Origin of the sequence: Myxococcus sp. AB036A (assembly GCF_006547355.1) — a bacterium.
Classification (GTDB): domain Bacteria; phylum Myxococcota; class Myxococcia; order Myxococcales; family Myxococcaceae; genus Myxococcus; species Myxococcus virescens.
This window is the reverse complement of record NZ_VHLC01000075.1, coordinates 1-44,148: the sequence shown is the minus strand read 5'-3', so window position 1 is coordinate 44,148 and position 44,148 is coordinate 1. Positions and strand designations below refer to the sequence as shown.

Annotated in this window: 39 protein-coding genes; 14 read left to right on the top strand and 25 right to left on the bottom strand. The window is 69.7% G+C overall.

Features of this window, described 5'->3' with window-relative positions; all coding sequences use genetic code 11:
- Nucleotides 1-377: 377 nt before the first annotated feature.
- From FL344_RS26565 to FL344_RS26555, 3 genes are all read left to right on the top strand, one after another.
- Nucleotides 378-1,640, top strand: a complete 1,263-nt coding sequence (locus FL344_RS26565; RefSeq protein WP_141620486.1) for a multidrug effflux MFS transporter — start codon at nt 378-380, stop codon at nt 1,638-1,640.
- The gene (locus FL344_RS26560; protein ID WP_141620485.1) at nt 1,637-2,416 is read left to right on the top strand and encodes an alpha/beta fold hydrolase; all 780 of its coding nucleotides are present in this window, start codon (nt 1,637-1,639) and stop codon (nt 2,414-2,416) included. Before FL344_RS26565 ends, FL344_RS26560 begins: the two co-directional genes overlap by 4 nt.
- A 102-nt stretch (nt 2,417-2,518) precedes the next feature.
- Nucleotides 2,519-2,818 (top strand): hypothetical protein, encoded by a 300-nt coding sequence (locus FL344_RS26555; RefSeq protein WP_141620484.1) that lies wholly within the window; start codon nt 2,519-2,521, stop codon nt 2,816-2,818.
- Between the two features lie 88 nt (nt 2,819-2,906).
- Here the strand turns inward: FL344_RS26555 and FL344_RS26550 are convergent, their stop codons facing one another.
- Nucleotides 2,907-5,738 (bottom strand): pitrilysin family protein, encoded by a 2,832-nt coding sequence (locus FL344_RS26550; RefSeq protein WP_228565389.1) that lies wholly within the window; start codon nt 5,736-5,738, stop codon nt 2,907-2,909.
- 298 nt (nt 5,739-6,036) lie between these two features.
- Here FL344_RS26550 and sppA point away from each other — a divergent pair, with 298 nt between their 5' ends.
- A complete protein-coding gene (sppA, locus tag FL344_RS26545; RefSeq protein ID WP_228565388.1) occupies nt 6,037-7,827 on the top strand; it encodes a signal peptide peptidase SppA in 1,791 nt (596 codons plus the stop codon).
- Between the two features lie 85 nt (nt 7,828-7,912).
- Here sppA and FL344_RS26540 read toward each other — a convergent pair whose 3' ends face one another.
- A complete protein-coding gene (locus FL344_RS26540; protein WP_141620481.1) occupies nt 7,913-8,506 on the bottom strand; it encodes a cysteine dioxygenase family protein in 594 nt (197 codons plus the stop codon).
- 294 nt (nt 8,507-8,800) lie between these two features.
- On the opposite strand from FL344_RS26540, the gene FL344_RS26535 reads away from it, so the two are divergent.
- From FL344_RS26535 to FL344_RS26520, 4 genes are all read left to right on the top strand, one after another.
- Nucleotides 8,801-10,042, top strand: a complete 1,242-nt coding sequence (locus FL344_RS26535; protein WP_141620480.1) for a general secretion pathway protein GspE — start codon at nt 8,801-8,803, stop codon at nt 10,040-10,042.
- Between the two features lie 162 nt (nt 10,043-10,204).
- Entirely contained in the window at nt 10,205-10,531 is a 327-nt protein-coding gene (locus tag FL344_RS26530) for a helix-turn-helix transcriptional regulator (RefSeq protein ID WP_011557403.1), read from the top strand.
- Entirely contained in the window at nt 10,528-10,968 is a 441-nt protein-coding gene (locus tag FL344_RS26525; RefSeq protein WP_141620479.1) for an SRPBCC domain-containing protein, read from the top strand. Before FL344_RS26530 ends, FL344_RS26525 begins: the two co-directional genes overlap by 4 nt.
- A gap of 17 nt (nt 10,969-10,985) precedes the next feature.
- A complete protein-coding gene (locus FL344_RS26520) occupies nt 10,986-11,372 on the top strand; it encodes a DoxX family protein (RefSeq protein WP_011557406.1) in 387 nt (128 codons plus the stop codon).
- 60 nt (nt 11,373-11,432) lie between these two features.
- Here FL344_RS26520 and FL344_RS26515 read toward each other — a convergent pair whose 3' ends face one another.
- The 8 genes from FL344_RS26515 to rpmH form a co-directional block, all read right to left on the bottom strand.
- Nucleotides 11,433-12,038 (bottom strand): Uma2 family endonuclease, encoded by a 606-nt coding sequence (locus tag FL344_RS26515; protein ID WP_043612096.1) that lies wholly within the window; start codon nt 12,036-12,038, stop codon nt 11,433-11,435.
- A gap of 76 nt (nt 12,039-12,114) precedes the next feature.
- A complete protein-coding gene (mnmE, locus tag FL344_RS26510; protein ID WP_141620478.1) occupies nt 12,115-13,443 on the bottom strand; it encodes a tRNA uridine-5-carboxymethylaminomethyl(34) synthesis GTPase MnmE in 1,329 nt (442 codons plus the stop codon).
- Nucleotides 13,444-13,492: 49 nt separating this feature from the next.
- Nucleotides 13,493-13,720 (bottom strand): hypothetical protein, encoded by a 228-nt coding sequence (locus FL344_RS26505; RefSeq protein ID WP_141588584.1) that lies wholly within the window; start codon nt 13,718-13,720, stop codon nt 13,493-13,495.
- A 48-nt stretch (nt 13,721-13,768) separates the two neighbouring features.
- Nucleotides 13,769-14,548 (bottom strand): hypothetical protein, encoded by a 780-nt coding sequence (locus tag FL344_RS26500; protein WP_141588585.1) that lies wholly within the window; start codon nt 14,546-14,548, stop codon nt 13,769-13,771.
- Nucleotides 14,545-16,356 (bottom strand): membrane protein insertase YidC, encoded by a 1,812-nt coding sequence (gene yidC / locus FL344_RS26495; protein ID WP_141620477.1) that lies wholly within the window; start codon nt 16,354-16,356, stop codon nt 14,545-14,547. Before yidC ends, FL344_RS26500 begins: the two co-directional genes overlap by 4 nt.
- Before the next feature lie 49 nt (nt 16,357-16,405).
- Nucleotides 16,406-16,624 carry a membrane protein insertion efficiency factor YidD gene (gene yidD / locus FL344_RS26490; RefSeq protein ID WP_011557412.1) on the bottom strand — a complete coding sequence of 73 codons (219 nt, stop codon included), beginning with the start codon at nt 16,622-16,624 and terminating at the stop codon, nt 16,406-16,408.
- Nucleotides 16,621-17,043 carry a ribonuclease P protein component gene (gene rnpA, locus FL344_RS26485; RefSeq protein WP_141588587.1) on the bottom strand — a complete coding sequence of 141 codons (423 nt, stop codon included), beginning with the start codon at nt 17,041-17,043 and terminating at the stop codon, nt 16,621-16,623. The genes yidD and rnpA overlap by 4 nt, the downstream gene beginning before the upstream one ends.
- 12 nt (nt 17,044-17,055) lie before the next feature.
- The gene (gene rpmH / locus FL344_RS26480; protein ID WP_002637840.1) at nt 17,056-17,208 is read right to left on the bottom strand and encodes a 50S ribosomal protein L34; all 153 of its coding nucleotides are present in this window, start codon (nt 17,206-17,208) and stop codon (nt 17,056-17,058) included.
- A gap of 650 nt (nt 17,209-17,858) precedes the next feature.
- Here rpmH and dnaA point away from each other — a divergent pair.
- Together dnaA and FL344_RS26470 are read left to right on the top strand one after the other, a co-directional pair.
- Complete coding sequence (gene dnaA, locus FL344_RS26475; RefSeq protein WP_141588588.1) at nt 17,859-19,211, top strand: chromosomal replication initiator protein DnaA; 1,353 nt, start codon at nt 17,859-17,861, stop codon at nt 19,209-19,211.
- 106 nt (nt 19,212-19,317) lie between these two features.
- Nucleotides 19,318-21,192 (top strand): HEAT repeat domain-containing protein, encoded by a 1,875-nt coding sequence (locus tag FL344_RS26470; RefSeq protein ID WP_228565387.1) that lies wholly within the window; start codon nt 19,318-19,320, stop codon nt 21,190-21,192.
- A 132-nt stretch (nt 21,193-21,324) separates the two neighbouring features.
- On the opposite strand, the gene FL344_RS26465 is transcribed toward FL344_RS26470, so the two are convergent.
- The 3 genes from FL344_RS26465 to FL344_RS26455 form a co-directional block, all read right to left on the bottom strand.
- A complete protein-coding gene (locus FL344_RS26465) occupies nt 21,325-21,759 on the bottom strand; it encodes a CBS domain-containing protein (RefSeq protein ID WP_228565386.1) in 435 nt (144 codons plus the stop codon).
- A gap of 21 nt (nt 21,760-21,780) precedes the next feature.
- Nucleotides 21,781-22,263: a DUF2267 domain-containing protein gene (locus tag FL344_RS26460; protein ID WP_194858220.1), complete on the bottom strand. Its 483-nt coding sequence runs from the start codon at nt 22,261-22,263 to the stop codon at nt 21,781-21,783.
- Nucleotides 22,264-22,405: 142 nt separating this feature from the next.
- Nucleotides 22,406-23,269, bottom strand: a complete 864-nt coding sequence (locus FL344_RS26455; RefSeq protein WP_141620474.1) for a hypothetical protein — start codon at nt 23,267-23,269, stop codon at nt 22,406-22,408.
- 146 nt (nt 23,270-23,415) lie between these two features.
- Here FL344_RS26455 and FL344_RS26450 point away from each other — a divergent pair, with 146 nt between their 5' ends.
- Nucleotides 23,416-24,828, top strand: a complete 1,413-nt coding sequence (locus tag FL344_RS26450; RefSeq protein WP_141620473.1) for a pitrilysin family protein — start codon at nt 23,416-23,418, stop codon at nt 24,826-24,828.
- Nucleotides 24,828-26,345, top strand: a complete 1,518-nt coding sequence (locus FL344_RS26445; RefSeq protein ID WP_141620472.1) for a pitrilysin family protein — start codon at nt 24,828-24,830, stop codon at nt 26,343-26,345. The genes FL344_RS26450 and FL344_RS26445 overlap by 1 nt, the downstream gene beginning before the upstream one ends.
- A 105-nt stretch (nt 26,346-26,450) precedes the next feature.
- Here FL344_RS26445 and FL344_RS26440 read toward each other — a convergent pair whose 3' ends face one another.
- The 4 genes from FL344_RS26440 to FL344_RS26425 all read right to left on the bottom strand — a co-directional run bounded on the left by FL344_RS26440 (nt 26,451) and on the right by FL344_RS26425 (nt 30,713).
- Nucleotides 26,451-26,759 carry a hypothetical protein gene (locus tag FL344_RS26440; RefSeq protein WP_090491145.1) on the bottom strand — a complete coding sequence of 103 codons (309 nt, stop codon included), beginning with the start codon at nt 26,757-26,759 and terminating at the stop codon, nt 26,451-26,453.
- 299 nt (nt 26,760-27,058) lie between these two features.
- A complete protein-coding gene (locus FL344_RS26435; RefSeq protein ID WP_141588594.1) occupies nt 27,059-28,294 on the bottom strand; it encodes an MFS transporter in 1,236 nt (411 codons plus the stop codon).
- 163 nt (nt 28,295-28,457) lie between these two features.
- A complete protein-coding gene (locus tag FL344_RS26430; protein WP_141620471.1) occupies nt 28,458-30,074 on the bottom strand; it encodes a CapA family protein in 1,617 nt (538 codons plus the stop codon).
- A 132-nt stretch (nt 30,075-30,206) separates the two neighbouring features.
- Complete coding sequence (locus FL344_RS26425) at nt 30,207-30,713, bottom strand: DoxX family protein (RefSeq protein WP_194863263.1); 507 nt, start codon at nt 30,711-30,713, stop codon at nt 30,207-30,209.
- A 213-nt stretch (nt 30,714-30,926) separates the two neighbouring features.
- Here FL344_RS26425 and FL344_RS26420 point away from each other — a divergent pair, with 213 nt between their 5' ends.
- On the top strand, nt 30,927-31,847 hold the full coding sequence (locus FL344_RS26420) for a hypothetical protein (protein ID WP_228565385.1): 921 nt from the start codon (nt 30,927-30,929) through the stop codon (nt 31,845-31,847).
- Between the two features lie 16 nt (nt 31,848-31,863).
- On the opposite strand, the gene FL344_RS26415 is transcribed toward FL344_RS26420, so the two are convergent.
- The 6 genes from FL344_RS26415 to FL344_RS26385 form a co-directional block, all read right to left on the bottom strand.
- On the bottom strand, nt 31,864-32,643 hold the full coding sequence (locus FL344_RS26415) for a tRNA1(Val) (adenine(37)-N6)-methyltransferase (RefSeq protein ID WP_141620468.1): 780 nt from the start codon (nt 32,641-32,643) through the stop codon (nt 31,864-31,866).
- A 603-nt stretch (nt 32,644-33,246) separates the two neighbouring features.
- Nucleotides 33,247-35,145 (bottom strand): PHB depolymerase family esterase, encoded by a 1,899-nt coding sequence (locus FL344_RS26405; protein WP_141620467.1) that lies wholly within the window; start codon nt 35,143-35,145, stop codon nt 33,247-33,249.
- Nucleotides 35,146-35,362: 217 nt separating this feature from the next.
- On the bottom strand, nt 35,363-36,331 hold the full coding sequence (gshB, locus tag FL344_RS26400) for a glutathione synthase (protein WP_141588600.1): 969 nt from the start codon (nt 36,329-36,331) through the stop codon (nt 35,363-35,365).
- 79 nt (nt 36,332-36,410) lie between these two features.
- Nucleotides 36,411-38,135 (bottom strand): serine/threonine-protein kinase, encoded by a 1,725-nt coding sequence (locus FL344_RS26395; protein WP_228565390.1) that lies wholly within the window; start codon nt 38,133-38,135, stop codon nt 36,411-36,413.
- Nucleotides 38,136-38,499: 364 nt separating this feature from the next.
- On the bottom strand, nt 38,500-38,829 hold the full coding sequence (locus FL344_RS26390) for a hypothetical protein (protein ID WP_225888398.1): 330 nt from the start codon (nt 38,827-38,829) through the stop codon (nt 38,500-38,502).
- The gene (locus FL344_RS26385) at nt 38,826-39,122 is read right to left on the bottom strand and encodes a hypothetical protein (RefSeq protein ID WP_141588601.1); all 297 of its coding nucleotides are present in this window, start codon (nt 39,120-39,122) and stop codon (nt 38,826-38,828) included. Before FL344_RS26385 ends, FL344_RS26390 begins: the two co-directional genes overlap by 4 nt.
- A 204-nt stretch (nt 39,123-39,326) precedes the next feature.
- Here FL344_RS26385 and FL344_RS26380 point away from each other — a divergent pair, with 204 nt between their 5' ends.
- Entirely contained in the window at nt 39,327-41,528 is a 2,202-nt protein-coding gene (locus FL344_RS26380; RefSeq protein WP_141620466.1) for an EB domain-containing protein, read from the top strand.
- A 13-nt stretch (nt 41,529-41,541) separates the two neighbouring features.
- On the opposite strand, the gene FL344_RS26375 is transcribed toward FL344_RS26380, so the two are convergent.
- Nucleotides 41,542-42,258, bottom strand: a complete 717-nt coding sequence (locus FL344_RS26375) for a DUF429 domain-containing protein (protein WP_141620465.1) — start codon at nt 42,256-42,258, stop codon at nt 41,542-41,544.
- Nucleotides 42,259-42,683: 425 nt separating this feature from the next.
- Nucleotides 42,684-44,148, bottom strand: a 1,465-nt coding sequence (locus tag FL344_RS26370) for a hypothetical protein (RefSeq protein WP_141620464.1), incomplete at its 5' end; no start/stop codon positions are given.

The following is a 44,148-nucleotide window of genomic DNA, read 5'->3' as shown; positions in this document are numbered from 1 at the left end:
CCCCACGCTGGCGCGGCCCCTGGCCCCCATGGCCCTGGCACCGCGCTTTTCCCCCGCGCGCGACGTCACATCTCCGCCGCGCGCGGGGGAATCGGGTGTCGCGTACACGGGTAGGTGGACTCGCTCCGTGCGGTGAGGGCGCAGTGGCGAAATCAAGCTCGGGCCGCCAGGGCCCGACACCTTCGTGTGCGCGACGGGAAAAGGAATAACCCGGGGGTCTGACATGCCAGTGGCCGCCCACGAGGCTGCTCGCCGGTGGTGTGTACAGCCATGGCGTTCCCTTCCAGCAACCGTGCTTCTGGGCGCGCGGCACATTCACGGTGCGGAGGCGGGGAGCCGGTTATTCGCCGGGGCTCGGCCCTCGGCCCAGGGAGTCCATGACCACGCCTTCGACCCAGTCCACTGAGAAGGGCACACTCGGCCTCGAGTTGCTGCTGGGAACGCTGACCGCGTTCGCACCGCTCTCCATCGACATGTATCTGCCGGCGCTGCCGCGCATCGCGGAGGACCTGCAATCCACCGCGCCCGCCATCCAGCTCACGCTCGCGTCGTGCTTCGCGGGATTGGCGCTGGGCCAGCTCTTCACGGGTCCGCTCATCGACCGCTTCGGGCGCACGCGTCCGCTCTACGCGGGCCTGGCGCTGTACGTCCTGGGCTCGCTCGGCTGCGCGCTGGCACCGTCGGCGTCCATGCTGGTGGCCATGCGCTTCGTGCAGGCGCTCGGTGGCTCGGTGGCATTGGTCGTTCCACGCGCCGTGGTGCGCGACTTGTGGTCCGGCGCCAACGCCGCGCGGACGATGTCGCGGCTGATGCTGGTCATGGGCGTGGCGCCCATCCTCGCGCCGCTGCTGGGCGGAATGGTGCTCCAGTACTCGGGATGGCGGGCCATCTTCGTGGTGCTGGCGGCGGTGGGCGCGGTGGCGCTGGCCTTCGTGCTGAAGTCGCTGCCGGAGACGGCGCCGCCGCACGTGGCTTCGCAGACGATGCGCTCCCGGCTGGGCGCATTGATGAAGGACCCGGACTTCGTGGGCCCCGCACTGGCCGGAGGCTTCGCGCAGGCGGGCATGTTCGCGTACATCGCGGGCTCGCCGTTCGTGTTCATCTCGCTGTATGGCATTCCGGAGGAGCACTTCGGCTGGTTCTTCGGCGTCAATGCGATGGGGTTGATTGCGGTGGCGCAGCTCAACCGCAAGCTGGTGACACACCTGCCGCTGCACCGGCTGCTGCGTCTGGCATTGAGCCTGTGCGTCGTCGCGGCGGTGGCCGTGCTGGCGGTGGCGTGGACCGGCTTCATGGGCCTGTGGGGCATCGCCGTCACGCTGTTCTTCTTCGTGTCGGCCATGGGCCTGGTGGGACCCAACGCGGCTGCGATTGCGCTGGAGCGGCATGCCACGCGCGCGGGCATGGCGTCGGCCGCGCTGGGCGCGCTCCAGTTCACCGCGGCGGCCGGCGCGTCGTGGGCCGTGAGCACGTTCAACAATGGCACCGCGATGCCCATGGCCGGGGTCATGGTCGCCATGGCATTGCTTGCGTGGCTCGCCGCGTTCTTCGGGCTCCGGGCGCGCACGCGCCAGCAGGAGGCAGGGGAGGGCGTCCAAGCGCACGGGCCGCGAATCGTGTCATCGTCCTCCGCGCCATGACTTCCACCTCGCGCACCGTCCAGGGCCCCACGGGCCAGCTCGCAGTCACCGACACTGGCAATGGGGACCTCCCCGTCGTCTTCGTCCACAGCAACGCCTCCCGGCGTGAGCAATGGGCCGCGCAGCAAGCACATTTGAAGCAGCGCTCCGTGTCGTTCGACCTGCGTGGCATGGGCGACTCGGCGCTCGACGCCCAGGGCCGCTACGGCGCCGAGGACATGGCCCATGACATCCACGCGGTGGCCACGGCCCTGGACCTGGAGCGCTTCGTCCTGGTGGGCCACAGCTTCGGCGGCTACGTCGCGGCGGAGTACGCTCGTGGCTGGCCCGAACGGCTTGCCGGGCTCGTCATCGTGGATGCCGCGGGGACGATGCCGCCGCTTCCGCTCGAACAGCTCCAAGGCTTCCACGAAGGCACACGTCCCGAGTCCTACCGCGCCTTCATGGACGCATGGTTCACCCCCATCCTCCAGAACGCGAAGCCACACACGCACGAGTCGGTGATGCGCTGGCTGCATGCCACGCCGCGCGAGGTGGTGGTCGGCGCGCTGGAGAGCATGCTCACGTTCAATTCGGACCGTGTGCTGGAACGCTACAAGGGCCCGCTCCAAACGCTCGTCGTGGATGCCTTCATCCAGCCCAATGCCTACCATCTCCTGTACCCGGGCACGCCGCACACCGTGTTCTCGGGTGTCAGCCATTGGCTGATGATGGATGCACCGGAGCGATTCAACGCCGCGCTGGATGCGTTCCTCGCCACACTCTCTCCGCGTTGAAGGGGAGGGGAGGGCGCGTCACACACGGGGTCGCCTCTCATGAATACCTCATCCCCATCCCTCTACGGCCCACGTGAGCTCGCTCAGGACCTCCGACGTCTCATGGCGCTGCCTGCCCAGACAAAGGCAGAGCAGCGCCTTTGGTACGACGAGGCGCAGAAGGTCCAGGACCGCATCAAGGCTTCTGAGGAACTGCTCGGCATCCCTCACTCCCTCTGGCACTTCTTCTCAGACGCGGACGTCAGAGCCAACGAGCCAAGCATCCGAGATGCGCAGTTCAAACAGGTGCGCGCCCACGTCGCCGTACTGGAAACCGGCGCCATCCCTCCAGATGACAGCAAGCAGGGCTCCTTTGGCGGCCTCTTCCACAGTCTCTGGCAAGCAGTGCGCGGCAAGGGTTGAAGCCATTCAGCCTCTCAATCAAAAGCCCCGCGGCGCCACAGGGGCACCGCGGGGCTTGATTCCCTCACAGGGGTGACGGACTACGGCGTCACGGCGCGGCCGGGACCTTCGCGGCGGGCGCGGCCTTCTTCTGCGCGGTGGCGAAGTCACCCGCGCGCACCTGCGTCACCTTCGTCCAGTCCAGGTGACGCTCCATGGCCTTGCGCACGTCCTCCGGCTTGAGCTGGGTCAGCTTCTGTTCCAGCGCCGCATCGAAGGCCAGCGTGCGGCCCAGGAACAGGTAGCTGGCGAGTTGCCGTGCGAGGCTGCCATCCTGCGCCCGCGCCGACTGCCGGTACTCCAGGATGCCCGCGCGCGCCTTCTGCAGCTCCTCCGCCGAGTAGCCCTTCTGCACCGCGCGAGTCACCTCTTCACGCATGGCCGTCTCCAGCCGGGCCGCGTTCTCCGGGGCGTAGATGGCATACGTGAAGAAGGTGCCCACCTCGTCGACGTCGCTCGCGTCCAGGCTGCTGGCCACGCCGTAGGAGAGGCCGTCCTGCTGACGGATGCGCGTGGCCAGCCGCGAGTTGAGGAAGCCGCCGCCCAGCACGAAGTTGCCCAGCACCAGCGCCGGCCAATCCTTGTCGTCCTTGCGGAGCTTCAACGACTGGCCCGCCATGTAGTACGCGTTGGCCTTGTCCGGCGTCTCCAGCGCGACGGACGCGGACGCACCGCCGCCGAGCACCTGCTGCACGCGCTGGTACGGCGCGGGGCTCTTCCAGTCGCCCAGCAGGGTGCCGGCGAGCGCCACGATGTCCTTGGGCTCGAAGTCACCCACCACGGCCAGCTCGCCATTCGACGCGCCGTAGAAGGCCTTGTGGAAGGCACGCGCCTGCTCCAGCGTGGTGTCCTTCACCCCGGCGATGCGCTCGTCCAGCGTGGCCACGTAGTAGGGGTGGCCCTTCGGGTAGTGGCCCGACAGCGAACGCCAGAAGGCGATGTTGCCCAGCGTCTGCGGCTCACTGCGCTCGGACTCCAGCGACGCCAGCCGCTCCTGCTTCAGGATGGCGAACTCCTTCTCGTCGAAGGCGGGCTCGCGCAGCACCTCGGCCACCAGCTTGAGGACTTCCGGCAGGCTCTCCCGCGGGCACTCGATGGAGGCGGAGGCCCCGGTGCTGCTGCCATCCACGCCCACGCGCGCCTTCAGCTTGTCGAACGCGTCCTGGAGCTGCTGCCGCGTGCGCTTCTTCGTGCCGCGCATCAGCATGCGTCCGGCGTACTGCGCCGCATCCGACTTGCCGCGCAGCGCCTCTTCCGTGCCCCAGCGCAGGGTGAGGGACACGTTCACCATGTTGCCGCGCGTCTTCTTCGGCAGCACCGCGTACTTCACGCCGCCCGGCAGCTCACCGCGCTGCACGCGCGACTCGATGTTGGCCGGCGACGGGTCGAAGGCCTCGCCCTGCGCCACGGCGTCACGGCCCTTGAAGCCCTCCATCATCTTCGCCACGTCCACTGGCGCCGGCAGCTCCGCGCGGTCCGGCTTCGGCGTCGGGATGAAGGTGCCCAGCGTCCGGTTGGAGGACTTGAGGTAGGCAGCCGCCACGCGCGTCACGTCCTCGGGCGTCACGGCCTCGATGCGGTCGCGGTGCAGGAAGAGCAGGCGCCAGTCACCGGTGGCCTCCCACTCCGACAGGTTGATGGCGACGCGCTCGGAGTTGTTGATGGTGAGGTCGATGTACTTGGACAACGTGGCCTTGGCCCGGTTGACCTCTTCCTCGGTGAACGGCGTGCGGGACGCGTCCTCCACCGTCTTCAGCAGCGCCTCGCGGGCCGCGGCCACCGGTTGGTCGTCACGCATCTCCGCGCTGAAGACGATGATGCCCGGGTCGCGAAGCTGGAGGTTCGACGCGCTCACGCGCGAGGCCTTCTTCGTCTCCACCATCGACTTGTAGAGGCGCCCGGAGGGGTTGTTGCCCATGACCAGCGTCAGCACGTCGATGGCCGCGAAGTCGGGGTGCGCGCCTTCGGGCACGTGGTACAGGCTGGTGAGCAGCGCGGTGTCGCCCACGCGGCGCAGTTGCACCTCGCGCTCGCCGTCCTGCGTGGGCTCCGCGGTGTACGTGGCGGGCAGGGGCAGGCTGGGCTTCTTCAGCTTGCCGAAGGTGTCCTGAATCATCGACAGGGCCTTGGCCTCGTCGAAGCGGCCCGCCACCACCAGCATGGCGTTATCCGGCCGGTAGTACTTCCGGTAGAAGGCCTGGAGCCGGTCGATGGGGACGTTCTCCAAGTCGGAGCGCGCGCCGATGGTGGACTTGCCGTAGCTGTGCCAGATGTACGCGGCGCTCATCACGCGCTCGAAGAGGATGCCGCGCGGGTCGTTCTCACCGGACTCGAACTCGTTGCGGACGACGGTCATCTCGCTGTCGAGGTCCTTCTTCGCGATGAAGCTGTTGACCATGCGGTCGGCTTCGAAGGACAGGGCCCAGCGGAGGTTGGCGTCGGAGGCCGGCAGCGTCTCGTAGTAGTTGGTGCGGTCCAGCCAGGTGGTGCCGTTGGGCCGGGCGCCGCGCTCGGTGAGCGCCTGGGGCACGTTGCGCGTGGTGGGCGTGCCCTTGAACATCAGGTGCTCCAGCAGATGGGCCATGCCCGTCTCGCCGTAGCCTTCGTGCTTGCTGCCCACGAAGTACGTCACGTTGACCGTCACCGTGGGCTTGGTGGGGTCGGGGAAGAGGAGCACCTTCAGCCCGTTGGGCAGGCGGTACTCGGAGATGCCTTCCACGCTCGTCACGGGGGCGAGCACGCGGCCCTTCGCCTTGCTCTTCGTGACAACGGATTGGGTGGCGGGGGCCTTGTTGGCGGCGGCGGGAGTCTGGGCCCACACTGGAGTGCCGGCCACCATCATCAGGGCCGCCACCAGGGAGAGCGGGGTACGACGCTTCATGCGGTCCTCGCGGGTCGTCTGGGAGTGCACCGGCTTCTAACCCGAGATGTCCCCCAGCCCATCCCGAACGGTGGCACTCCGAGCAACCCGGCGTCGCCGACGTGACAGCCACGGCCCTCCGTGCCTCCTCCGCCGCTCGGCGAGGGCCTGTGGTGGCCATCCCCGGCCCGGCCGCGGGCGTACCGTCACGCAGGGAAAGCACGGGGACGCGCAAGCATCGTCGCCCGCGCGCGTTAGTAGTAAGCACCCCTTGCCAGGGCCGTACCCTGTCTCTCCCGGGCATCAGGAGTCCCTTCGGATGAAACGATTCTTCATCGGCGCGCTGGCCTTCGTGGGCGCGCTGTCTGTCCTCTTCGTGGTGGGCCTCGTGGGCCTGATGCTGCTCGCGTCCGCGAGCAAGCCCGGCGTGCCCTCCAACCTCGTGCTCGAGCTGGACCTGGAAGACCCGCTGTCGGAGCACGGGGGAGGGGACTCGCTGGTGGGGGCCTTTGGCGAGGAACCCACCACGGTGCGTGACGTGGTGGAGGCACTGGAGAAGGCCGGAGACGACGCGCGCGTGAAGTCCCTGCTGGTGCGCATCGGCCATCCGGGGACGCCGGCCGCCACGCAGGAGCTGCGCGACGCGGTGAAGGCCTTCCGCGCCAAGGGCAAGAAGGCGGTGGCGTACTCCGACACCTTCGGCGAGCTGGGCAACAGCACGCTGGGCTACTACCTGGCGTCCGCCTTCGACGAAATCTACATCCAGCCGTCGGGTGACGTGAACATCAACGGGCTCGCCTTCGAGCTGCCCTTCGCGCGCGAGGCCTTCACCAGGCTGGGCGTGACGCCGCGCTACTTCGCCCGCTACGAGTACAAGAACGCCATCAACTCCTACACGGAGCAGGACTTCACCGCGCCGCACCGCGAGGCCACCGAGGGCTTCACGAACAGCCTCTTCGGCCAGATTGTGCGCGGCATCGCCGAGGACCGCGGGCTGACGGAGGACGTCGTGCGCGGCCTCATCGACAAGGCGCCGCTGATGGCCCAGGAGGCGATGGAGGCGAAGCTGGTGACGGGCCTGCGCTACCGGGACGAGGTGCTCGGCGAACTGGAGGAGCAGGCCGGCGAGGGCGCGCGCTTTCTCTATGTGAAGAAGTACCTGGAGCGCGCTGGCAGGCCGAACGTGTCCGGCAACACCATTGCCCTGGTGTACGGCGTGGGCGAGGTGATGCGCGGGAAGAACCAGTCCAACCCGCTGTCGGGCGGACAGTCCATGGGCGCGGAGAGCGTCGCCGCGGCGCTGCGCAAGGCCACCGAGGACTCGCGCGTGAAGGCCATTGTCTTCCGCGTGGACAGTCCGGGCGGCAGCTACGTGGCCAGTGACACCGTCCGCCGCGAGGTGCAGCGCGCGAAGGAGGCGGGCAAGCCCGTCATCGTCACCATGGGCAGCTACGCCGCCAGCGGTGGCTACTTCGTCGCCATGGAGGCGGACCGCATCGTCGCGCATCCGGGCACGCTCACCGGCAGCATCGGCGTGTACGCGGGCAAGTTCGTCACGGCGGGCTTCTGGGAGAAGCTGGGGGTGAACTTCGACAGCGTGGCCGCGGGGAAGAACGCGGAGATGTTTGGCTCGGACGCGGACTACACGCCGGAGCAGCAGGCCCGCCTGGCCGCGTCGCTGGACCGCATCTACGCGGACTTCACGACGCGCGCGGCGGCCAGCCGGAAGCTCCCGCTGGAGAAGCTGCAATCGCTGGCCAAGGGCCGCGTGTGGACGGGCGAGGACGCCCTGGCGCACGGACTGGTGGATGCGCTGGGCGGCTACCCGAAGGCGCTCGAGCTGGCGAAGGAGGCCGCGAAGCTGCCGGCCGACGCCCGCGTCAACGTGGAGGTGTACCCGCGCAAGAAGCCCGCGTCCGCGCTCCTCTCCGAGCTGCTGGGCCAGACGGGTGACAACAGCGAGGACGACGCCACCTCCATCAGCGTCCTGTCCCCCTGGACCACCCTGGTGGCGGGCGTGCGCCAGGTGTACGCCGTGGGCACTCGCATGGGCCTCTTCGAGGGCACGCGCGGCGAGCTCTACGCCCCCATGCCCGAAGCGAGCTGGTAGCGCGTCCTCCCAGGACGCGGTCGCGTGGCACCGGGACGCTTCGGTGCCACGCCGCGCTGCTCACAGCGTCAGGCCCCTGGGCGGCTCAGAGTGGGACCGAGGATGCCGGCGCTTCCGGCAACCGGGCCAGCGGGCGGCCGAACACGGAGTGGTAGCGCAGCTCCCTGGAGACACAGCGCTGCCGCCGCGTGTCGAAGACGAGGCACCGGTCCACCGGCCCCGCGTAGACGTGCAGTGAGACGGCGGGGCCTCTCGCCGCGGTGACGCGGTGGATGGGGGCCTCCGGGCAGCGGAAGTCGACGAAGCCCGAGCCCACGGGCCCCACCATGACGGGAGGCCCCAGCCGGGCCGGCCCCGGTCCCAGGCCCCCGGCTTCCAGGGGGTAGTTCTCCAGCACGAAGGCCCCGGACTGGACGCTGAACCAGCACTCCTGCCCATCATGGTCGTGGATGGGGGAGAAGGTGCCCGCGTCCCAGCAGTTCAGCAGCACCTCCAACCTGGCATCCCGGTAGATGAGGTTGCGCGTGTAGCGCCCTCGCCGGAAGTGCAGGTAGGGCTGGAGGCTGGCCGGCTCCAGCACCAGGCCCGCCAGGCCGTCTCCCACGCCCTCCAGGCCCGGCATCCCGCCCGCCTTCTCCCGAAGGAGCTCCACCCATTCGCCCAGACGCATGGCGTTCATGGAAGTGAAGCTAGGCAACGCTCCGACAGGGTGCTCTCCGGCTTGTCGGGCGGAGGATGGCTCAATGCGTCACAACGCACTTGAGGGCAGGCCGTCCATCGAGTACCAGACGCCCGCCTCGGCGCGGGGACCGGAGCCCGGTCCCCGCCTTGCACGTGGCGCGGCGACAGAAGCGTCTGTCGCCCGCCGGGAAGCTCCCCGGCGAATGGACGCGTAGAAGACATTGTGACCTTCCCGGACTCGGGCTGCCCCAGGGGGCTGGCGGCCAGGGGGGAAGGCGTGAGGGGGGACGAGATGAAGAAGCGACTGGGTGACATCCTGCTGGAGCGGGGTGTGGTGGACGCGTTGCAGCTCCACTCGGCGCTGGCGTACCAGCGCAAGTGGGGCGTGCCTTTGGGGCAGGTGGTGGTGGACCAGCGCTTCAGCACCGCGCAGCAGGTGTTGGAGGCCCTGGCCTTCCAGGCGGGGATGCAGACGGTGGACCTGGACATCCAGCCGCCGGACGCGAGCCTGACCTGGCTGATTCCGGAGCGCGTGGCGGAGACCCACCGGGTGGTGCCGCTGAAGCTGGAAGGGCAGGGGGGCCGGGACTCGGTGTTGGTGGTGGCCATCGCCGCCCCCGCCAGTCTGGCGTCCCTGGACGCGGTGAAGAGCGTGTCCGGCAAGCCCCGCGTGGTGGCGAAGCTGGCGTCGGATGCGTCCATCCGCCGGGCCATCGGACAGCTCTACCGGGGTGAAACCGGTGAGGCGGTGCCCCGGCGCCCCGGCATGGAGAGCTTCTCGCTGCCGGAGGCGGACGAGAGCATGCCCATGGTGCTCGGCGGCAGCATGGCGGAGCTGACGAACATGGAGGCGCCTGGCGGTGAGGATGGGCTGCCGCTGCTGAGCTCGCTGGAGGAGGTGGTCGTCCAGGCGCAGGCGGTGCCTGCGGAGATGAGGCGACTGGTACAGGCCATCCGCGCCATGCCCGAGCCGCTGGCCGCTGACGCGCAGCCGCTGCCCCTGGAGGCAGGGCGCTCCGAACAGGCCGCGACGCCTGCCACGACGGAGGGCTTGCACCTGGCGCATGTCTCGCGGCCTGGGTCCCCGAAGGCGCCGTTCTCCGCGCGCGCCATGCAGCGCACGGCCGGAACGCGGGACCACGTCTCCTCCGCGTTGCCCGTGCTCACGGCCGCGCAGCCGGTGCCCATGGCTCAGGTCCTGGTGTACGGCTGGGGTGAGGAGGCCACCACCGGGCTGGTGCGCGTGATGTCCGAGGCGGGCCTGCGGGCTCAGGTCGCAAGCACGAAGGAGCTGCTCGCGGCGAACGCGGCCCAGGTCGTGGTAGCGCCGCTGCCGGCGATGGAGGCGCTGCCGCGTCCGGTCCACGCGCAGGTCCTGGTCGCCGGCAAGATGCCGGAACAGGACCTGCCTCGCGCCCAGGCAGTGGGGGCCCGCGGCTTCCTCGCCGCTCCGGTGGATCCGGATCTCCTCCTGCGCGCGGTGCGCCGGCTGGCGCGCCCCGCTGGTGACGCGGACCTCAAGCGCGCCAGCTGAAGGTCCCGAAGAACCACGACAACAGCAAGTCGAAGCGAGGCGCCGAGGCCGCGGCGCTCCGCTACTCGCTCATCGAGACGGCACACCTGCGCGGTGAAGAGCCGGGCCACGACATTCCGCCGCTTGACACGTAAGCATCTTCTTACGCATTATCGGTACACGATGATGCACACCGAGCCAGGGGTGTTCGGAGCGATCAGCCATCCGGCGCGGCGCCGCATGCTCGACCTGCTGGTCGATGGCGACCGCCCGGTGAACTCCATCGCCGAGAACTTCGAGATGAGCCGCCCGGCGGTGTCACAGCACCTGCGCGTGCTGCTCGATGCGGGCCTCGTCACCGAGCAACGGCACGGCAGGGAACGGCGGTACCGCCTCGTACCGGAGCGACTGGAGCCGGTACGCGACTGGATCGCTCACTACGAGCGGTTCTGGGACGACAACTTCGCCCGCCTGCGGCGGCACCTTGAGAAAGGCGACAAGCAGCAATGACGACAAAGACAATCCGACGGGAGCTGAAGTTCACCCAGTCGCCCGCCGTCGTGTGGCGCGCGCTCGCGACCAGCGAGGCGCTCGCTGACTGGATGTACCCGAACGACTTCGAGCCGCGCGTCGGGCATCGCTTCACCTTCCGCGTGCCTCCGGACCCTCGGGCCCGATTCGATGGACTCGTCGTGCACTGCGAGGTGCTCCAGTGCGCGCCTCCGTCCGAGCTCGAGTTCACGTGGGTCGTTGGCGAGGGCTGGCTGGATACCCGCGTCCGCTACCGGCTCGAAGCCGATGGCGATGGGACGCGCGTCCTCTTCGAGCACTCCGGCTTCAAGGAGGACCAGGCGTTCCACGGCGCCGAGTACGGCTGGAAGATGATGCACGGAAAGCTCGCCAAGGCACTCGAGAAGGCATCCAACAACCCGGCCCTCAAGGCCTGAACACCGAGCCCCCACCCATGAACATCGTCTTCTGGATTCTTCAGGCCGTCCTCGCGCTGCTGTTTCTCGCAGGCGGGTCGTACAAGGCATTCTCTTTCCAGCAGCTCGCGAGCCAGTTCAGCGAGGTCCCCCTCGGAGCATGGCGGGCACTCGGCTTCCTCGAGATGGCCGGTGGCGTGCTGCTCATCATCCCGGCGGCGTTCAAGTGGATGCCCAGCCTCACCGCGCACGCGGCCGCGGTGCTCACGTTCGAGACGTTCGCGCTCGCCGTGCTGTACGCGCGTCATTCGACGAAGCTGACGCCCGAGAACCCGATGCTCTGGTCGCTCGTGATGGGTGTGCTGCTCGCCTTCGTGACGTACGGCCGCTACGTCCTCAAGCCGGTGGTGGCAGCCGCCGCGTGACGCGATGACGGACGATGCCCGCGACATCGCCCGTGAGTTCAGCGCGGGCGCCGGCGCGCATCACGGAACAGCCACCAGCAGCGAGGGCTTCTCGGCGCCCTCGGGCAGCCACAGCGAGCCCAGCTCCAGCGTCGAGGACGGGAAGGGGTCGGCCCGCACCAGCGCGTCGTCCTCGTAGCTTCCCGTCAGGAGCCAGCCCCGCTTGACGCGCTGGTACACCTCCAGCGTGCGCGCGGCGGGGTCCACCAGCCACACGTGTGACACGCCCGCGCGCGCGTAGAGCGGCAGCTTGCGCGCGCGGTCCAACGCGGCGGTGGAGGGCGTCAGCACCTCGCAGACCCAGTCCGGCACCAGCGTGAGGAAGGGGACGTCCGGCTCGAAGGGGACGTCCACGCGCTCGCGGCGCCAGCCGGCCATGTCCGGCACGAGCATGTCGTGACCGAGGTGCAGCTCGGGCGCGCGCAGGAAGCACCAGCGGCCACTGCCGCCACGGCGCTTGTCGAGCTGCTCACCCAGCTCCACGCCCAACATGAAGGCCGCGCGCGTCTGCGCGGCCGTGGGACGAGGCGAGGCGACCAGCTCCTCGTCCAGAATCTCCCCCACCCAGCCCGAGGGCAGGGCCGAGAGCATCGAATGGTTCGCCAGGGGGATGATGCCTTCAATCACAGCGCCTCCGAGAATCACCGGTTGAGGCGGGCATTCTATGGAGCCGTCTGACACGTCCTCCGCTCGACGGAAGGCGTCATTTCCCGATGCAGAAGCGCTGGAAGATTGCGTCCAGCAAGGCCTCCGAAACGACGGTACCGGACACTTCGCCGAGCGCCTCCAGCGCGAGCCCCACTTCACCGGAGACGACTTCCAGGGTGGACACGCGCGAGGCACTCTCCGCGCGGCCCAGCGCCTCGGACGCGCGACGCAAGGCATCGGCGTGACGCTCGGAAACCAGGGCCACCGCCGAGGGCGTGCCACCGCCCCACAGCCGCCCGAGCATGTCGTCGCGAAGCGCGTCCACACCTTCACCCGTGAGGCCACTCACACGCTGGCGCGGCGAGCTGGATACCTCGGCCACATCACACTTCCCGTCCACCACCAGCACGGGCGTGCTCCCCACGTCACGCGTCCACGCCTCCACCTCCGCCTGCGTGACACCCGGCGGAAGCACGAGCACCGCCAGGTCCACGCCCGCGAGCAACTCCCGCGTTCGCGCGATGCCCAGCGCCTCGACACGTCCCGGCGTCTCCCGAAGCCCCGCGGTGTCGAAGAGCGTCACCGCCAGCCCGTCCCACTCGACCCGGGCCTCCAAGGCATCCCGCGTGGTGCCAGGCTCGTCATCCACCAGCGCGCGGGCCTCGCCCACCAGCCGGTTGAACAGCGTGGACTTGCCCGCGTTGACGGGACCGAACAGCGCCACGCGAGCACCCCTGCGCACCAGCCGCCCCCGGCCCGCCTCGGCCAGCAGCGCCTCCGCCTGGGCACGCAGCGCGGTGACACGCCCGCCCACGTCCTCGTCCGCGCCTTCCGCCTCGTCAGGGAAGCTGAGCACGCCCTCCATGTCCGCATGCAGCGCGCGCAGCGGCTCCTCCAGCGCCTGCACGCGCGAGGCGAGCACGCCGGAGAGCCCCGCCGCCGCGGCACGCACCGCGGCCTCCGAGTCCGCTGCCACCAGGTCCGCCACCGCCTCCGCGCGCGTCAGGTCCAACCGCCCGTTGAGGAAGGCCCGGCGGGTGAACTCACCGGGCGCGGCGTGGCGCACGCGCGCGTCCTCCAGCGCCCGCGTCAGGAGCAGCCGCAGCAGCCGCGGACTGCCGTGGGCCTGAAGCTCCACCACGTCCTCGCCCGTGAAGGACTGAGGCCCGCGGAAGTAGAGGAAGAGGCCCTCATCGAGCGAGCGGCCCTCCGCATCCACGAAGGACGCGAGGTACGCATGGCGCGGCGTGGGCTGCGCGGGCACACCCGGGGCCAGCAGCCGGCCCACATCCAGGGCCTCGGGGCCCGACAGCCGGAGGATGCCCACGGCGCCCGCGGCAGGTGCGGTCGCCAGGGCCGCGATGGTCATGGAAGAAGACGTCATACGCGGCCGCTGGAGCGCATCCAGCCTGAACAGCGCGGGCCCCGCTGCTTCAGCGGGCCCCAATGGGAGGCGTGGAGCCGCGAGCGGCCTTCTCCACGGCCTCGCGGTTCTCCTCGATGTACCGCTCCACGGCCTCGTCCTCGAGCTCCAGGTCCCGTAGGACGCCCGGGTAGACGAAGCGGAACGCGGGGGACTCCTCATCCCCGCGAAGGCGGAAGCTCATCTTGAGCACCGCCGCGCCGTACAGCTTGTCCTTGAGAGCTTTCGCCTTGCCCATCCCTCGTCTCGCTTCGGGAGCCCCGGCGCGCGCGGCGCGCCCAGCGGCTCACGCGTCGAAGTCGTCCTCGTCGTCGTCCGGCAGCATGCTCCGCTTGGGAAGCGGGGCGGGCTTGTCCGGAGTGAACACCACGCGGCGGTTTCGGCCCTCGCCCTCCGCCGACACCTTCACGCCACCCACTCCTTCTACTGACGTGAGGACGCGCGCGCGGTCTTCAAGCTTCATGGCGGCAATCGCGTAGAAGCGGCCCAGGCTGCCCGACTTCTCCGCGAGCTGTCTGACGGCCGCCTTCAGCGCGGCATCCTCTTCCACCGTCACCGAGCGCTCATCCCCCTCGCCCTTGCTGGCGGGAGCTGCCTTGGCGGCGGGCGCCTGCGCACCCCGCTGGCCTCCCTTTGCCGGAGCAGGCGCTGGCGCCTGGGCCGCCGCAGCACGGGGCGCGGCGGGGGCAGGGGCGGCCGGAGCCGCGGCTTGAGCCGCCGCGGCCTGGGGCTCACGGCGCTGCCGGGGCTCCGGGTGCACACCCGCACCCAGCATCACCCAGCGCCGGTCGGCGCCAGGGCGATGCAGCATCTTGTTCAACAGGAACTGGAGCGAGTCCACCACCTGACTGCGCCGTCCCACCTCCACGCCGGGAGGCGGTGCGGGCTCGAAGTGGAGCGCCACCGACAGGCTGCCGTCGGCGGCGTCCTTCATGTCCAGCCGCGCCGGGAAGCCCATCAGCCCGAGGATGTCTCCGAGGAGCTTCTCCACACGGCCCCGGAACTCTCCGGCCGAATCGCCGGAGGCCGGGGTGGACGGCGTCTGCTGGGGAACCTGCTCGCTCACTTGCGTCTGCCTCCCGCACCGGCCACCGCCGGCGTCCCACCGCCCGTCTGGGGCTTGTTCCGGTCCAGCCACTTCCGCAGGCCGTACTGCTGCGCGATGGAGAGGATGTTGTTCGTGAAGATGTAGAGCGACAGGCCGGCCGGGTACTGGAGCAGCGTCAGCGTGAAGATGATGGGCAGGAACCAGGTCATGATCTTCGCCTGGGTCGCATCCATCATCTGCGGCTGCATCTTCTGGGTGATGACCATGGACACGCCCAGCGCCAGCGGCAACAGGTACGTGGGGTCCTTGTAGGTCAGGTCACGCCAGATGGGCCCGATGAAGGGCTCGCCGTAGATGTCGAAGCTGTTGCGAAGCGCGGTGAACAGGGCAATCCACACCGGCATCTGGATGAGGAGGGGGAGACACCCGCCCAGCGGGTTCACCTTGGCCTCCTGGTACAGCTTCATGATTTCGAGGTTCTGCTGCTCGCGGTTGTCCGCGTGCTTCTTGCGGATCTCCTCCATGCGAGGCTGGAGCTTCTTCACCTCTTCCATGCTGACCATGGAGCGATAGGTGAGGGGCAGCAGGACGAGCTTCACCACCACCGTGAGCAGGATGATGGCCACGCCCCAGTTGCCGGTGATGCCGTAGAAGAACTTCATGACCCACAGCAGGACCTTGCAGATGACGGCCCAGATGCCGAAGTCCACCGTCTCCGCCAGCGGCGGGTGGAACGTCGCGTCCGTCAGGCCGGTGGACGCGCGCAGCGAGGCGCCGGGCACCTGGGCCAGCAGGTCCGTATCCTTGGGACCGAAGTAGCCGCCGAAGCGCAGCGTCACCGTCTCGCCCGGCGCGGCCGTAATCGGGAAGGACGCCGTCACCTTGCGCAGGGTGGGCGTGGCCTCGAAGGAGCACGAGCCGGCGCGCGGCCCCTCCAGCGGGTAGAGCGCGGACAGGAAGTACTGCTGGTCGATGCCGAAGAACTGAATCTGGCCGCGGGTCTCCTCGGCGTCCGGGTGGTCGTCGCCCGGGCTCATCTTCTGGAGCTCGTCACCCACCCAGCAGGCGGAGCGGCTCAGGTTGCCCACGCCGCCGAAGAAGGACGGCGCGTGCTCGAAGTTGGGGTCGATGGCGCGGTTGTGGTGCACCTGCAGCTCGCCGCTCTGCGGCTGGCCGGAGGTGTTGCGCACCTGGAGCGTGTAGCTCAGCTCGAACCCGTCCATGGGCCACTTGACCGTCTTCACGACCTCCCACGGGCCGCGGCGGCCCGTGAAGGTGACGCCGTCCGCGTTGCCGGGGGCGCCTTCATCCAGGGCGTAGTTCAGGTCCGCGGGCAGCGGGTTGGCGCCGGTGATGGACACGGCCAGGGGCAGCGGCTGGCCCGGGGTGGGGCGCGCCAGGTCCATCTGCGGCGCGGGGGGAATCTCCTTGCCGAACAGCTTCTGGAAGCCCTGGGAGACGGTGAGCTCCTGCTGCTCCCGCATCTTCGCGCCCTTGAGCACGGCGGCGGTGAGGCCGGCGCCCTCGGAGGAGAAGGCGTAGGTGGCCTCGTCGCGCTGCAGCTCCACCTTGCGCGCCGGAGGCGGCGGGGCCTCCGCGGTGGCGCCCGTCCCGGTGCCGCCTTCGGGAGGCTGGACGGCCGGGGGGGTGCCGGCATCGGCGGGCGCGGTGGCCACCACGCCCGCGTCGGGGACTTCCGAGCCGGGCGGAGGCGGAGTGGGCGCGAAGAAGAAGGTGTAGACGGCAGTGGCCGCGAACGAGAGGGCCAGGGCCGCCAGCAGTCGCTTCTGCGAATCGTTCGACTGGGGCGAGAGCGGATCGTTCATAGACTCCCCCCTCCACGAGGGAGAGGGCGGCAATGGGTGGAACCCCTCGTCACGGCACCGGGTCGATACCGCCGGGGTGGAAGGGCTGGCAGCGCACGAGCCGCCAGAGAGTGAGCCACGACCCCTTGAGGCCGCCGTGCTTCTCCAGCGCCTCCATGGCGTACGTGGAGCAGGAGGGATGGAACCGGCACACCTTGGGGAGCAGCGGTCCGAGGAACTTCCGGTAGAAGCGGATGGGCAGCGAGATGACGAAGGCCAGGGGGCTCATCTGGGCGGCTCCTTCGGCTTCGTCTCCGCGGCGCGGGGCAGTCGCTGCAGCTTACGGGTGACACCGTCAAAGGCACGCGACAACGCCGGAAAGGAAGCATCCTTCGCGGAGGAGCGTGCCACCAGGACGACGTCCAGGCCTGACGGCCATTGCATGCGGCGCTTCCGAAAAAGCTCCCGCAAGACGCGCCTCAAGCGCGCTCGGACGACGGCGTTGCCCACCTTGCTCGACACGGTCAGGCCAACACGTGAGTACGGTCGGCCATTGCGCTTCACGAGGGCCAGGAGGCAGTCCGAAGGGACTTTGTGCCCGCCTTCCTGGACCTCGAGGAACTCGCGCCGTTGAAGCAGGCGCAGGGCCTTGGGGAAGCGCTGGTCTGCCGGGCGGGACTGGCCCGGCGTCGCACCCTCGGCCCTCACACGCGAACTCGCTTACTTCTTGGGAGCGGACACGACGAGCCGCTTGCGACCCTTCGCACGACGGCGCTTGAGGACATCCCGGCCGCCCTTCGTGGCGTTCCGCTTGCGGAACCCGTGGGCGCGATTGCGGCGGACCTTCGACGGCTGGTACGTGCGCTTGGACACGGCTCTTACTCCTTGGTGATGACGGCGGCGCCTCCTACCGCTCCGGCGCGACCTGAACTAGGGAAAGGGGCGGGTCCGTACCCCCATTTCCAGGGTAAGTCAACGTTGGATCACCTTCGCCCACTCTGGAAACCCCATTGGCCCGGCGGAAAGCCCGGAGCCAGGTGGGACAGTGAAGGTCTGGGTGATACAGGAAGCAGGATGCTCCCCGCCCAACGCACGGCGGGGGCACTTTAATCGCGGACAGCGAATGCGTCTGGTTTCCGAGCGCTTTTTCCTGGCTAGGCAAGCGAGTTCACGCTGTCGCGGGTGAATCTGGTGGTGGTGGGCCCCTGACGCGAGCCTCCTGGTTGCCGAACGCGTGGCACCTGCTGCCCATGGCCACACCTCGCCGAACCCCCGCGCAAAAGCCGGACGCTTTGCAGGACGGACTCTCAGTCAAGCCGGATTGATCCATCCCCCAGTGCTTGGGGTGGGGGCCGGGAGGATCCACAACCCTCCTGGGTTGGCACGTTCCTGGTGGATCCGCTCCGTCCGGAAAACCCCTCGTGGCCACGGTGGTTTTGGCCGGTTGCTTGATCCACCTGGAACCGTCTGTTAGCACCGCCGAACGCCCGTCGTTCCCCTGCTTTTGCACGTTTGAGACACGCGTGAACGCCCTCGCCCAAGCCGCTACCCCCCTCCCAAGTGCTGGAATTCTCTGGGCTCGGATGCTGGATGCCATCCGCCAGGAGAAGTTCGACTACGCGCTGAGATGGCTGGAGCGGATGCGCCCGCTGGAGGTGCGTGACGGCGCCCTGGTGATGGGCGTTCCGGACCGCTTCTTCCGCGACTGGGTGGATGACCACTACCGCCCCATGCTGGATGTCCAGCTCGCGCGGATGGGGGAGGGCCTGACCTCCATCGCCTATGAGGTCGTGGAGGGCCTGGAGCCGGACCCGCATTTCCCACCCACACCCTCAGTCAAGGCGAGCGCCACGCGCCCGGGCCGGCTGAACGCGCGCTTCACCTTCGACACCTTCGTGGTGGCGGACAGCAACCAGCTCCCGGCCGCCGCGGCGCAGGCCGTGGCCGACAAGCCGGGCCACCACTACAACCCGCTCTACATCTACGGCGGCACGGGCCTGGGCAAGACGCACCTGCTCCAGGCAGTGGGCAACCTCATCTGGGAGCGGGATCCATCCCAGCGCGTGGTGTTCCTCTCCAGCGAGCAGTTCACCAACGAGTACGTGGAGAGCGTCCGCGAGCACCGCATGGGGGACTTCCGCCGGAAGTTCCGTGAGGAGTGCGACGTGCTCCTCCTCGACGACATCCAGTTCCTCGGCAAGCGTGAGGAGACGCAGAAGGAGTTCTTCTACACCTTCAACACGCTCTACGAGATGAACAAGGCCATCGTCCTCACCAGCGACACCGTGCCCGCGGAGATTCCGGGCCTGGAGGACCGGCTGCGCAGCCGCTTCGCCATGGGGCTGATGACGGACATCCGCGAGCCCACCTACGAGACGCGGGTGGCCATCCTCCAGAAGAAGGCCGTGGCCGAAGGTCTGGACCTGCCGGACTCGGTGGCGCACTTCATCGCCAAGCACATCCAGAAGAACGTGCGCGAGCTGGAAGGCGCGCTGGTGAAGCTGTCCGCGGTGCACAGCCTGACGCGCCAGCCAGTGACGGAGGAATTCGCGTCCCAGGTGCTGCGCGACATCCTCCCCGCTCACAGCGCGGTGGACGTGGAGGCCATCCAGCGCGAGGTGGCCCGCTTCTACAAAGTCACGGTGGAGTCGCTGAAGGAAGACCGCCGGCACAAGGCCCTGGCCCATGCACGCCAGGTGGCCATGTACCTCAGCCGCAAGCTGACGAAGAGCTCCTTCCCGGAAATCGCCGCGCGCTTCAGCAAGGACCACTCCACCGTCATCTCCGCGGTGCGCAAGGTGGAAGGTCTCCGCGTGACGGATGCCACCGTGCAGCGTGAGTTGGCGGAGCTGGAATTGAAGCTCGGCAATCCCTGAAACGGCCGTGCCTTTGTTTCATGTCGGGCGCCACGCGCCCGCGTGAAACGGGCCGTGTCCGGCTCACGCGCAACCAGGATTGACGCTCGGGCGCGTATGCGGGGGCGTGAGCCCGCGCCTGAAGAGCCTGGTCCTGCTGCTCGCCGTGCTCACGGCCGCCGCGCTGTGGCGTGCGGGCCAGGAGACACAGACGCCGGCTTCTCCTGAGACACCGCCGGCTGTCTCACACGCCTTGGACGATGAAGCCCCCACACCGGCTCCCGAGGAAATCCTTCCGGGCGTGAAGGGGCGGGAGCGGGTGCTCGTCGTGGGCCACCGGCTTCGTTACACGTTCGACCTGGACCTCCGGACCCACACGGACCTTTCGGCTGGCGCGCGGGAGTCCCTGCACACCGGATGGAGCGGCCTGTTCGAACTCACCTACCTGGGCGCGGAGGGTGAACAGCACCTGTTCTCCGGCCACCTCGTGCCCACGCGGGTGGCCATGGACTCCGGTGAGACGCTGGCGCCCGGTGACGCAGCGCTGCAGGCGCTCCGGGGCATGTTCGAGCGGCCGGTGTACGTGGGCCAGGACGTGCGGGGCCAGGTGATGGCCGTGCACTTCGATGCGGCGCAGGACGCGTCTGCGCGGCGGCTCGTGCGCCTGCTGCTCGCGTCGACGCAGTTCGTGGCGGAGGACGGCCCCCGCTGGCGCACCGAGGAGCCGGACTCGCGCGGTGACGTCGAAGCCGTGTACCGCGCGGGTGGCAGCGCGAACACCTACGTGAAGACGAAGCGGCGCTACCTGCGCGCGGGCTCGGCGGTGCTCCCACGGCTGCAAGGGCACCTGGACTTCACCCTGTTCTCGAATGGGTGCGTGAAGGAGGCCACGGGCTCGGAGGTGGTGGAGCTGGGCGGCGCCGGCACAGGGTTCCCACGCATCCGCGAGGAGACGCGGGTCGCGTTGACCCACGTGGGCGCGGACTACCTGCTTTCGTCGCTGAGGCCGTTTGACGCCGTGCGGGCGACGTTGCGGTCGGAGCGGCTCACGGATTCGGCAGGCATGGAGGGGGCTTCGCTGGAGGCGCGGGACAGGCAGCTCGTGAAGGGGGCGAAGCTGGATGACTTGCTGCGGTCGCTAGCGAAGCGCGAGGGCCTGGCTACGGCTCGGCTGCGACTGACGGCCCTGTTCCGACAGAATCTGGCGGAAGTCGAACGAGCCGTGGCGCTGATTCATCAGGGCGCCGCGGACACGGTGCGCTCCGAGCAGATGCTGGAGGCGCTGGCCAGCGCGGGGACACCAGAGGCGCAGCGGGCGCTGGTGTCCGTGTTGGAGGGGGAACGGGTCCGGCCGAAGACCCGGGCCCACGCGGCACGGGCCGTGGGACGGATGGAACGGCCTTCGCTGCTGCTCGGTGATGCGCTGGAGCGCGTGGTGGATGGGACGCGGGACGCGGGGGTGAGGAACGCGGCGGCGCTGTCGATGGGGGCACTGTCGAAGGCGTTGGAGGTGGCGGAGCCGGGCCGGAGCCAGGCGCTGGTGGAGGGACTCGTGAGGCGCTGCCGCACGGGTACTTTGGAGCCCGAGGTCTGTCTGGATGCCCTGGCCCGGGCTGGGGCTCCGGTGGGATTGGCCTACGTGAAGTCGGCGCTCGTGCATCCGGAGGCGGCTGTGCGGGGTGCGGCGACGGAGGCACTGAGCGCCATCCCTGGCGCGGCGGTGGATGCCCTGCTGGACCAGGTGATGCTCGACGACCCGAGCCCGCGGGTTCGCGCGCTCGCGGTGAAGGCTGTCTCTCAGCGGGTCGTCGGCGCCCACATGGAAGCGCTGGCTCGGGTGCTGCGCGCCGAGCGAAGTGAGCGCGTCCGCATCGAAGTGGTGCGGCTGCTGGGCCAGTCGCAAGCCGTGGAAGCTCCCGCCGCGGCCCTGCTTCGCGATGTGGCCACGAACGATGGGTCCTCGAACGTACGCGCCTTGGCGGCGTCACTGCTCCGCGAGTAGGGCGGGGTGCCGGGCGGATGAGTTCGCCCGGCATCCATTCCACTTCGAAGCGTTACGCGTCCTTGCGGCGACGCCCCATGACGACCCGCATCAGTCCCACGAGCATCCACGGGAGCAGTGCGGAGGGCACGCTCAGTGCGCAGCGGGGGGAGGGGCCTCGGAGATGCTCTCCAGGGTCTCTCCGACGTCCTCCTCCGCCAGCGCCTCCAGCAAGTCGCCCATCGCGACAATCCCCACCAGCTTCTTGTCCCGGTCGAGCGCGAGGATGCGGCGGACCTTCTTCTCCTTCATCTTCTCCGCCACCACGGAGATGTCCTCGTCATCGAAGGCGTATTCGAGCTGCTCCGTCATCGCCTCCGCCACCGTCGTGCTGTTGGGGTCCTTTCCCTGGGACACCGCACGCACCACGATGTCGCGGTCGGTGATGATGCCCATCAACCGGTCACCATCACACACGGGCAGCGGGCCCACGCTCAGCTCGCGCATCTTCAGCGCGGCGTCCTTCAATGAATCCTTCGCGTTGATGACCGTGGGGTCCTTCGTCATCACGTCTTGTACCTTCCGCATCACACGGCTCCTTCCTTGGGTTCAGGCCTCGGGTACCCACAGCGAGCGCAGGTCCGCGGGGAGCTGGCCCATGACGTCGTCGGCCTCGCCCTCGCTGATGTGATTTCGCACCGTGACGAACACGGCCCGGGCCAGGCGTTCAGCCTCGTTGGGCGTGGTGTCGAGTTCCTCGGCCACCATGGCGAGGAACTGCTCAAGCTTGTACTTCCGAGCGACCTTGCCCTCGTGCCGAGGACACCGCTTCAGCATGTCCTTCACCTTCCGCGGAAGCTGGGCCTCCAGGTGCTTCGCCTCGGTGTCCATGAGGCGTTGCTCCAGCAGGCACAGCACGGACTGCGCGGCCTTCTCCGCCAGGTCACGAACGACGCCCGCGTTCGCTTCGAGGTCCTTCAAGAAGGCCGTATAGGTCTGCGCCGCATGCGACTCGCTGCGCTGCTCCTTGAGGCTGGGCGTAGCGCCCCGGCCCTCCGCTGCCTCTCCCTGCTCCTCACGTATGTTCGCCATGACGGTGGCCTCCCCGGTGTCGGGCTTGGGTCTCTTCCGTGAGCGTGGGCACCCCACGTTCCCCAGGCACCGGCCGCCCCCCGCGCGCCGGGATGCCAGGGCGGGAAGCGAGCCATGCACTGGCGGCACCGTCTCGCCGCCGTCAGTCCACCGCGCCGCCGAGCAGCTCCACCAGCCGCTGCCCATGCAGCATGACCCCGAACGTCAGCGAGGCCAGCGCCAGGCCCATGGCGCCCAGCGCCTCCCAGCGCCTTCCGATGGGCGGCCGTGCCTCCGGGTCCACCCGCCGCAGCGCCACCGCGCCCAGGACGAGGGTCAGCATGGCCATGGCCATGGCCACGGCCATGAAGAGGAAGCCCAACACGAGCCCCACGCCGAGGAAGGACAGCAACGGCGTGAGCACGAGCAGGAGCAGCGAGCCCACGCCCAGGGACAACGCATGCCGTGCAAGGGGGTTGTTGACCCGCAGGTCCCACAGCCGGCGCAGCTCTCGCTCGGGGACCTCCAGGCGGAAGAAGAGACGGCTGCGCGTGTCGCGGAAGATGTTCACCGCGACCATCAGCGGAACGAAGAACACCAGCGCGGGCGCGCCCATCGACGGCGCGGTGAGCAGCATGGCCAGCAGCGGGACGGCCAGCAGGCCCAGGCGGGCCCAGCGCATGCCCAGGAAGAACGACAGGCCCACGCCCGCGCTGGCCAGACACGCCAGCGCGAGGCCGAATGTCCCCGCCATCAGCGCCCCCAGCGCCAGGAAGAGGAGCAGCTCCGTGACACCCACCACCAGCCAGGCGCTCGCATCCCGCCGTCCCCAGAGCTTGAGCCGGAAGGCCTCCAGGTAGTTCACCTCCGGACGCACCGCGCAGGCAGGGCAGTACATGCGGCCCATCACCCACGTCGTGCATTCGGTGCAGACGAAGCTGCCACAGCGCTGACAGGTGGCGCCCGCGAGCGCATCCGGATGGAGGGCGCAGCGGGGCAGGGCACCGGATGAGACTTCGGCGGACATGATTTCAGTCTCTCATGCTGACCAGGAACCAACATCCTGGCGCGCTGCGTCTTCCCGCCACCATTCCCTACCCACGTCACCGGACGTGCGTGCTAAGCGCGTCACGTGAGTCATTGGCATCGAGACCCGGAGGCACCTTGTTCCGAATGAAGGCCCTCGTCGCCGCAGCCCTCGTGTTCAGCGGGCCGCCGGCGCTTGCCCAGACACCGACACCCCAGGAGGCGAAGCCGCTGGAGCCCGGCCGCGAGGCGCTCGCCATCTCGTATGAGAAATACGCGCTGCCCAACGGCCTGGAGGTCATCCTCTCCGTGGACCGGAAGCTGCCGGTGGTGGCCGTCAACATCTGGTACCACGTCGGCGCGTATCACGAGCAACCCGGCCGCACCGGCTTCGCGCACCTGTTCGAGCACATGATGTTCCAGGGCTCGCGCAACGTGGCCGACGACGTCCACATCGCCCGGCTGGAGCAACTGGGCGCCACCGACCTCAACGGCACCACCAGCTTCGACCGCACCAACTACTTCGAGACCGTCCCCAGCAACCACCTGGAGACGGCGCTGTGGCTGGAGAGCGACCGCATGGGCTTCCTGCTCGACGCCATCACGCCGGAGAAGCTGGAGACGCAGCGCGAGGTGGTGAAGAACGAGCGGCGCGAATCCATTGAAACCGCGCCATACGGCGCCGCCCGCGAGAAGGCGTGGCACGCGCTCTTCCCGCTGCCGCACCCGTACCATGGGGACGTCATCGGCTCGATGAAGGACCTGAACGCGGCCAACGTGGACGACGTGAAGGACTTCTTCCGCAAGTGGTACGCGCCGTCCAACGCCACGCTGGCCATCGTCGGTGACTTCGACGTGGCGAAGACGAAGGCGCTGGTGGAGAAGTACTTCGGCACGCTGCCCAGCCACGCCCGGCCGCAGCGGCCGGAGGTCGCGCCGGTGAACCTCTCCGCGCCCGTGGTGCTGCGCGAGGAGGAGCGCGTGGCCCGGCTGCCGCTCTTGTCCATCCAGTGGCTCACGCCCGCGTACCTGGAAGAAGGGGACGCCACCGCGGACGTGCTGGCCACCGCGCTGTCCACCGGCAAGGCCAGCCGCCTCTACCGCCGGCTGGTGCTGGACAAGGAGCTGGCCCAGAGCGTCAACGCCACCCAGCAGAGCCAGGGCGCGCAGTCCGTCTTCTCGGTGGACGTGGTGGCGCGGCCCGGCGTGTCCACGGACACGCTGCTCCACGAGGTGGACGCGGTGCTGGACGAGGTCCGCCAGCAGGGCATCACCCCGGAGGAGATTGCCCGCGCCCGCACGCGCTACGACACGCGCACGCTGGCCGGCCTCCAGTCCGTCGGCGGCTTCGGTGGCAAGGCGGACGTCCTCCAGAGCTACAACCACTTCGTCGGCGAGCCCAACTACGTGGCCCAGGACCTGGCTCGCTACGAGTCGGTGACGCCCGAAGCCGTGAAGCAGTTCGCCCAGGACACGCTGCGCCCCGGCGCGCGCGTCATCCTCCACGCGGTGCCGCCCGCACGCCGGCAGGCGCCCCTCGACTCGAAGGAGCGCCACTGATGCGCCGCCTCTTCTCCGCCCTGCTCGTCACCACGCTGGCCGCCTGCGCCAGCAACCCGAAGCCCGCGCCGGCCAATCCGGACTCGCCCGCGCTGGGTGAGAAGGCGGCCCCGGCCGAAGCCACGGCCGACGCCGAGTCCTTCCGCGCCACGCCGCCCCAGCCCGGCAAGGCGCCGGACCTGGTGCTGCCCACCTTCCAGAGCGCGAAGCTGGACAACGGCATCACCGTGATTGTGAGCACGCGGCGGGAGCTGCCGCTCGTGTTCGCGGGCGTGGCCTTCGCCGCGGGCAGCGCGCAGGACCCCAAGGGCAAGGAAGGGCTCGCCGAGCTGACGTACCGCATGCTGCTGGAAGGCGCGGGCAAGCGGGACACGGTGGCGCTGGACAACGCCTTCGCGGACCTGGGTGTGACTCCCGCCATGGACGTGCAGGCGGACGGCGCGCAGGTGGGCGTGCGCGTACTGACGCGCAACCTGGACGCGGCCATGGCCCTGCTGTCGGACGTGGCGCTGCGTCCCGCTTTCAACCTCGACGCCTTCGAGCGCCGCAAGAAGCAGCAGCTCGCGGACCTGGCGCGCGCGATGGGGCAGCCCGGCGTGCTGGCGCAGCTGGCCTACCTGGAAGCCGTGTTCGGGCTGGGCCACCCCTACGGACACCTCCCCGACGGCACGCCCGCGTCCGTGCAGGCGCTCACCCTGGCGGATGTCATGGGCTTCTACCGGAAGCACACCGGCCCCAAGGCCCAGGCGGTCATCCTCACCGGTGACATCAGCCTGGAAGAAGGGGTGGCCCTGGCGAAGAAGCACTTCAGCTGGTCGAAGAACAAGGCCACGCCGCCGCCTCCGCCGCCGGCCACGAAGGCCCCGCCGCGTCAGCAGGTGTACGTGGTGCCCAAGCCGGGCCTGGACCAGACGCTGCTGCTGGTGGGCCGCGCTGGCATCGCCGCGGGGAACCCGGACGAATACCCGCTGGAGCTGGCCACCACCGTGTTCGGTGGCTTCTTCGGCAGCCGCCTCAACATGAACCTGCGGGAGAACAAGGGCTACAGCTACGGCGCGGGCGCCAGCCTCTCTCCGCGCCTGGGCGTGGGGCCGCTCACCGCGTACAGCTCCGTGCGCCAGGACGTGACGGGCCCGGCCTTGAGCGAAGTGATGAACGAGCTGACGGGCCTGAAGAACCGGCCCATCACCGCCGAGGAGCTGGAGGCCGCGCGCGAGGGCCTCATCCGCGCCTTCCCGGGCGCCTTCGAGTCCGTGGAGGGCCTGGGCGCCAGCGCCGCGGCGCTCTTCATCACCCGCCGACCGCTGGACGAGTTCAACCGCACCGTGGAGGGCCTGCGCGACGCCAGCGCCGCGGACGTGCAGCGCATGGCCGAGCAGTACCTGGACCCGGCCTCGATGCAGATTGTCCTCGTGGGTGACCCGGCGACCATCCAGGAGCAGGTGACGCCGCTCGGCCTGGGCAAGCTGGTGCCCATCGAGCCGGATGAAGCACCGGTGCCGCGCGCGGCGAAGTAGCACGCAGGCAGTCCTCCCGGGCCGTGGTGGCGAGACCTTGCTCGCGAGCCACGGCCCGGTGTTTCACGGGGTACGAGGTCCGAAGGTCCGGGCCTCCCCTGCGGCTCAGCGGTTGCGCGCCTCGTCTTCCTCGTCGGAGACCTGCCGCTCCTCGGCTCGCTCGCGGCCCCGGCGCTCGCGCTCCAGCTCGTCCGCCTCGTCGATGGGGCTGCGGATGTCGGGGACGTAACCGCCCACCTCGGAGTCACTGTCCAGGGCGAACTTCTGCTCGCGGGTGTCGCGGATGGAGTCCGCGGAGTACAGCGGCAGGGTGTCGTCGGCTTCCAGTCCCCGCTCCACGCGGTCCGGCGCATAGGGGGGCTTGGTGGCCGCCTCCTTGCCTCCCGTGTACGGGTCGTACTTCCTGTTCGGCATGGTGCGCTCCTCGTCGAAGTGGGTACCGCTCCGAAGCTGAATGTCGGAGCGCGCTCGCGGCGCACCAAGGTCCCCGCGGAGGACTGGGGGCACGCCCGGCCGCCCGGCTCACGAGGAAGATGGGGACGCCCGGAGGCATCCCCAAGTTGCCCACAGGTGGGCCACCCACCACCGCGTCACTTCCCGAGGAAGCCGAGCAACGCCGCGTGGAACTGCTCCGGCGCCTCTGGGTGGAGAGACGTCTGTAGCGCGGAGGCGTCGCGGGCGCGGGCCCTTCGACGCGGGGCCGGAAGACTCGTCTACGCGCCAGCGCCGTTGAAGCGCTGCGGGCGCAGCAGCCGCAACGTCAGCACCAGCGCGATGAACAACACACTGGCGCTCACGGTGACGAAGCGGATGCCCAGCCGGTCCGCCAGCGCGCCCAGGCCCCAGACGCCGGACGCGTACGCGCCGCCCAGCACCATGCTGTACAGGCTGCTCATGCGCGCCTGCAGCTCACGGGGCACGCGCGACTGGCAGTACGCGTGCATCCCGCTCATCAGCATCATGTAGTTGGCGCCGAGCACGAAGATGACGGCGGCGGCCACCTGCAGCGTGGGCGACAGCCAGTACAGCGTGGACACGCCGCCAATGGACGTCGCCACGAGGCCCAGCAGCTTGCGCTGGCCCAGCTTGTCCACCAGCGTGCCCACCAGCAGCGCGGCCGTCACCGCGCCCGCGCCCTGGCAGGTGACGAGCAGCGACGTGGCCGCCGCGCCCTGGCCGAAGACGCGGATGGCGAACACCGGCACCAGGCCGATGAAGGGCGCCACCAGGGCCGCGACCAGCAGCGTGCCCCACAGCATCAGCGAGATTTCCGAATCGCCCCGCGCCACGGAGAAGCCGTGGGCAATCTGCCGCCACAGGCCCTGCGTGGCCTTCGAGGCCGTCCGCGTCAGCGTCTTCACCTGCGACAGCGCCACCAACACCGCGACGAAGGACAGCGTGTTGATGAGCAGCGCCCAGGACGTGCCGCCCATGCTCAGCACCAGCGCGGCCAGCGCCGGACCGATGATGCGCCCCAGGTTGAACTGCGCCGAGTTGAGGCTCATGGCGCTGTGCAAGTCCCGGGGTGGCACGAGCTCCGCGAGCATCGCCGCGAAGGCGGGATTGATGAGCGTGCTGGCGCAGCCGTGGACGAAGGAGATGACGGCCACGACGGGGACGCTGAGCCGGTGCGTGAAGGCCAGCAGCGTCAACACGCCCGCGAGCACCAGTTGCACCACCGTGCCCAGCGCGACGTAGGCGCGACGGTCGAACCGGTCCGCGAGCGCGCCGCCCACCGGCGACAGCACCACCGCGGGGAGGAAGGTGAGGGCGACGATGCCACCCGTCCACTCGGCGCGGCCCGTGGCCTCGGTGACGTACACGCCCATGGCCACCGTCTCCATCCAGGTGCCGATGGTGGAGACCAGGGCTCCCACCCAGACCGCGAAGTAGCCGGGGTGGTCGAAGGCGCGAAGCGAGGAGAGACGTGGCAGTCGAAGGGTGCGCACGGCAGGGACCTTTGTATCCCGGAGCCGTGCGACATGCCTGTAGGGGCCGGCAGTTGCTTTGAGCCGCTATGACGGAAGCTGGGACACATCCAGCAGCCGCGCTTCAGCCCGGACTCCAAGTCCGTGAAGCACCCACACGCCGCCGTGCGCACGAGACGCCGTGTCAGCGCATGGAGACAGGGCCCCTGCCGCGGACCTTCACGGTGCCGTCGTCGGAGATGCGCGCGCCCGTCTCCGGGAAGTCAGCCGCGGTGAGGTCACGGACCGCCTTGATGACGGCGCCCTTCGGGTCCGGCACGGCGATGCCCCTGTCCACCTGCTTCGTGGGGAGGATGCGGCCCGCCGTGAAGTCGCCGTCGCGGTTCAGCTCGACCTCCAGCACCATGCCCAGGCCCTGCGGACCGCGCAGGTTGAACCGGCCGTAGGTGGCGAAGTTGCCCAGCGAGTAGACGATGAGCCGGCCCTTGTAGAACTCCATGCCGCGCACCACGTGCGGGCCATGGCCGATGACCAGGTGCGCGCCCGCATCCACCACCGCGCGCGAGAAGGCCCGCAAATCACCCCGGTCCTCGCCGTGGAACTTCTCCCGGCCCTTGGGCACGTGCAGCGCCTTGCTGCCCTCCGCGCCGCCGTGGAACGACACGATGACGATGTCGTGCTCGGCCGCGGCCACGCGCACCAGCCCCGTCGCCGTGGTCAGGTTGTTGAGGTGGTTGCACGACGGCGACGTGTGGAACGCCACCATGCCGATGAGCAGGCCGTTGCGCTCCACCGTGGCCACCGTGCCCGGCGCGCCGCTCCACGCGATGCCCAGCGCGTCGAGCGTGGACTCCGTCGCGCGGCGGCACTCCTCGCCGAAGTCACCCGAGTGGTTGTTGGCCGTGGACGCCAGGTCCACCCCGGCCTCCTTCAGGTACTGGCCGTATTCGGTGGGCGAGCGGAACGCGTAGCAGTTCTTCGACGAGCGGCACTTCTTCGTCTCGCCCGTGTCGCACAGCGGCCCCTCCAGGTTGATGAAGGTGAGGTCCGCGTCCTCCAGCAACGGGCGCACGCCGGCAATCACGCTGCCGGCGCCATCGGGAGGCAGGTGGCCTTCGGGCACGGTGGTGCCCAGCATGACGTCACCCACCGCGCGGATGCGCACCTTCGCGTTGGCCGGCGGAGGAGGGCGGTTGATGAGCTGAGGCCCCTGCGACAGCTTCGCCTGGAGCATGGCCTGCCCACGGGCCTGGGCCAGCGCGCCCTCAAGGTCCGGGTGGTCCGGCTGGAGCTTCTGTACCTCGGACCACTGCGTGTAGGCCTCCGCCCACTGGTTCTCCAGCGAGTGCGCCCAGCCCAGCTCCCAGCGGCAATCCACGCGTGAGGGCGCGGCCTCCACGCAGGCCGACAGCTGGGTGATGGCCGTGGGTGCGTCCTTCGCCTGGAGGGCCTCCATGCCTCGGGCGTAGCTCGTGTCCGGGTCGGCCAGCGGGCCACGCGGGGTGGCGCTCTTGCCCATGGCCAGGGCCGCGGCGCGCAGGGCGGCGGCGCCGGCCTCCGCGGCGGCACGGCCCAGGTCCAGCACCGCGCCGGAGTCACCGGCACGAGGGTAGGCGTTGAGGTCCGTGATGACAGTCTCTGGCGCGGGCGCAGTGCCCTGGGAATCCGGGCCCCGGGTCGAGCTCGAATCGGCGCTGGGGCCTTGCGAGGGAGAGACGTGCTGGGCGGGGGCGGACTCACGCGCCGAAGCAGCACCCGGCGTGGTGGCGAGCGCCATCAAGAGGAAGACGGACGAGGGCATGTCCCGCCATTCTAGAGGCCCTCCTGGGATTCTGTGACAGGGGAGATGACCTCGCCCCGCCCAGCAGCCAGACAGGCGACACACACCTCATCGGTCAGGGTGATGGGATGTGTGTCGCGGCGCGGCCCGGGTTCAACCCAGCACGTCGAGCAGCACCGACCGACGGCGCTGGCGCGGCAGGAACCGCAGCCGCCGCAGCTCCTTGCGCTTCACCCGGTGCTCGATGACGCTGTGGACGGAGAGCGGTCCCGGGCCTCGCAGCAGCAGGCCGAGCGCGATGGCTCCCAGCGCCAGGTTGAACTCGAAGCCGCCCTTCGTGTTGTCGAAGCCCTTGGAGCCATGGACCTTGGCCACGGCGATGGCTTGCGTGACGAGGACAGCCAGCGCGGCGGGGCGCGTGGCGATGCCCAGGATGGAGCTCACGCCCGAGAGCAGCTCCACCACTCCCGTGGCGATGACCCAGGGCTTGCCTGGCTTGAAGCCCAGCTGCTCGAAGAAGCCCACGTGTTGCGCGGTGCCCTCGGCGCGGAGCTTGGACACGCCATGCACCACCATCGTCGACCCGAGCGACAGGCGCGGGGGCAGCAGGGCCGCTGCCTTCAGGATGCTCGGTTGCTCGGTCAGGGTCGCCACGTTCATACCTGCCACTCCTTGGATGGGCCGGGGCCGTTGACGGAAACCTGGGTAGGTTGGGTCCGGCATGGGCGCATGGCACGCCGCGGTGATTCCGCCTCCCTTGCCCGGTAGGCATACTGCCAGCCCCAAGGGGCCTGCCTCATGAGGCGGGAGTGGACCCGCATCCCTGGGGTGGCCCCGCGTGAATACCCACTGGTACGAGGCAGTCACCCCGTCATGTCCCTCCGCTGGCCGCTCCTGTCCCTGTCGTTGTTGGTGTCTGCTCCAGCGCTCGCGGTCGACGGCGTCGCCGTCCGGGTCCGCTGCACGGAGAAGTGCACGGTGATGCTGGATGGAAAGAACGGGTTCCGGGTGAATGACACCACCTGGGAGTTCAAGGGCATCACGCCGGGCTCCCTGCGCATCGACGCCACGGGCGTGCTGGGCCGTCCGCTCGCCGGCAGCTTCGTGGTCATCCCGGACGTAGCGACGGCGGACGTCTTCCTGGCCAGCAACAAGCGCATCATCATCGAGCCCGGCAGCTCCACCATGCCCGGCACACCGGACTGGGCCGAGCCGAAACCTCCCACGCCGGCCTCCACGTCGAAGGCGCCGAGCGTGGCCACCGTGAAGTGCCAGGACGACTGCACGGTGCTGCTCGATGGGAAGCGAGGTATTCGCCGGGACAACCGGACCTGGGAGTTCCGCGACGTGGCGCCCGGCCAGCGGCGCGTGGAAGGCAGCGGTGGCGTCTTCAACCGGCGGCAGTTCGTGGGCTACGTGGAGGTGCCGGGTGGCTCCGAAGTCACCATCCATGGGGACTCGAAGGGCCGCGTGACGCTCACGGACCAGAAGGACCTGGAGGCGGCGAAGCAGCCCGAGGCGCGCGCGGCGACGACCTCCCGGGTTCACGTGCGCTGCGCGAAGCCGTGCACCGTGCTGATGGACGGGCAGCGCCGGGGCACGAGCAACGCGACGAACCTGAGCCTCCGCGACGTGCCGCCCGGGGAACATGCGCTGGAGGTGGACTTCACGGTGGGCGGGAAGCTGCGGCGCTCGACGCTGGCGGTGCCCGCGGGCCACGAGCTGTTCGTCACCGCGTCCGAGGAGCACGGCATCCAGGTGACGAACACGAAGCCGCTCACGGGCACGCCGTAGAGAGACGGCGCGGTTGTCAGCGACTCTCCGCGAGGGGCGGATCCATCAACGCCGCCACCTCCGCGGAGTAGCCCCCGGGCCCTTCACCATGAACGATGAGGGGTGGGCGCACGGCGAGGCCCCGGTCCCTGTCTCGCAGGGCATGCACCAGGAAGCGCGTGGCCGGGGCTCCCACGCGCGCGTGGACGAAGCGCAGCACGGTGGGGTGGAGCTTCGCCTGGGTCAGCAGGCCCAACACCTCGGCCGCCCGCGCGGCTGGATACACCAGGCTCACACCGCCGCCGGGCATCAACGCATACCGTGCCGCGGCGACGACGGATGGCGCGTCACACGCCACCTCTGACTTGGACACGGCCCGTTCGTCATCCGGGCTGCGGACCCCCGCGTCGGCCAGGCGGAAGGGCGGGTTGGACACGACGTGGGCGTACTGGCCCCCGGAGACATGTTCGCGGATCCGTCGCAGGTCCCCGAGCATTGGGGTGACCCGCGCTTCGCACGCGTTGAGCACCACGGCGCGCATCAGCCGGGCATGCACGGCGGGCTGGAGCTCCAGGGCATCCACGCGTCCCAGGCCGAACTGCTTCACCAGCAGGAAGGACACCACGCCGCTGCCCGCGCCCAGCTCCAACATCCGCCCGGGCTCGCCGACACGTTCGGTGGCCGCGAAGTGGGCCAGCAGCACCGCGTCCAACGTGAAGCGGTAACCCGTCCGCCGCTGGAGCACCCGCACCCCCGCCGTGCCAATGGAGTCGAGCGTTTCGTCCGGGCCGGGCTCGGGCAGGGTGGGTTCAGGCATGGGCTGTCGGGCTTCCTACCCAACGTCCGCTTCGGGCCCAAGATTCCCGCCCCGTACCCCAGTGTTACCGCTGGAGAATCAGCTCACCGACCATGATTCTATCAGCACTTTTATATGTTATTTCAACAGGTTGCGTAGAGCCATTGGTCAGCGATATCTCTTCACGGATCTTTTCAGGAATCTGCTCATGGCCACCCTGGAACAACTGCTCGCGGCTCTTGGACGCCAGGTCGAGGTGAAGGGAAGCGAGCTGGCCGCTCAGCTCCGCGTCTCGCGCCCGACAGTGTCGCGGCTGCTGGCCTCCGCGGGCCCGAGCGTCTGCCGGATGGGGCAGGGGCCCGCCACGCGCTATGCGCGGACCCGCTCGATTGCCCACTTGGGCGAACGGGTACTGATGTACCGCGTGGACGAGACCGGCCGCCCACCGCGGAGACGCTCGATGTCTGGGCCGATGCCGCTCAACACGCACTGGCCTACTGGAACCGGCTGGAGCAGACCCCCGAACTCAGCGACACGTTCCGCGGCCACTGCGCACGATGCAGGGACTCACTTGCCGCGCTGATGCAGCGGACACCGGTCTGAGCCGGCGTCCGCTCCGTCTTCCTACGGCGCATAGACGACCGTCAGCACCGCGTTCGCCCCATCCCGGACGAACAGGTACTGCGTGGCCGTCTGCGCCTGGGCGAAGCGCAGCCGAAGCTGCGTCTTCCCAGTCTTGCTGATGGCGGAGAGTCCCTCCGCGCTGAAGTCCCCGGAGCTCTTCGCTCCCGCGCTGAACCGGTCGATGCCCGCGACGCTGCTCGCCGTGGCCGCCGCCGCCCAGTCCGTCACCTCCGTGTTCGCCGCGTTGAACGTCCCCGCCTTCACGTCGATGACCAGCGTGTTCCCCGCGGGCGTCGACCACGGGTCTCCCGAGCCCGACGAGTAGCTCACCGTCAGGAACGCCCGCGTGACAGTGGCCCCGTCCGGAAGGCTCGATGTGTCGAAGGAGAGGAACGACCGGTTGTACTTCCCATCCGTCCCCCGGCCGAGCGCCAGGTTCGTCATGAATCCCAGCGCCGCTCCGCTGCCATCCGCGTCCGCCTTCAGGTAGCCGTCATCCGCCGCGATGCTCGCGAACTGCACCGTCACCGGCGCCGGGGAGCCCGAGTTGCTCACCGTCACCACCGTGTCGTTGTCCGTCGCCTGATTGCCCGCGGCATCAAACGCACGGGCCCCCAGCGTGTACCCCCCGTTGGACACGGCCGTGCTGTTCCAAGCGAAGGCATACGGCGCCTGCGTGTCCGTGGACACCACCTCGCCATTCACCAGGAACTCCACCCGGGTGACGCCCACCGCGTCCGCCGCATCCGCCGTGACATTCACCGTGCCACCCACCGTGGCCCCGTTCGCCGGCGCCGTCACGTTGACGGTGGGCGGCGTAGTATCCCCCGTGGGCTCGCCTCCGCCTCCCGTCATCCCGAAGAACTTCACCTGGTGGTAGACGGAGCAGAGATTCACATCGCTCAGGTACGCGCCCACCGAGCCACAGGCGGCTGCGCTGCCCGTGCCGCCTGGGAACGGGAACTGCGCATCCATGGCCACCGCGTGCCCCATGCCGGTGAGCTCCCACGTCTCCACCAGCGCGTTGCCCGCGCTGTCCCGGTACACCTTGTGCGGGAAGCCGGACACCGTCTCCACCGTGTCCGGCGTCTGGTCGATACCGTGCACGTTCGTCCACTGCTCCATCGCCTCGGTGAGGTTCATCACGTTCACCGTGTAGTCACTGGTGCCGTGCCAGATGGTGACGCGCGGATGCGGGCCCGCGTAGCCCGGGTACGCGCTGCGGACCGCGTCTCCCCACGCGGCGGGCGTGCGATTCACACCCGGGCTCATGCAACTGAAGCCCGCATTCATCGACTCCGCGCACCGATATGGGCCACCGGAGTGGATGGCCCCGGCGGAGAAGACATCCGGATAGGCGGCCAGCAGCGCGGGCGTCATGTATCCCCCCGCCGAGAACCCCGCCACGAACACCCGCGACGGGTCGATGGAGTACGTGGCCTTCATCGTGTCCACCATCTGCTTGATGGACAGCGCCTCGCCCCGGTCTCGTGAGAAGTCACCGGGCTCGAACCAGTTGAAGCAACTGGTCATGTTGTTACCACCCTGCTGCTGCGGATAGACGACGTAGAACTTGTAGACGTCCGCCGCCGCGGACCAGCCAGCGCCCTCCATCCCCGCGGCCCGCTGCGTACACCCGTGCATCACCACCACCAGCGGCGCGTTGTCCGGCATGCCGGACGGCACGTGGCGGAACATCTGCAGGTTGCCGGGGTTGCTACCGAAGCTTGTCACCTGCGTCAGCAGGGGCTGGTGCTGCTCCGTCACCTCGGGCTCCACCTCCGGCGCGTCCCCGACGGGAGCGCCACAGCCCGCGAGGCCCGCGACCAGCCACGCGGCAAGAGGCACCCCGGCGGAACACGACCACGGCCAGGAACGGCTGCGACGCTGCTTGAGCATGGTGTCTCCCAGGCGGCCACGAGGGAAAGGGCAGCCGCGGGACGAAACCTGACTCTTCCGGGAGTCACTGATTCAAGGCGCGTCGCGTCGCATCGCGCTGAAACATGAACCAGGATTCAAATCGCGCACCGCGTCGTGTGGTGTGCTGAAACATGAGTCAGCCCTCAGCTCAGGGAAGACACCGGGCGTCGGGCCGCCCGGCGTCCTCCGGCGGGGCTCAGCGCGCGGCGCGCTCGGCGACGAGCCGCTCCGCCACGTCCAGCACCTTGGCCTCCACGCACACGTCGTCCAGGTGGTTCGCCTCCACCAGACCGGTGGGGCTCGTCACGTTGACCTCGGTGAGGTAGGAGCCCAGCACGTCGATGCCCACCAGCCGCAGCCCGCGCTTCACCAGCTCCGGCTTCAGGCGCTCGCAAATCTCCAAATCCCGCGGGGTGAGCACGGCCTTCCGGGGCACGCCGCCGGCGGCCATGTTGCCGCGGTGGTCGTCGTCGGACGGGACGCGCAGCACGCCGCCCACCGGCTCGCCCTCCACCAGGAGGATGCGCTTGTCACCCTGGCGGCTCTCCGGGATGTACGCCTGCGCCATGACGGCCTCGCGGCCGCCCCGGGTGAGCATGTCCACCGCGGAGCGCGCGTTCCGGTCCGTGGCGGACAGGAAGAGGATGCCCTTGCCCGCGAAGCCATCCACCGGCTTGAGGATGGTGCCCGCCGCGTTGCGCGCGATGAAGTCCAGCAGCACCGGCAGCTCGCTGGTGACGCGCGTGTCCGGCATCAGGTCCGGGTAGCGCAGGGAGTAGAGCTTCTCGTTCGCGTCGCGGATGCCCGAAGGCTCGTTGATGAAGACAGGGGGCCGGCCCGTGCCGCACAGCTCCACCAACTGGGTGGCGTGCAGGAACTCCGCGTCCACGGGCGGGTCCTTGCGCATGAAGAGCACGTCCAGCGAGGACACCGGGCGAGGGGCCTCGTCGAGGATGTCGAAGTGCCGTCCCAGCTCGCGGCGCACGGTGACGTGGCGCATGCGCGCCTCCGCGCAGGTGCCGTTGAAGCGCAGCCAGCCCTGTTCGAAGTAGCGCACCTGGTGGCCGCGCTTCTGCGCTTCGAGCATCAACGCGAACGTGGAGTCGTGGTCCACCCGCACTGTCTCGAGCGGGTCCATCAGGAAGCCAATGGTCAGAGGGGCCATACAGTCCGGAATCAGAGGGAGGGGGGCGCGAAGATAACCAAGTGCCCCGGGACGTGCCCCTCAATCCCGGTTCTGTGTTTCAGCGCTCGGGGATTTCCGCCAGCTTCAGCCGGAACTGGGTCGTCTCCCCGGCGCTGATCGGCACCGACAGCATGCGCTTCTTGCCGTCCGGGCCCACGATGGTCAGGTCGTGCTCCCCCGCGGGCATGGCCACGTTGAACATCGGCGTGCGGCCCACCCGCTTCTTGCCTCGGAAGACCTCCGCCTCCGGCAGCACCAGCAAGGTCAGCTTGCCCCGGCCCTTCACCGGACGGGCGCTCGCCGCCTCCTTGGAGCGGGAGCCCTCCGCGTCCTCGCCGCCCACCGCGGCGCCCAACGCCTTCGCTGGAACCTCCGCGTTGCCGGCATCCGTGGGCGGGCCCGAGCCCGGTCCCAGGTAGACGGGCAGGTTCGGGTCGTGGTGGGGGAGGGTGCGCAGCGCGCTCGCGTCCTCTTCCTCCACCGTCTCGTTCAGCACCTTCGACAGGTGCCAGGCGGCATAGCCACCGCCCACCAGGATGCCCATCAGCACCAGCCCCCACAGCACATTGGAGGCCTTGCTCTCCGGCGGCGGCGGATTGTCCTCCACGGCCGCCGAAGCCTTCCGGGGCGCCGCAGCCGCGGGCACCCTGCGCGAGGGCTTGCGCGGCATGCCGGCCACGCCGTTCGACGGCGTCGGGATGTCGTTGCGCTCGGGGAGGTAGGGCCCGTCATCACTGCGCAGCGCCCGCTTCGCGGAGTCCAGCATGACGCCGTTGGTGGTGCCGTCCGCGGACTCCAGCATGACGCGCGTGGCGGACATGCGCTCGGCGAACCAGTCCTGCATCAGCGCGGCCCGGTCATGCGCGTCCAGCAGCAACTTGCCCGCCGCCGCTTCAATCGCCCGAGCCATGTCCCGGCCGTTGGCGAAGCGCTTCTCGCGGCTGCGCTCCAACGCCCGCATCACCACCTTGGACACCTCTTCGGGCACGTGCGGCGCGACGTGCGAGGGCCAGGGGACGGGCGCCTCCAGAATCTTCATCATCTCGTCGCGCTCGTTCTTGCCCGCGAACAGGCGCGCGCCGGTGATGAGCTCGTGCATCATCACCCCGACGGAGAACAAGTCACTGCGGCCGTCCAGTGTATCGCCCCGCACCTGCTCCGGGGACATGTACCCGGTGGTGCCCTTCACCGTGCCGACGTTGGTGCGCTCCAGGCTGTCCTTCGCCTTGGCGATGCCGAAGTCGAGCAGCTTCACCACGCCGTCGTACGTCACCATGATGTTCTTCTGGGCGACGTCGCGGTGGATGACGGGGCTGGGCGCGCCAGAGGGCGCCGTATAGGTGTGCGCGTAGTGCAGCGCCATGCAGACGTCGCGCGCCACCGACAGCGTGAAGCCCAGCGGGAGCTGCTCCTGGCGGCGCAGGCACGCGCCGGTAATCTGGTTCAGGTTCTGCCCGGCGATGAACTCCATGGCCAGGTAGAGCCCGTCTTCCTCGCGCCCCAGGTCGAACACCTGCGCGATGTTCGGGTGGTTGAAGGCCGCGGTGATGCGCGCCTCGTCCAGGAACATGCGTTCGAACTGTGCATTGTCCCGCGCGTCCGGCAGCACCCGCTTGATGACCACGTACTTGCGGAAGCCACCCGGACCCGAAGTGAAGCCCAGGAACAGCTCCGCCATGCCTCCCACGGAGAGCTGCGTGACGACCTCGTACTTCCCGATGCGCTCGCCCCGATAGAAGTCGATGGGGAAACCCTCCGCCGGCACCCCGCTGTCGGGGCACATCCCGCGCCAGACGATAACAGGCATGTACGGGGCGGACGTGTGGTGAGAACGAGCCTCCACCTGGGGTGGTTCCCGCATCCACTCGGAAGCTGTGGATGACCTGTGGACAGTGGGGGAGGGGCTGTGGAGAAACCCCGGTGTGGATCAACACCTGTGGGTTCCCGGGGATAACCGTCACTTTACCCACATGTAGCACATCCCGAATTCGTGAGTGTTCCCGGGAGGTTGCTGACTTGTCCCCAAGTCCGAGCTGCCTACTGCCACTACCAATAGATCAATACCTCTTATGAACCTTTAGAAGAAGCAGTCGGCGCTGGGGATGAAGTGCCTGTGGAAACCCAGGGCCGGTGGCCGGTGCCCCACCTCAAGCCAGCGCCAGGCGCAGCTGTTCGAGCAACGCAGGCAGCCGGGTCATCAGCTCCCGGTCCATCTCCTCCAATGCCCCGCGAAGGGCCGCCAGGTCCTCTGGGGCGCGTTCTGCGGTCACCATGCGCTGCAGGACCCTCAGGCGCTGATTGCGCTGCACCAGGCTGCCCAGGACGTCCTCCAGCTCATCGCTGAGGGCCGCGCCCAGGCGCAGGTCGTGCCCGATCAGCTCCCGGAGCTGCTCCACCAGGTACGTGAGGTCCCAGGATTCTGCGTATCCAGCACGGCGTGACATCTCACCCCAGCCCAGGCGGGTCGCCGGGCTCACTCCAGCGGCTGGGGCCGCAGCAGGCCCACGAGGGTGAGGCGCGAGCGGGACGGGTCCAGCTCCACGCTGACCTGGCAGCCGGCGACGTCCATCCGCAGCGTGTACGGGAACTCGGGGGGCAGCTGGCTTTCCTCCTGCCGGGCCAGCGCGGCCAGGCGGAACAGCTCGGCGAGCAGCTCCTGACGGGTCTCCGCCGCGAGCCCCTCCACGGCCGCCTGGAGGCCGCGTGGGATGAGCACGGTGAAGGCCTGCGATGACGAAGGGGCGCATGAGGAGGATGCGACAGAGGTCATGGCGTACCCCAGGTGCGAGAACCATACCCTTCCGGCATCCAACCATTTCGCGTGGTTGCAGCCTGTAGCAGTGGAACGGCCTGTAAAAAACACTGCCCCCCTCCCCGCCGACCCTGAAGTGTTGGGAGGTGGGACGTCGAGGGGGCGGGGCGCCCGCGGGGCCTTCTGGCGCAGGTATAGCCAGAGGGCACGGGGGGGAACGCCATGGCGCACGCAACGCAGGCGTCCCGGTACAGCGGCATTGTCTTGGCGCTGATGCTGGGGTTGGGAGCGGCGGCTTGTCGGGACACACCGTCCCTGTCGGGGGCGGAGGGGCGGTTGCGGTTGTCGGCACAGCGCGTGGACTTCCCGCACGCCTACCCGGGCACCCGGCGGGAGGCCGAGGTCCGCGTGGTGAATGGCGGCCGGGCCCCGCTGGACGTCACCTGGACGGACGTGACGGCCCCCTTCTCGTTGGAGGCGGCGCTGCCGGTCCGGGTGCTGGCGGGCGAGGTGCCGGTGCGTCTGCGCTTCGCGCCCGAAGCCGAAGGGACCTACGAGGTCATCCTCACCGGCACCGCGTCGGATGGCGGCCAGGTGCAGTTGGTGCTGGCGGGCGAGGCGAAGCCGGTGCCGGAGTGCTTCACGCCGGTGACGTGCGCGGCGGCCACCTTCGACCTGGTGACGGAGCGGTGCGTGGAGTCGGTGCTCCCGGACGGCACCGCGTGTGAGCCGGGCAATGCCTGCATCACCGGCGCCACCTGCCAGGCGGGACGCTGCCGGGGCGAGGAGCGCGCCTGTGACGACGGCGACGCCTGCACCACGGACGTGTGCCACGTGCTGGACGGGTGCCAGTCCGTGCCGGCGCCGCCTTGTCCCGCGGCCGGGCCGTGTCAGGTGGGGACGTGCGACTCGCGGCTGGGATGCGCCACGGCCCCCGCGCCGGACGGCACCCTCTGCGGCGCGGCCCAAGGCACCTGCGAGGACGCGGACGTGTGCCTGGATGGGGCCTGCGTGAAGCGCGACCTGCCGGAGGGCTTCCTGTGTGAAGCGGCCAGTCCGTGCCAGGCGTCGGGGCACTGCCGCGGCGGCGTGTGCGCGCGTCCCGCGGCGCAACCCCTGAAGGTGGATTGGGAGCACGACGCCCGGGCGGGAGAAGAGCACCTGCAGGACCTGCTGGTGGGGCCGGAAGGGGACGTGACGCTGTCGGGCTTCTACGGCACGCCCGTGCTGGACGCGGCGGGCAAGGGGCCTCCGGTGCGGGCCTCCCACCCGGCGCGCCGCTGCATGCTGTGGAACGACCGGCTCCTGTGCATGGACATGCCGATGGACGGGACGGTGTCGCTGCTGGAGCGCGACACGGGGACACCGCGGTGGACCTTCACCCTGGCCGACGCGCGGCCGGACTTCCGCGACAGGACGCAGACGCTCTTCCTGGCGCGGCTGGCGGTGATGGCGCCGGACCGGCTGGCGGCCCTCTTCGAGGCCTACCCCACGGACCAGCGGCGCGACACGGCGTGCCGCATGTACTTCCTGGTGGTGCTGGATGCCTTCGGCCACATGGTGTCCGCGCGCGAGCTGACGGACCCACAGCTCGCCGAGTGCAACCACCCGCACCCGTATGGCCTCGCCTCGGACGCGGTGGGGGACCTCTACGTCGCCTTCGCGCCCACGCTGAACACGGGCGCGCCGCTGGCGTCGGGGACGCCCTCGTTGCTGATGGCCTTCTCCTCGGACGGGGTGCCGCGCTGGCGGAGGACGGAGCCCCTGCGCGCGGGCGAGCTCGCGGTGGTGAACGGGCTGCTGCTGCCCGAATGGGGCTTCCAGGCGTTGAGCACCCGGGACGGGACACCGGTGGGGGAGCAGCTCGCCCAGCAGTTGGGCCGCGCGGTGGCCACCCCGGACGTGGTGGTGCCCAGCGCGTCGGGCACCACGGTAAACGCGGGGGTGGACAGCCTGAGCTCCACGCCGGCCGCCACGCAGTTGAAGGGCTTCCGGCTTCCGGACCTGGAGCCGGCGTGGCTGTACTCGCTGAAGGAAGGCCAGCACCTGACGAGCAAGGAGCTCCGGCTGTCCACCTGGCCCAGGGGCGCGGGGCTTCCGCCCGAGACGCTGGTGCTGACGCACGCGGTGGCGGCCGACAACCAGCGGTTGCTGGTGGGCGTGCGCGCGCGGGATGGGGCGGAAGCCTTCCAGTGCCCGCTCGACTACGCGCCGCGCACGGTGCCGCAGTTGATGGAGCTGGGGCCCGGCGCCCTCTACCTGATGGATGGGGCCCTCAGTTGTGGCGAGTGCGATCCGCCCTTCGCCAACAGCCAGCCGCGCTTCATGCGCTTCCCCATGCCGGGGTTGCTGCCCGCGAACGCGCCCTGGCCCGGGACTTTCGGAGGACCGGGGCACGGGCACCATGAGAACGCGGCTCACTGAGCGGCGCGGCCCTTCACTGTGGAGAACTTGTGGGCGCTCGACTCGAGAGGATGCGCCCCTCGCGCAGCCAGCCCTGGTCATCGACGGTGAGCGGTGCGCCCACGGCGGTGACGCGCGCGGGGGCCTTGCGTGTGAGCCACCCGAGCCACGCGCACAGCGCCGCGTCCAACTGGTCATGGGTGGGAAGCAGGCTCGGCGGGAAGCGCAGGCCCCGTGCCTCCAGCACCGCCTGTCTTCGCGTCCGCCCCGCGTGAGACGTCTTCTTCCCCAACTTCTCCACAGACAGCGCGCGCCACGTCGCGCCGGGGAAGGCCTCGAAGAGGCGGGCCTCCTCCAGCGAGTCCGTGTCCACGTCCAACAGGGGATGCCCACCCCGCGCATGCAGCGCCGCAAACAGCAGCACCCCGCCTCGGACGAAGCCGGCGAAGGGACGTCCAGGCTCGGGCAGCACGTCGGGCGTGCGTCCCGGCGCGCGCAGGCATCGCTCCGCTTCGCGCACGGAGGCTCCCGGCCGGGCCAGCGCCTGGGGTCCATCGATGACGAGCACATCCTCCGGGTCCAATGGAAATGCTGCGCGCAGCAGCTCCGGGGTGAAGCCGAGCGCCTTCGAGGGGACAGGCCACCGGAGCTCGGAGAAGCGCACCTGCCCCCGGGCATCCATCTCCGCCACGTCCACTGGCCGGGGAACGCGTGCGTATGGGTCCGTCAAATCCCAGCCCAGGAAGCGCATGGTGAGCTCAAGCCGGCGTAGCGGTTTCCCGCATATCGCGCTGCTTCATGACGCGCCCTGAAAGGAATTCAGTCTCCACCACGTCTGCTCACACTCGTCGTGAATGTGCAAATGCTATGGGTCCTCACCACATCCGGCCTGTCACGGTGCTTGTGGGAGTCAGAACCCGGCGGGTGGACAGGCCCCGCGCAGCCGATATTCTTCGCCCACCGTAGCGTTGGCGTTCGTGGACGGTATTCCACGGTGCCCATGCGCAGGCCGCTCGGGAAGCAACCCCCTTGTTCCCGGCGCTCGCGTGGAAGGAGTGCGGTTGCCCGGACGACCTTGGAGGTCCGGCGTGCGGCGGCTTCGTGGCATCGTGGGGGGCCCGCTCGGGCCCCGGGTGGAAGTCTCCCGGGGCCCGAGAGACCTCGTTCCAGACGCCGCTATGGTTCGGGTGTCTCCGCCGCCTGCTTCGCTTCCACGCGCGTGAAGGACAGCAGGTAGGCGGGCTCGTCTCGCGTGCTCGCCTGTATCAACTCCTCCGTCAGCGCATGCAGGGGCCAGCGGTCCATGGACGCCTTGCGGAAGAGGGCCACCGCGCCCTCCAGCGCCTCGATTCGCGCCAGCGCCTCTTCACGCCCGGCCTCGTCGCCCATGTCCTGGGCGCCGCCGCGGACGAGCTGCAGGCCCACCACGCGCTCCACCATGGTGGGTTGTTCGGCCATGCGCGTGCCGATGTCACGGGTGATGCGGCCCAGCCGCTTCCGGCCCTCGGGGGACAGCGAGCCGCGCGTGCCCACGTTGCGCGTGCGCAGCACCCACGAGCCCCGGTCCGTCACGCTGTGGGCCGCCACCGCCATCGCCGTGGCGCTGACATCCGGCACCCCGGAGCCCTCCAGCAGCTTCCGGGCTTCCTCGTACGTGCGGGTGAAGACGCCCTCGCGCCACACGGGCAGGGCGGCCACCTGCTCCAGGCGGTCGATCTCCGCCGCGCTCATCTCCGAGCCCGGCTCCGTGTCTCCCAGGAGCAGCAGCAACTGAATCTGCATGGCGCGTGGGTTCGCGGCCGCCAGCGCCTCCAGCTTCTGGCGGAACACCGTGCGCGCTTCGTCGTGGGAGGACTGCGGCAAGGCCTCGCCCCGGAGCACGTCCATCACCGCCACGAAGAGGGACGGGTCCTCCAGCCGAGGCACCTGCCGCAGCAGGAAGAACGCCTTGTCCGCGTCCAGTCGCGGGCTGCCCAGGGCCAGCATCAGCCTCACGTCATCCGACGCGGCACGCTCCCAGGCGGCCTTCGCCGCGGCGGCAATGGCCGGGTCGGGCGGCAGCGGTGTGGCTCCGGGAAGCAGCTCGCTCTGCTGAAGGTCGGGCTGGCCCAGGTCCACCCATGCCTGGCGGAACGCCTGTTGCCAGTCCATGCCGGGCGTGCGCCGCAGCTCGCGCAGCCGCGCCAGCAGCTTTGCTTCCGGAGCGCCCGGGGCGGCGGCCTCCAGCCGGCGGAGCGCGTCGCTGGCCTCGGTGTCCTGGCCTTCCTCCAGCGCGAGACAGGCCTTCACGAGGAGCGCCGGAGCATGTTGGGGCGCCAGCTTCAGCGCGGCCGCCAGTGCCTCATGCGCCTGGGCCCGCTGTCCCGTCGCGGCGGCCCGAGCGGCGCGGTCCGTCTGGACCAGCACCTCCATGGGGGCCTGGGACTTTGCCTTGGGCGCCTCATGCGCGTGGTCCGCGTGGGACTCGCCATGCGCGTCGTGCGTGTCCAACGGGGTGGAACCGGGCGATGGAGGCCGTGGGCTCCACAGGAAGAGCCCTCCGGCCAACACCGCCACGCCGACGCCCGCGCCTCCCCACAGGAGCTTGCCGCGTCGCCGAGGCGCCGGGGCGTTATTGGAGGAAGGGAGGGGAGGCGTCATC

Bases quoted from the DNA above. Each gene is read 5' to 3' on its own strand.
- FL344_RS26565 (WP_141620486.1), top strand. From the start codon at position 378: ATGACCACGCCTTCGACCCAGTCCACTGAGAAGGGCACACTCGGCCTC.
- FL344_RS26560 (WP_141620485.1), top strand. From the start codon at position 1,637: ATGACTTCCACCTCGCGCACCGTCCAGGGCCCCACGGGCCAGCTCGCA.
- FL344_RS26555 (WP_141620484.1), top strand. From the start codon at position 2,519: ATGGCGCTGCCTGCCCAGACAAAGGCAGAGCAGCGCCTTTGGTACGAC.
- FL344_RS26550 (WP_228565389.1), bottom strand. From the start codon at position 5,738: ATGAAGCGTCGTACCCCGCTCTCCCTGGTGGCGGCCCTGATGATGGTG.
- sppA (WP_228565388.1), top strand. From the start codon at position 6,037: ATGAAACGATTCTTCATCGGCGCGCTGGCCTTCGTGGGCGCGCTGTCT.
- FL344_RS26540 (WP_141620481.1), bottom strand. From the start codon at position 8,506: ATGAACGCCATGCGTCTGGGCGAATGGGTGGAGCTCCTTCGGGAGAAG.
- FL344_RS26535 (WP_141620480.1), top strand. From the start codon at position 8,801: ATGAAGAAGCGACTGGGTGACATCCTGCTGGAGCGGGGTGTGGTGGAC.
- FL344_RS26530 (WP_011557403.1), top strand. From the start codon at position 10,205: ATGATGCACACCGAGCCAGGGGTGTTCGGAGCGATCAGCCATCCGGCG.
- FL344_RS26525 (WP_141620479.1), top strand. From the start codon at position 10,528: ATGACGACAAAGACAATCCGACGGGAGCTGAAGTTCACCCAGTCGCCC.
- FL344_RS26520 (WP_011557406.1), top strand. From the start codon at position 10,986: ATGAACATCGTCTTCTGGATTCTTCAGGCCGTCCTCGCGCTGCTGTTT.
- mnmE (WP_141620478.1), bottom strand. From the start codon at position 13,443: ATGACGTCTTCTTCCATGACCATCGCGGCCCTGGCGACCGCACCTGCC.
- FL344_RS26505 (WP_141588584.1), bottom strand. From the start codon at position 13,720: ATGGGCAAGGCGAAAGCTCTCAAGGACAAGCTGTACGGCGCGGCGGTG.
- yidC (WP_141620477.1), bottom strand. From the start codon at position 16,356: ATGAACGATCCGCTCTCGCCCCAGTCGAACGATTCGCAGAAGCGACTG.
- yidD (WP_011557412.1), bottom strand. From the start codon at position 16,624: ATGAGCCCCCTGGCCTTCGTCATCTCGCTGCCCATCCGCTTCTACCGG.
- FL344_RS26465 (WP_228565386.1), bottom strand. From the start codon at position 21,759: ATGCGGAAGGTACAAGACGTGATGACGAAGGACCCCACGGTCATCAAC.
- FL344_RS26460 (WP_194858220.1), bottom strand. From the start codon at position 22,263: ATGGCGAACATACGTGAGGAGCAGGGAGAGGCAGCGGAGGGCCGGGGC.
- FL344_RS26455 (WP_141620474.1), bottom strand. From the start codon at position 23,269: ATGTCCGCCGAAGTCTCATCCGGTGCCCTGCCCCGCTGCGCCCTCCAT.
- FL344_RS26450 (WP_141620473.1), top strand. From the start codon at position 23,416: ATGAAGGCCCTCGTCGCCGCAGCCCTCGTGTTCAGCGGGCCGCCGGCG.
- FL344_RS26445 (WP_141620472.1), top strand. From the start codon at position 24,828: ATGCGCCGCCTCTTCTCCGCCCTGCTCGTCACCACGCTGGCCGCCTGC.
- FL344_RS26440 (WP_090491145.1), bottom strand. From the start codon at position 26,759: ATGCCGAACAGGAAGTACGACCCGTACACGGGAGGCAAGGAGGCGGCC.
- FL344_RS26430 (WP_141620471.1), bottom strand. From the start codon at position 30,074: ATGCCCTCGTCCGTCTTCCTCTTGATGGCGCTCGCCACCACGCCGGGT.
- FL344_RS26425 (WP_194863263.1), bottom strand. From the start codon at position 30,713: ATGAACGTGGCGACCCTGACCGAGCAACCGAGCATCCTGAAGGCAGCG.
- FL344_RS26420 (WP_228565385.1), top strand. From the start codon at position 30,927: ATGTCCCTCCGCTGGCCGCTCCTGTCCCTGTCGTTGTTGGTGTCTGCT.
- FL344_RS26415 (WP_141620468.1), bottom strand. From the start codon at position 32,643: ATGCCTGAACCCACCCTGCCCGAGCCCGGCCCGGACGAAACGCTCGAC.
- FL344_RS26405 (WP_141620467.1), bottom strand. From the start codon at position 35,145: ATGCTCAAGCAGCGTCGCAGCCGTTCCTGGCCGTGGTCGTGTTCCGCC.
- gshB (WP_141588600.1), bottom strand. From the start codon at position 36,331: ATGGCCCCTCTGACCATTGGCTTCCTGATGGACCCGCTCGAGACAGTG.
- FL344_RS26395 (WP_228565390.1), bottom strand. From the start codon at position 38,135: ATGTGCCCCGACAGCGGGGTGCCGGCGGAGGGTTTCCCCATCGACTTC.
- FL344_RS26385 (WP_141588601.1), bottom strand. From the start codon at position 39,122: ATGACCTCTGTCGCATCCTCCTCATGCGCCCCTTCGTCATCGCAGGCC.
- FL344_RS26380 (WP_141620466.1), top strand. From the start codon at position 39,327: ATGGCGCACGCAACGCAGGCGTCCCGGTACAGCGGCATTGTCTTGGCG.
- FL344_RS26375 (WP_141620465.1), bottom strand. From the start codon at position 42,258: ATGCGCTTCCTGGGCTGGGATTTGACGGACCCATACGCACGCGTTCCC.